Below are 57,671 nucleotides of genomic sequence, written 5' to 3'. Positions count from 1 at the left end.
CACATCATTTTTGATAGAATAAGCCGCTGCTACTGCCGTACCTTCTGCCGCAACTGCACTTGTCAGCATTACTCTTGTAGATCCAAACGCCACATGTGAAACACTAATCAGTCTACCAGCAAAGTACAAATTATCAATATCTCTACTGATGGCTGTACTTAAAGGAATTTGATACGTCCCTTTTGAGTGCCACTGCGTACAACTAGGCAGTGAAGAATACACACCATCAGAAGGGTGTAAATCAAGTGCCCAACCACCATGTGCAATTGCATCATCAAACTTTCTTTGCTCAATGACATCTTGCTGTTTCATCATGTATAAGCCCTCAAAACGTCTACTTTCACGCTTACCTGGTACTGTTCCTACCCACTCCAGCGTCATATTTTCCGCTTCAGGAAACTTACCAGAGTTCTTGATATAATTCCAGATACCATAAACGATTTTCCAAAGCTCATATTTGATGTTCTCCGTTTCGTGAATTGTATCAAAACGTCCTCCATATTCAATCCACCAGTAATTACAACCGGTATGATCTGCCTGGATATTTTTAAATCTTGGCAACTCAGTAATGTCCTTCAAAGCATACGCTGGAGGAGTAAAATTGACGGGTTTTCCTGTGTCTTTGGTGTAGAAATAAATAGTATGACCTAATAATTCTCCATACTGCTCTACATTTGGAGCCATTTTTTCACCAAATTCCTCTATTGTTTCAGCCCCCATTCTAAATGAAGCCCCTGCCAAGAATGACAATACGCCATCTCCAGATGCATCACAAAAACGCTTGGCACTTAGAGTATAAAGTGTTGAATTTTGGCTATTAAAAGCCTTGACAGCTTGAATACTTGTATTCTCATGTGCTACTTCAAAAGCAGATGTATTCAGCAACAAAGTAATGTTTTCTTCCTGCTTTACCTTTTCAATCAGAATAGTATCGAAGATCAAAGCATTACCTTCTTTATTTCTATAGAGATTTTCTTCTAGAATTTCACCTGTCACACCTGTTTCTCTAGACCATCTATTGTTGTTTCCCATATGGGAAGTAGCCCCTAAAGCCCACAATCTCACTTCACTAGAGGCATTTCCCCCTAATACTGGCCTGTCTTGTACCAAAACTACCTTTACACCCTGACGAGCCGCTGTAATTGCCGCACAAGTCCCTGATAATCCTCCACCTACAATTAATAAGTCCGTTTCAATTGAAACTTCCTTAAGGCTTCTGTTTTTGCTATAAGATTCTTGAATCATAATTCTTCAGTCTAGTTTTTTCAACTATTATTATTTTGAATAACGATTAATTATTCACTGATAATAACGAAGCTCCAGTGTTGAAAATGTGATTCGCATTTCCAAAAGTGATAAGGCAGACACATCACTGGAGCTATAGCTATTTTTTAATTTCTCTTTACTTTTAATTCTAAATGTTCTTCTTCTTTCACCGCATTATTGGCTTTTCTCAGTAAAACATAAGCCATCACTGCAATGATTGCCCCTATTCCCACGAGCCAAGTCCAACCGTCTTCTCCTGTAGTGGCAATCCCTAAGAATAAGATACAAACCGCAAATAATGAATAACTCATTACTTTTAAGCTGAAAGCATTTGTTCCTGCAGTTTCAACCACTTCCTCTCTCCTTTTTGCTATCTCATTGACTTGATGAAGTTCAATGCTGTCTTTTGCTTTTTGAAGCAATTCGTTTATTGCTAATAACGAAAACGGAACAACGACACCTACTAACATTTCAATTGCCCTACTTAAACCTTCCCAATCCATCACCATTGGCAGAATTTTAAGTATTACATTAATCAACAAACTTGCAATTGTAATTTTAATTATTTGTGATTTTCCCAATCGCTCTGAAAACAAACTCCAGATTGGAGGAGCGTAAAGCGATGTTCCGGTTACGGCACTAATGCTGAGTACCACATTGACAATACCTCCTACTGATGGAACTAAAAGTGCCACACCGATAGCAAAGACTCCACAAAAGATTGTTGCCATTCGGGCCACTTGTATTTTTTGTTTGTCTGATAAATTCGGTTTCAGTTTTAAAACAATATCATTTGTAATCACCGCTGCTGAAATATTTAGGGAGCCATTTACGGAACTTGCTGTAGCGAACAACATTCCTCCGATCATCAAACCTAACATTCCTTCCGGCAATACTTTCTGACACATTAATAAATATGCTCCTTCTATCTCAAGTCCCATTAGATTGGGATCAACTACTTTATAAATCATTGGAGGCAACATCCATAAAATTGGACTGAAAATATATAACCCTCCAAATAAGTAAGCTACCTTTTTCGCTGCTTTTGGAGTTGATACGGAAGTGTAGCGTTGGACGTAGGCCCAGTTACCACCAATAAAAATTGAATTGTATACTCCAAACGACAATAAAAATAATGGAGAGTATTGCTTGTTGACCAATTCAAAGAATCCTTCTGGTGAATTATTTACAAAATTGTCTACACCACCCACATAATTCAAAGCTAAAGGAATGACAATAATGATGGCGGACAATAAAATAACAAACTGCAATACATCTGTGACCATTACTGCTTTTAATCCTCCAAGTGTGGTATATAAGATCATAAATATGCCCAATACCAAAATACAAGTATAGATTGACGCATCTAATGACACGCTGATAATCTTTGCTACAGGATATAAGAAAGCCCCTGTGTAGGCAAAAGACATTAATAAAAATAAATAAGTAAATACCTTTTGTGTGTCACCATCAAATCTAAATCTCAAATATTCTGCGACTGTCACAGCACCCGTTTTATGCCACTTCTCTACAATCAGTTTACCTACTAAGAAGCCTGCTATACACATCGTCCATTGAATCGCAATTGCCACTGCACCATACTCATAAGCAATGGCTCCCCATACTACAAAAGTTCCTGCAGAGAAGAAGCCCATAAAAAGCGATAAACCGCTCATACCCCAAGGCACTGCTCCACCGCCTGCGAAAAACCCCTTTAAATCTTTCTCTCTCGAAAATGTAATTCCTACACCTAATACAATTAGGGAAAAAATTAGTATCACTAAAAAATCAAACGCTCCCATCTTAAAAAACTAGTTTCTTTATTATATTGCTAATATAGCAATTATAGATTTAAGTTTTAAATATTTATTCTACTATTTTAAAATTCTTTAGGAAAAAATGTTGATTTTATCTCCTTAAAGCTAAATGAATTGAAATCCATAACCTATCAGCCCTGACTTTTCATTAAAAATGAAAAAAGCCACCCCTCTATTTACAAGTAAACAAGGGATGACTTTATCAACTTATTCCAACTATTTATTCGTTATTCTAGGTGTTTCTATGAGGTGTTACTTAATTAATATTTTGAGGTTGTTTGTATTATTTGATGTTTTGATATAGTAAATACCTTTCACCAAATCTGACAGGTCAATTGTTCCTGCAGGGTCTTGGATATCAATAGATTTCACTAATACACCCACTCCATTAAATACATGAATGACTTCATTTGCCTTCAAGTTTCTGATTTGGAATAATCCATTATTTGGGTTAGGGTATACCAATTGATCCAATGAAGGTACATCTACGCTTGTCACATCATCTGTTTCAACTTTAAAGGTCTTGGAAACTTCAACCGCCGCAAAAAGTGTTTCAGTCTCTGATGTCATCGCTTTCAAGGTCACTGATCCTGCGGATTTGCCAACTAATTTACCCTCTTCAACTACTGCAATAGACGCATCATCAACGATGAAATTTACTTCTTGATCTGTGTAAATTGAAAAGGCTGTCAAAGATACCTCTCCTCCTACTTTAAGTGTAGTGACTTGCTCACTCCAATCAATCTCATCTTGATATTTAACTACTACTGCTTTTTCTAATCTTTCAGACTCAATATATACTTGATCCGCTTCTGCGTATGCAATTACCGTAATATTACCAACTTCATTACCTCTCAATGAGCTTCCTTCAAGAATAGCAGCATCGGAATCTTCTTTTAATAAATATTTCACTTTTGAGCCCCCTTGTGCGGCTAAAGAGTAAGCACCTCCAACTGCAAGTTTGGCAATATCCTGCTCCCAAGTGATTGTGTTTTCTTTTCTTGCATTCAATGTTTTATTGAACGTCACCGGTACCCCTTGTGCTGTGTTAGTAGTAGCTGAAATTTGAACATTACCAGCTCCTACAATTGTAAGTAAGTTGGTCTCATTCAGTGTTGCAATACTCTCATCACTTGTTGCAAAAGTTACAGGTTCTCCGGTTGAAGAAGTGGCTTCCATCTGAATTTCATCCCCTAACATCACAATTCCTTCCTCCAAATTCCACTCAATTTCAGTATCGTCCGCGGCATAAACCTCTAGCTCAAACATTCGCATTCTTGTGTCCGTACCTTTATCTAAGTTATTGACTTGAAGCTTTACTTTTTGAGCAGTTATTTTATCAAAGAATTTAATATACTCTGGGTTTCTGTTATCTGTTTCTTCCAACACTTTGATCCATTGTCCATCAACTTCCACACTCATTTCAAATCCAACTAATGGATTGCTATATACTCCATCTGAACTACCAGACCACATTCCAACTCCAGTAATATCATAAGGTTCTTCCAAATCAATCACAACTTCATGTGGCAAAGGAATATCCTTTTCAGTAATCCAACGGCTGGTTTTATTTATTTTATCTCCATCGATAAGGTATTTAGCAGGATAGTTCGCATCTTCATTTGTTACTGAAAAGATAGTCTTCCCTTTAGCAACATTCACCAATGCGCCTGTAATTACTTTAAATGATCTTATCACTGAAGGTGCACCATCAAACTCTTCATTACCCATATGATAAGCTCTGATTTTCACTTGTCCTTCTCCAGAAAAAGTCATCACACCATCATTAATCACTGCAGGACCATCTACTACTTCATATTGAACAGGCAATCCTGAACTAGTCACAGCATCTAATGTATAAGTGCTTCTTAAAAACTGCTCTTCGATTGCAGGAAATTCAATAGTTTGAGGCTTTAATGAAACAGCTCCACCATTTGGATCTAAAGTGATTTTAAGTGTATTTACACTAAATGGAGAAGCATCGAATGAAATTTTATCTACTGACTGCGTATAGTTAAGGTTCATTACTTCCTCAATATCGTAAGCTTGCGTACTCACCCATGATTGAACAGCAGCAATACCTTGATTAGCACCATTGTCATTAAAATCAATAGAGATCGTCTGTGCTTCAGGAGCAATATTGGTAATGTTTAGGTATACTACATTTTCATCACCATCTCTCATCGCCAATACACGTGTAAGCTCCATATCTTTCATTCCTCTTTCTGGCAAACAGTAAGAGCCAAGAGGATATGAAGATGTCAATTGTTTGAAACCATCATACACTTTTGATTTAACTGGAGAACCACCTGAAGGTGTTTGAAGAAGTGCTGCGTTATTTCCTGAAGAGTTATTGATATTGAAAATGAAAAAGTGGTTCACACCTCCATTAATGGCATCACTGATACGCATACCCATTGAAACATCACCAATATAATCTGGCTCAGATTGTTCGAAGATTTCATATAAACCATCACCTTTCTGTAATTTACCAGTTTGCTCATTATTTTGGAAAGGTAAACCATCAATGTAGTCATAGATATCTTTATAGTTTTTCTCATCCCATCCGTTTCTATAACCATGTGTAGACACTACATCAATTTCATCATATGCTTCAGGAATTTCTGCTTTCCATACGTCAAACCATTTGATTACACCCAAAACGCTCCACTGACTGGTACCTCCAATATGAGGCATTTTCATTCCTTTAGTATTGATAGAAGGATCTTCAATCATTTCACGCAATTTCGGCACTGAATATTTATAAAGGCCACCATAGTAAACGGCAAAACCTGTACCTCCTGGCTCGTTGAGAATATCTAATTCATCAATCTGCACACCTCTATCATGAAAACCCTCAATTACAGAATAGTAATATTGAGCCATTTTATCATAAATTTCAGGATCACTATCATCAAATTCTTTTTTCTTATCTGGATCTCTTCTTAGATCTTCAGGAATATCCTGCACACACATTTGTACTTTGATATCTGGATTGATCTTACGGATGTCTTCTACAAAAGCTGTAAAGTTGTTGTATTGTTTTTCATTCTCCTCTGTAGGTCTGCCATTGATATAATGCTTGACAAAATCAAGGTGAATATCTTCTGCCACCATTTTCGATGCCAAAAGCCTATTCTCATCTGACATACTTAACCAGTGACCAATGTAACTGTCACAGGTTCCCCCAGCTCCTAAAAACTGCTGTTGTTTCTTACTGATGTCCACAGAAATACTCTGTGCCCACAAATTAGACGTAGCTAATAAGCTACCTAATAAAAAGGTAAGTAGTTTTCTCATTGAATTATGTTTTAAAAAATTGCTTTACTGAATAAACATTCATTTAAAAAGACATCTACAAGAAGGATGATTCTTTTTAAATTGAATTAGAGAGCCATTCAATAAATGATAAAAATTCATCTCATTATAAAAATCCCTACTGCCAAAATTGATCTCTCAAATTGTAGGGTTTGGTTTTCTTTTCTTTCATTGGATCAAAATAAGGATTGGCCTCTGGCAATTGTGCCTTTGTTTGCTTTAACCATCTATTCAGTTCCTTCTCCATTTCATTGGCCACCTCTTCATATTTATCAATCACATTATTGGCTTCTCCAATATCATTAGATAAATCATAGAGTTCATTTCTTTGGCCATAAATTCTGTAATACTTCCAGCGACCTTTCAGTACTGCACTGTATGGTTCTGCCCCTTGTATGTGGTAGTGCGGATAATGCCAAAAAAGTGTTCTGTCTATCTTTTCTTTTTGAGTCAAAACTTGACGTAAATCTACTCCATCAACTGTTTTCTTTTTGTATTTAGTTGAGGTTAAAGAAAGTAATGTAGGCATAAAATCAATTGTCATTGCTGGCACATCACTTTCTGCTTTTGGTATATGACCAACCCATTTCACAATCATTGGCACTCTTACACCACCTTCATAAAAGTTCCCTTTTCCGGCTCTGTAAGGATAATTGCTTTTAGGTTTCCTTCCTTTTTTATTGGTTTTTAATTCCAAACCACCATTATCACTGCTCAATACAATGATGGTATTATCAAGAATACCTTCTTTTTCTAATTTATCCACTATTTGACCAACCGCATCATCTACATGTTCGACCATTGCGGCATACGTAGGATTTTGATGATGCTTACCTCCCTTACCGTTTTCTATCAAGTGTTGATATTTCTCTACCTTTTCAGGCTTCGCTTGTAAAGGAGTATGAACATTGTAAAAATTGAATTGTAAATAAAAAGGCTGTTCTTTCGAATTTTCAATTTGCTGGATCGCTTCTTTAACTAAACGATCCGTCAAATATTCTCCTTTTTTACCATCGGCTAACGTTTGGTTATTATACGGAGAAAAGTAACTTCCTTTGTTGGTAGCCGGTGATCCAGCCTTCCAGCCTCCTATATTTACATCAAAACCATGCGACAAAGGCCAGTCTTTTTCGTTATCACCTAAATGCCATTTGCCAACATGGATGGTTTTATATCCGTTTTTTCTTAATTCTTCCGGCAATGTTTTGCTTTCAGAAGGTAGAAACAACTGCCATTCTGGAATTTTCATGGAGGCATAAGGCATAAACCAACCGTCAATCCAATCCGTTATTCGTAATCGAGCAGGGTATTGTCCCGTCATTAATGCTGCTCTTGAAGGTGAACATACAGTACAGGCGGCATAAGCGTTCGTAAATCTCATACCAGTATTGGCCAACTTGTCAATATTGGGGCTCTGATGAAAGTCAGAACCATAACAAGACAGATCGCTGATCCCCATATCATCTACAAAGAAAAATACAATATTGGGCTGATCGTTGACAACTTGTCCTAATCCCACATCAGGAATGAAAAATGGGAAGAGAAAACTAATCAGCAGACGATAATTAATATCCATCAAATTCCAAACTCGCTGTACGTATATCATAAGTTTACTTGTAACGCTTTATAGTGTTATTCATACAATTATATAACATTATTGCTATAATAGCAACTTAATGTAAATATATTTAATAAAAGGCCCATCAACACTCCAAAAAATAGGCTTATTACATTATAAACTAAATTGTTGTCAACCACCTTCAGTCAGATTTCCTACAAGCTTTTCAGACCCTACTTCCAAACTTACTTTTTCTTCATTTTAGTCTTAAAATAAAAACGAAACAAAAGCTATATTTCAGAAATAACTAGATTTTTACACTCAAAAACTTAATTTACAGAGTGCTTACACCACTTATGACAAAGCAGTGTAAACATGAATAAAAGAATATATTAATATTAATTTCGAAGCTCTACACCAATCCTTTCAGAATACTTCACAATAATCGTATTATACCTACCCTTGAATTCTTCAAACTTTTTCTTTTGCTCAACATCAAAAATCTCATTGAAAGCATATTCCTTTGAGGTTACCACCAATGAATCAATTTCTAAATATTGTTGACTATCTATCTCATAAACCTTTCTAGCACTAATGAGCATTTTATTCATTCGCTTTAACTCCCCTTTCAATTCTCCTTGTTGTTCTTTAGAGATTGAGAACATTTGCCTTAATACAGAAAGTTCTTTACGCGTCAATCTTGAGATAGCCAAAACGGTAATTTGATTTTCTGTCAGAATTCTATTTCTGTTTTCTTTAAATTCTTTTTCCAGCTTTCTTTTTTCTTTCACTGCGTATTTATCAACTTTTTGTAATTCCTTAAGAAAATCAATACGCTGTGCTTTTAGCAACACAATTTGATCGCCTGTGAGGGTACCTCCCAATGTTTTATTCATATAAGAGATATAATTATTAATTTTCTTTTCAGTTTTGTCATCCTGTGCAAATACAAATTGTCCCAATAGCACAAGAAAAATGTTGAGTAAGATGAACTTTTTCATAACTTAAAAGTTTTTAATCGATACCTTACCAGACAGAAAAAGGTTTATTGCTTCAAGTTGAGATGAATGATAAACGATGCATGAAGTCTTTGATGTTTACTTTATCGTAAGTTCTACTACAAAAGTAATATCATTAATGTGTATTATTATTTTGCGATTACTGCCTTTATGAAAACGTTTTACAGAACTTCTATTCATCCCTTTCACAGAGTTGTACTCCCAATACAATAATTAAAAATTAATTTATCACCTATTTTGTCTTAGTACTTAAAAAATGAAAATAACCTTTATTCTTGATCGGTTTGCTATCGATTTTCTTTGAAAATGGAAATTTTAACAATTTAACTTCGTAAATATGGTACAATTATACAAACAAATTGCTATATTAGCAACGTTGTCGGTAAAATTATTGATTTTACTATTATAAAAGAAAGCATCTGTTCAAATACAATGTCCTGTTTACATTGATTTTTTAATTAATCTTAAAATGAAACGAAATAGTATATTACCATTACTTATCATGGCTGGAAGCCTTTTCGCCTCTTGTGATAGTGAAGAAAGCTTACCAACCCGACCTGCATCAGTAACCTTAGAAGGAGAAAGTCTTTTTAGTGTTGAAAGTGCAGGCGATACTGTTAATTCTTATTTCACCGCAAAATTTGATGGAACTCCTCCTCATGATCTAGTATATAAAGACTCTAAAGGAAATGAATACACTTTCCATGCAGAAGAAAGCCGTATTTATGAAATCCCTGTCGTGACAGATGTTTCTCTCTCTTTCACGCCTGTATCTACTAAAGGAAAAGCGGGTGAAGGTGAAGTTGAAGGACAAGCAGAAGTCTTATTGACCAGTGAAATTGGGCAAATTCCATTTTCATACACAGGATATGTACAATCTTTTAAAGGCAGTAATGCTGCAGAATGGTACACCAACCCCGATGAAGCTCATGTTGATGACCGTTTGGTTGTCAGAAATCATAAAAATGATCAAGTTCATACACTATTAGTCATCAAGCTTTCTGACCTTGGTGAACTGTCAGATGAGAATAAAGTTATTCTTTCTATTTATGGTGGTATGGAAGAAGGTAAAAATGCTCCTATTAATTTAGCTATCTCAGGAATTGGAGAAAAAATTGAAGCTGGAACATTATACGATGATGTGATGGCCATTGAAGATCAATTTGAGCTAATTACTGAAGATGAATTAGTCTTTGAATTAGGAGAGATGAGACGATTAAGTTATGAAATCACAGATTTCTTAAAAACTAATCAAAGTGCAGGTAAAGAATTTGTGACAATTAAAATGAGTGACACAAAGCAAAATGCCAAACCTTTTGTTTTACACACTCAATTTGAAACGGACGCGAACTTAAAATCATTCAACTCTTTAGTTGGTTTAGTAGAATAATATTTCATTCATTTCAATTAAATACATAAAGCCCATGTACTCTTTACTTGGGCTTTTACATATCTCAATCCTAATTATTATAAACTAAGTTGTTTCAGTTTTAGACAATTAGACTATTTCTGATCATCTGCAAGCATCAATGTGCTTGCTTTAACCTCTACCTTTTATGACTTCTATTATCCTTGCTTTTGATTCAATTCAAAATTAAGAACTAGATGGTATGATCTAAAAGGAGACTAAAACAGTATATCACTTAGTTTACAGCAAATTAATTTTAATGATGAAAAATATATATATCTTTTTTACACTCTCATTCCTATTGTTCGGATGTGGGGGCAATAAACAAACTTCAAAGTCAGAAGATAAAACCCATCTCAAACCTAATATTATTTTAGTTTACCTTGATGATTTAGGTTATGGTGACATAAGCGTCAATGGAGCTAAAGGATTTACCACTCCAAATATTGATTTCCTTGCTCAAAATGGTGTCAACTTTACGAATGCCTACGCTTCTTCAGCTACTTGTACTCCCTCAAGATATGCACTGATGACAGGGCAATACCCTTGGAAGAAAAAAGGAGCACATATTCTTTCTGGAACAGATCCATTACTCATTGATACAGCACAAATCACTCTTCCAAAAATGTTGAGAAAAGAAGGATATCAAACTGCAATCATTGGAAAATGGCACCTTGGACTTGGACAAGGTGAAAAGAATTGGAACAAGCATATTTCTCCTGGTCCTAATGAAGTTGGGTTTGATCAATCTTACATTATGGCGGCAACTCAAGACCGTGTGCCTACAGTTTACATTGAGAATGGAAATGTAGTAGGCCTTGATCCTAATGACCCTATTGAAGTCAATTATAAAAAGAATTTTGAAGGACAACCTACAGGAAAGAAAAATCCTGAGTTGACCACTATGAAATGGCATCATGAGCATAATAACACCATTATTAACGGTATTCCAAGAATTGGTTATATGAAAGGTGGTCAATCGGCCCTTTGGAATGATGTAGAAATGGCAGATCATTTTTTGGATAAGGTTAAAGACTATATCAAAATAAATTCTTCCAAAAAACAACCTTTCTTCTTGGCGTATACTATGCAACAACCACATGTGCCAAGAACTCCTCATCCAAGATTTGTAGGTAAATCTGGAAAAGGACCTAGAGGTGATGTGATTGTAGAAGCGGATTGGTGTATTGGTGAACTGATCAAGTCGATTCAAGAAGCAGGTATTGAAGAAAATACTTTGATCATTCTTTCTTCTGACAATGGTCCGGTACTTAACGACGGATACTATGATGATGCAGTGGAACTTCTTGGTGATCATGATCCAGCTGGCGGTTTAAGAGGAGGAAAATATTCACTTTTTGAAGCCGGTACTCACGTTCCTTTTATCACTTACTGGAAAGGTCAAATTCATCCTCTGGCATCTGATGCTCTAGTTTGTCAGCTTGATTTATTTGCTTCTTTAGCCTCTTTAGTAGGAAGTGATGAAATGGCAACTGACTCTGAAAATGTATTGGATGCCTTAGTCGGAAAATCCAAAGAAGGACGTCAAAATTTAGTCATTGAGGCGACTTCTAGAACGGCTTTCAGAAAAGGAAACTATGTTTTGATCCCTCCCTACAAAGGGGGTAAAATCAATAAAAAAGTAAATATAGAATTGGGGAACAGTAAAGAAATGGCTCTTTACAATCTCAAAGAAGATCCTTCACAACGTAAAAATATAGCACAGGAAAATCCTCAGCTTGTAGAAGCGTTATATGACGAATTCAAAACCATCAGAGGTGAAGACAAAAAGCATCAAACCAAATAAGAATCAGACTACTTATATTTAGTTTAGAATTTAATTAGCAACTACACTTAACAAACAACTTGGCTCCTAGTAATTTACTATGGAGCCATTTATTTTTTATGCAATAAGCCAAAGTGATTGTAAAGATGATGCAACCCGAATGACTTTTTAATGCATTGATTTGGTTATTGTTTTAGATTGAATTATTTTTATTGCTATAATAGCAATTATAATTTTCTAGAGCTTAATGATGTTTTAAAGCATCTCACATTCTAGGATAAAAAGCAAGTTACTATTCAACAACAAACAATGAGATGAAATATATCTTTAAACTCCTTTTGGTAAGCGCCTTCTTTTATGGGTGTAAAACTTCCACTCCAACCACTTCAAAACCAAACATACTTTGGATAACCATTGAAGACACTTCTCCACAATTTATTGGGTGTTACGGCAATGAAAACGCACATACTCCTCATATTGATCAATTAGCGGAAGAAGGTGTTCGATTCACAAATGCATTTTCCACAGGCACCGTTTGTTCACCTAGTAGAAGTACATTGATTACAGGAGTTCGTACTTTTGAAATGGGCACTGGTAATCACCGAAGTTCGTACCCTATTCCCTCTCAGATTCATGGTTTCCCTTATTACATGAAAAAAGCAGGATACTATGTCACTAACAATGCAAAGACGGATTATAACCTTAGAAATGGAAAAGCATTTATTAAAGATGCCTGGAATGAAAGTTCTAAAAAAGCAGGCTGGTGGAATAGAAAGAAGGATCAACCTTTCTTTGCTGTCTTTAATTTCGAAGATTCCCACCAATCCCGTACCATGACTAATCCCTATTCTTGGTACATGGAAAAGATATATAACAAACTGAACAAGGAGGAAAAGATAGATGAAAATGCATTTAATATGCCTCCAATTTACAAGGACACTCCTGAAATGCGTAAACAGTTTGCCCGCGTATACAATTCCATTTCAATGACGGATAAGAAAATTGGTCACCTTCTTGAAAGACTCGATAAAGAAGGCTTGAAAGAGGAAACAATCATTTTCTTTTTTGCTGACCATGGTGAAGGAATGCCAAGAGGAAAAACCAATGGTATAGACTATGGGTATCGTGTTCCTTTTGTTGTTTGGTTTCCCGAAAAATATAAGCACCTCTCACCTTGGAAAACAAATGGAGGTGTAACAGATGAACTCATCAATTTTGAAGACCTAGCCCCTACACTTATTGATTTAGCGGGAGGGAAATTACCGAAACACCTCAAAGGAAGAATCCTAATGGGAGACAACAGATCCAAGAAAAAGGAGCTCATTACTTTATCATCTGACCGATCTGACAACGGTATTGACTTAGTTAGAACAGTGACCGACGGAAGGTATATTTATTCCAGAAACTTTATGCCGTTTATTCCTCAACAACGCTATATCCGTTATATGGAAATTTCAGATATCGTCAATCAAATGCGGACGGACTTAAAAAACAATCAATTAGATTCACTTCAAAAAAGTATCTTTGAGCCGAGACCTAAAGAATACCTTTTCGACATTCAAAATGATCAATGGGAAACGAATAATCTTGCTGATGATCCTGCTTTTCATAAAATCAAAGAAAAAATGAAAAAACACTTAAAAGCTGATTTATTAGAAAGAAGAGATGTGATGTTTTTACCTGAATATGAACTCTATAAGATTTCCGAAACAGGTACGCCGTATGAATTCCGTTTGAACAATGAAAACTGCCCCATTGACAATATTTTTGATATTGCATTCCTTTCTGGCGAAACAACTAATGAAGCACTCAAAATACAATTGCAGTTTTTAAATAGTGAGAATGCAATTGAAAGGTACTGGGCGTTATTAGGTATTAGAAGTCAGCCCAAAAAAAATGTACTTTCATATAAAGAGAGTATTCTTCAAGCTATGCAAGATCAGTATTCACCTGCTGCAATTATTGCTTCAATAATTGCATATGACCTTTATGGTGATCAAGATGCAAAAGTAAAATTGGAAAACTTCTGTTTGAGTGAAAATATGCAGGACGCTTTACTTGCCATCAACCTAATCAATTACTTCAATGATGAGCAAAAAAAACCGTTTATTTCTACTATGCAGAAAGTATATGAATTAAAAAGGGAGTACAATGTAAAAGTTGCTTCATTGGACTTTTTAGGAAGTTTGGGCGTTGTGGAGAATAACTATAAAAATAAAACTTAAAAGCTTGTTTTGAATATATTTTCCAAACATGTTATGGCACAATGTAAACGAAGTTTGCGTTATTTATAGTGTTTAGAAATCAGGAGATTTCTGATGATCTGAAGGACACGAAAGCTTAACATTCGTGCCATTGAGCTTTCTTCCGTTATAGTTTGGTAGTACCCCCCTGGCATTGAAGGGAAAAGCGTTAAGAATTTCATGTATTGAGCCGTTAAAAATGATTTTCTTGTTTGAGCAAAGCGAGTTTAAAATCATTGAGGCGAGTGGAGTGAAATTTAGCTTTTGACTTCTAAGCCTAGATTTTTTGCTTCGTTTTTCATCAATGGAAAAATGAAGAAGAAGGATGCTTGAAAGTAGAGCCTTCAAAGCTTGTAGAAATGTTGAGTGAAAGTTGACGATAATTTAGTTTACAGAGTCATTAATCTTATTGATAACAAAATAGGAGCTTCAAAAGCAATTGAAGCTCCTACACAATATAGCTATTTTAGTTCTATTATTTACTTGACTTTCTTCCCACCAATTTTACAGTTTTCACTAATGGTTTTGAAGCTCCAAGTTCCACACTTCTTTCAGATGGCAAAGCATTTGATACACTAATATCGTATTCTCCTCTCAGCCATTCTTTCTCTCCATTTTCATTGAAAAGTTTGAAATCATCCGAAGTCAATTCAAAAGAATATTCCTTTGTTTCTCCTGCCTTTAAGGCAATACGCTGAAAACCTTGAAGAATATACTGAGGCGTCAATTCTTCTTGTGTCTTAGGAGAAATATAAAGCTGAACAACGTCTTCACTATCTACTTTTCCTGTATTACTTACTGTAAAAGAGAGTTGCAATTTGTCTTTTTGTTTTAAAGTAGACGACGATAATTCTAAATTCTCAAACGTAAAATCAGTATATGTTAAACCAAATCCGAAGGGGAATAAAGGTTCTTCTTTCATGAATTTATACGTTCTTCCTTTCATTGAATAATCATCATAAGATGGAAGTTGGGCAATACTTTTCGGGAATGTGATTGGTAATTTCCCTGAAGGTGAGATATCTCCGAACAAAATATCAGCAACAGCATTTCCTCCTTGTTCACCAGGGTACCAAATGTGTAAAATAGCATCACAGTGTTCTTCAATTCCTTCCAATGAAACAGGGCTACCACTTGCTACTACTAAAACCAATGGACCTTTCTTACGCTCAATAATTTCTTTGACATAATTAAGTTGATTTTCAGGTAATTTAAGGTCTTTTCTATCCCCAATATTTTCAGAAGCAATAGCATCCACTTCTTCCCCTTCCATATCTGCTGTAATTCCAACCACACAGATTGTAACATCCGATTCTGCCGCCACATTTGGAGCCCAGTTTTTAGGATTAAGATTTTTCTGGAATGGCAATGCTCCACTTCTGTAATTCAACGACGTTCCCAAAGACACTTTATCCGCAATGCCTTCTAAAATAGTTACCAAATTCGGACTGATTCCATAATAACTACCCATCAACATATCAGCTGAATTGGCAAAAGGACCTGTAACATAAGGCACTTTAATGTCTTTAGGAAGTGGTAAAATATTGTCTTTGTTCTTTAATAAAACAATTGATTTTTGAGCGGCTTTTCTTGCTAAAGCAACATGTTCTGGAGAGTGAATATGTTCTTTCTCCACATTATAATACGGGTGGGAATTGTCTTTATTGAACATGCCCAATCTAAACCTTGTTTTGAACAGTTGAACTGTACGTTGATGAATAGTTTCTTCAGTGATTAAACCTTGTTCTACAGCTTTCATCAATTTCAGATAAGTACGTCCGCAATTCAGATTTACACCTTCGTTTAATCCTGTTGCGGCTGCTTCAGGGGCACTTTTTACGTATTTCATTTTATAGAACATACCATTAATTGCACCACAATCTGAAGTGATATAACCATCAAAACCCCATTCTTTTCTTAATAGGTCATCTAATAAAAATGTACTTGCACAAGATGGAACACCATAGACTGCATTGTAAGCACCCATAACGCCTTCCACTTTTCCTTCTACCACTAACGCTTCAAATGCAGGTAAATACGTCTCATATAAATCTTTCTTAGTAGGTTGAGCATCAAAAGTATGTCTTTCACTTTCTGGACCTGAGTGCACCGCAAAGTGTTTGGCACAAGCCGCTGTTTTCAACATCTTGTCATCAGTGCCTTGTAAACCTTTTACAAATGACAATCCAATTCTTGATGTTAAATAAGGATCTTCTCCGTAAGTCTCCTGCCCCCTTCCCCAACGTGGATCTCTAAAGATGTTGACGTTAGGAGTCCAAAAGGTAAGTCCTGCATATTTACTTGTGTTGCCCATAGCTTGGGAGATTTTGAACTTTGCTCTCGCCTCTGTTGAAATTGCATCAGCCATTTGAAAAACCAAAGTGGTGTCAAAAGTTGCCGCCATTCCAATGCCTTGAGGAAAAATAGTGGCCTTCCCGTTTCTTGCAATACCATGCAATGCTTCATTCCACCAATCATAAGCAGGTACATTCAACCTTGGAATTGCTGGAGCACTGTTGACCAATTGCTCTATTTTTTCTTCCAATGTCATTTGACTTACAAGTATTTCTGATCTTTCCTCTAAAGGTAAAGACTCATCGAAATAAGAGAAGTTCACTTCCTGCCCGTGAAGTGCTCCTACAAAGGATAGTAATAATAATATTGTTGTAAACTTAGTCTTCATTTCATTCATTATTTAACAATTAATGTCGGGTTATAATAGTCCCAAAAATCAAAACCATAACCGACTTTTTCTTTATAATCATCTTCTTTTTTAGCAATCTCTTTGATCTCAGACTGCATTTCTTTTAGTATTTCTTGATACTCTGGAAAAAAGGATAAATCCTGTGTTTCCCAAGGGTCTTTTTTATAATTGAAAAGTTGTGTTACACGCGATCCTCTCACCTGATCTCCCTCTTTTTTTGTGAAATCAGCTGCCCTAACATATTCAATCAATTTGTAATCTCCTTTTCTATAGGCTCTTTGAAATTGACGGTAGGCATGATATGTATAATCTCTGATTTGATCTTTCTGATTATTGATAACTGGAAGTAAGCTCTTCCCTATTACAGAAGAAGGAATTTTCACTTTTGCCAAATCACAAATAGTGGGATAAATATCATGTGTATAACATAAAGCATCTTTCCTTTGTGGTGTTTTGATGGCACCTCCTCCAATGATCAATGGAATATGCAGACCGTCTTCATCATATACATTCTGCTTACCCATGAGTCCATGATTTCCTACTGCCAAGCCACTATCTCCCGCTAACACAATAATTGTATTTTCATACTTCCCACTCGCTTTGAGTGATGCAATCACCTTCCCAATTTGCTCATCCAAATGGGTAATAATGGCATAATAATCCGATAACTCTTTTTGAGAAACGGCTTCCGTTCTTGGCCAAACCGCCAATGCTTCATCTCTCAAGTACATATGTCCATTGTCAAAAGGATGCTGAGACATATACGAAGGAGGAAGCTGAATTTTCTCCTCAGGGTATTTCTTTTTAAATCGCTTTGGAGCTTGTCTTGGGTCATGGGGAGCATGAAACGCCAAGTACATGAAGAAAGGGTTTTGCTCTTTATAATTTTCTATAAAATCAATCGCATCTTCTGCAAAAATTTCAGAAGTATGAGGTCCATTTTCTTCCGTTCCTATCGGCCCTCTTACACGTTCAGTTGCTACAAAAGCTTCCTTGACTCTATTATTTTTTTTGTCATAGGAAATTAAATATGCTTCACTTTTGGGGTACTTCCCTTGATCATTCCATTTCCATAGTGGCATTCTATAGTGATCTACCAAATAAGCACCCAAGCCCATCACTTGTCCACCTGAGTCAAAAGCTCTTGAAACTGAAGCTTTGTCTTGATGCCACTTTCCAACAATATGTGTCCGATAACCTGCACTATGGAAAGCCTCCGAAATGGTGGTATGCTCTTTTGGAATAAGATGTCCCTGTCTCTTCAACTGAAAAAGCGGGCGTCCAGACAACAGCATTGCACGGCTTGGAATACATGTTGCTCCTGCAAAAGATCCCATCAGATAGGCATTATCAAAGACTACCCCTTCCTCTGATAACTTGTCCATATTTGGAGTCTCAACAGCTTGTCCTCCCAAAGCATGTATACCACTATAGCGATGATCATCTGTATAAATTAACACCACATTGGGCTGTTGCCCTGCAGCCTTACCGGCCCATAAAGCAAGCAGTATTACTATCTTACAAATCTTTTTCATTGTCAGTATCTGTAAAGTGAATAGTTACCTTTTCATCGTTAACTTTCAGGTTTTTAGAAGAATTTGAAACCACATTATCAAATAATATTGGATAGCGGTGATCCTTTCCATTTTGATAAAAGTGAAGGTTTTTGATGGAAATTTTTTTGATATTTCTCGCGTACATTCCGTAAGCAGGTAAAACTCCAAACGGGATATATTCAGGATACTTCTTTTCTAAAGTAGGCACTACATTTTCTCTTTGTGCTTTCTCTCCTTCGCTTTGAATCTTAATTTCAATCTTTTCTAATTGAAGATCCTCAATCATATGATCGTCTGTTCCTGTAATCAATATCCCACTTGGTACTTCTACCCTTGTTTTTTCTTGAGGTAAAACTTCAGCATAAATATTCTTTAATAACACATTTTTTATGCTTCCCACTTCTTCTTGTGGAGCATTTCTATAGGTTCTTAAGCGTTCTCCTAAACGGACAAAAATTGGCATATCTACACCATACATTTTTATGTTTTCAATGACCACATTTTCGATGTTTGCACCATCAACCGTCAAGATTTTAATTCCTCCCCCTAAAGTTTCATTAATAGTACAATTCCGAATATGAATATCTTTAAAATCACCCATTGACTCCGTTCCGAATTTAATTGCTCCCCAATCACTCTTCAAGACACAATTGTCAACATCAACGTTTTGAGTAGGCAGTGGACTTGTTGCTTTGATACAAACGGCGTCATCACCTGCATCAATATTAGAGTCTTTAATAGAAATATCTGTACTTGAATCGATGTCAATGCCATCATTATTACGGTGAGCATGACTGTAAATTTTGATATCTTCTACTTGTGCATTTTTACATTGGAAGAAATGCAGGGTCCACGCTGAAGACTGTCTTAATGTAATTTGATGGAGTTTAATATCTTCACACCCTACCAATCGTATCAAGAAAGGGCGGTCTGCTATCAATGGTTTTCTCTTCTCTTTTGCAATACCTAATTGCTCCAAAATATCTTTCATATTTTCATACAAGAAATTCTTACCTCGGCCATCAATCACACCTTTACCGTAAATCGCTATTCCTTTCGCTTTTTCGGCACCAATCAAACACTTTCCTCTTGGTTGTCCTGTGGCGTCCACAAAAGGAGCGATACTTTTGTAGTCCATTGGGTTCTCACTCCCAATGATTTCCGCTCCTTCTGCTACCCACAGTTTTACATTATCTTTTAGAAAAATTGTCCCTATTCGAAACACTCCTTTTTCTACTTTCACAATACCACCTCCCTCTTTTTCACAAGCATCTATGGCCTTTTGGAAATAAGCAGTGTTCAGTGTTTCTCCATCACCCTTGGCGCCATAGTCTGTGACTTTCAGCACTTTTTCTTGAGCATAAAGTGAAAGAGATAGTAAGTAAGTGATCAAAAAGAGGACATTTAATTTCATACCTTATTACAATTTATTTTGATGATTTTAGCATTATTGTTTGATCAGGATAACCGTCCACTTTGGCTGTAATATTAATGTCACCTGCTTCTTTGGTAGATTGAATGATCGTCAAAGCTCTACCTTTAGAAGTGGTCAGTGTATTGGATTTGAAGTCTTGAATATTAGTCCAAGCACCATTGTCCACACCCAGAAGTTTTGCGTTACCTTCTACCTCAAAAGTGACTTTTACATTTTCCGTTTTGACAGGATATCCGTCTTTATCTTCTAACTGAAAAACAATATGAGATACATCATAAGCATCTGCTTTCAGTTGTTTTTTATCTGCTGTAATAGTTGTTTTGACAGGTTTGCCAGCTGTTTTTAATGTAGTTACCGTTTCTTCTTTGCCAAATTTGGCTCTTGCTACCAATTCACCTTCCTCAAATGGAACTACCCATCGCATGATTCGACCGGGACTATCAGACATACTTCTATAACCCAATGACTTTCCATTCAATAAGAGTTCAACGGTAGAATAATTGGAAGTCACCTCAACCAAAACCTGTTCTCCTTTTTTGTAATTCCAGTGCCAGTTACTGTTCCTCCATTTGTATGCATTCTTCTTTTTTGCTACTGGTAATCCAGACATTTCGTGTGCTTTAAAGCCTGATTTTTTCAATGGTATAGTTCCAATAGAAATATGTGGTTCATCTTTCCAAATACTCTTAAAGTAATTCCAACCTGTCACTTTAAAACCTGCTAAATCAAGCATATCGCCCCAAGCACTTTTCTCTGGCCAACGGTCATTTCTTTCACCGATATAATCAATACCCGTCCACATAAAAATACTAAACACGCCAGGGTACTCTAAAACCTGCTTCCAATCGTCCCAAGTACCAGGACACTCATTGGTAGTGACCTGTGTGTCTGGAAAATACTTTTTGGCCCAAGGGAAAATTACGTTTCTATAACTATAACCTGGAATATCCACAGCATCAGCATATCCACTCACATGGCTCACCTGTGGAATAATCAAGTTCGCTGTTGTTGGACGAGTATCATCCATTTCCTTCGCCCAATCATTTAGTTTTTGGGCTGTTTTTGCTAAGATATAATCCCCTTTTTCCCAATTGTCATAACGCACTTTTAATTCTTCAGGTGTAAACATTGGTGGTTTTCCAAAGAAACCTTTGTTCTTGTTCGGATTTTCAGGGTCCGTGTAAAAACCAGTAATGTACCTGTAATGCAAATACGTCCACTCAATCTCATTACCAATACTCCATTGAAACACAGATGGATGATTACGATCTCTTCTCATGGTTCTTTGCAAATCGCTTTTTGCCCACTTCTGAAAGTACTCATCATAACCTCTAGTAGCATAATCTGAGTGGCGGTCATGGAAGTTTTGACGCTTGTCTTTAGGGTAATCAAACTCATCAAATAGTTCATTTTGAACTAGGAAACCCATTCTGTCACAAAGGTCCAAAAATTCTTTTGAGAATGGATTATGAGAAGTACGAATCGCATTTACTCCTCCTTCTTTTAATAGTCTTAATCTACGTTCCCAAACGCCCAGAGGAACTGCTGTTCCTACCAATCCAGCGTCATGATGTAAACACACACCTTTTACTAAAGTATTTTCTCCATTTAAATAGAAGCCTTCATTGACTTTAAACTCAATTGACCTTATACCGAAAGGAGTACTGTATTCATCCACTACTTTTCCTTCCACTTTCAATTGCGTCAATGCATTATAAAGTACGGGAGTATCAGGCGACCACAGTTTTGGTGATTTTACTGTAAGGTCTTGTTCTATTTTATTTTTTTGATTTGATTTTAGGGTTGAATGAGAAGATGTTTGAACAATGGATTTTCCATTCTCATCCAAAATGCTTGTAACCACTTCTACCTTTTGCTCTGTAGCATAATGATTCTCTAATTCAACCTGAAGGTGAACTTTTGATTGTTCTTTTGTTACTTCTGGCGTTGTGATAAAAGTACCCCAAATAGGAATATGTAATTTATCAACCGTTACTAATTTTACATTTCTATAAATACCACTTCCCGCATACCATCTGCTGTCCGCAAAACGAGAATGATCTACATGTACAGTAATCACATTGTCTTTATCATCTTGATGAAGGTAAGACGAAAGGTCAAAATAAAGGGGTGAATAACCATAAGGATTGAAACCTAGTTTTCTTCCATTGATCCAAAAAGTGGCATTGTTATAAACGCCATCAAATAGGATAAATACATTATTATCTTTTAAGTCAACAGGTGTTTTAAAATGCTTTTGGTAAATGCCAACACCGCCGGGCAAATAGCCCACACATCCTTCTAAAGTAGAGTCGAAAGAAGCTTCCACACTCCAGTCATGAGGTAATCTGATAGCTCTCCAATCTTGATCAACCAAAGGCACCTGAGTAGGTGGTAATGTGTCTTTAACTAAAGTAAATTTCCAATCAAAATTGAAGTCTATTTCTCTTTGTAAGTTTGTTTGCTGTTGGGAGCATGACATAAGCCAAATCCCCAATAGGAGTACAATTAATCCTTTCATTTCAGTAGTTCTTAATGTCTAGTTTAAGACAAAGAAATGACAGATCCATATGTTCTTCTGTTTAAATTATGCCAAATCGAAAGATTATAAATTTGCCCCCCATTAATCATTTTTTTTAAACCCCTTGAATTTTAAAAAATGAAACACACAATCAACATTTCAGTCACTTTAATAATTAGCCTTTTTTCATATATTCTCGGTTGACTCTATAATATTCTCTCCAGTCAATTCCTAAGTATTTTGTGATCTTCTGAGTGGTTTCCTCTTGTATTGACCTTAGCAATAATGACGTTTCTTCAGCAGTCAAAGCCCCTTCTTTTTTTCTTTTGAAATAATACGATCTGTGGGCGAGAAAATTAAGATAGTAATCGTAAATATGATCCTTTTGAATTTGGGATAAATTCCATTCTTTGCCGGCAAAATCAATATAATCTTGAGCACTTTTTTGTACCCATTCTCCTGGTGCAGGAACAGATTGGCCAAAAGAGATAACTGAAATCAATAATAATGAAGTTAGGATAATGATCTTTTTCATGATGTAGTTGAATTTAATGTCAATGAGATTAATAATTTGTCAATTTGGTATTTTGAAAAGTAGAGGCGAAACCCGATATACAAATCAGATGTAAAAGAATACTGATTCATTACTACCTGCGAATTCATTTATATATAAACAATAATTCTCTTCACATAGTCAATGCATAACAGGCTTCGCTACCAAGTGCTAAGACATCAATTATTTTAGGCTTAGCACTTACTACATTGTAAACTAAATTATCATCAACTTTCACTCAGCATTTCTACAAGCTTTGAAAGTTCTACTTTCAACCTTCCTTCTTCTTCATTTTTCCATTGATGAAAAACGAAGCAAAAAATCTAGGCTGTGAAGTCAAAAGCTAAATTTCATTCCACTCGCCTAAATGATTTTAAACTCGCTTTGCTCAAACAAGAAAATCATTTTTAAACAGCTTAATTCATGAAATTCTTAACGCTTTTCCCTTCAATGCCAGGGGGAATACTACCAGACAATAATGGTAGAAAGCCCACTGGCGCGAATGTTAAGCGTAAGCGTCATTCGTGCCCTACATATCATCAGAAATCTCCTGATTTCTAAACCATAAATATTTGAACAATTAGTTTACAATGTACTTACTCAAAATTATTTACCGCTTTTGCTTTCATTGAATGCTTTATTGACACGGTAATATTCTTTTACCTTGATGTTCAAATACTTTGAAACACCTTGTGATACTTCTTTCTGAGCTGCTTGTACCTGCGCTTTTGCTTCTTCCTGGCTTAAAGTACCTTCCTTTTTTTGTTTATTGATATAAGCACGTTTAGCAATGAAGTCCAAGCGATAATCATATACTACACTTTTTTGTTCCTCATTCAATTTCCACTCTTTAGAAGCAAACTCCACGAACTGTTCTGTATTCTTTTTTGCCCATTTACCAGGTACTGGAATATCCTGTGCGAAGGATACAATAGACATCATTAAAAATACTGTTACCGCAATAATCTTTTTCATAATTTACAAAGTTTAGTTTAACGAATTAGATTTTAAATTTGATATAATCAGAATCACATCAGCTTCCCCTTTCCATGGTCTTTCATACCAAAAATCGAAAGGTTCTGTGTTGTAATTTTCTTTTTTTGAATATTCACCCGTCAATGTGTTGAACCACTGTTGCTGAGCTTTAGAATAATCAAAATTTTTCTTCAAGACTTTATGTACCCCAATCCATTGATTTTCCTTTGGGGTGTACATCATTACGACACCATCTTTTTTGTTGGTGAGATTAAACCCGCTGGAATTGTGATGTGAAAGAGGAACAAAGTTTTCAAAATTATAGTGTTCAAAAAGTGTTCTCATATGCTTGAAATACTCAAAATGAGGCTTTTTGAAAGAAGCTGGCTGTTCAAATGGATTGTGAATTACAACATTCCATGAGGTACCTTGCCAATAATACGTGGTGTATCCTCCTGCGAATAGACATTGATAATTTCTTCTTAAACATGCTTCAGCATTAATATAAGCACCTGGGAACACCCTAAATGGACTTTCCTCATACCCTCCATGTTCGATATTCAATACTGGCTTATCCTTGAAACTGTTTCTAGCTTGCAACATATTTTGGTAAAGAGTGTGTTCCCAATTTTGCATTGAGATAAAATCCACCTTCCCGCTATTTCTTTTACAAAAACCAAAATCATGTACTGAAACCAAACGACCATAGGCATCTAAGTCTCGAGTTCTATCAATTCTTTCTTTGATGTATTCTTCTGTGGCCCTGCCATATAGCAATGCTTCTTTAGAAACATCCCAAATGATATTTGGAAAAGCTTGATACCTTTTAATGACGTAATCATAATAGAGATTATCAGATTCTGAATTCATCTCAGGCCAATTGACCAATTTATTCCAAACATAAATCATCAAATGAGATACAATTTCACGGTCATGCATTTCGGAAATCACTTTATCAAAATGCTTGAAAAAATCAATATTTAAAGTACTGAAATCAGGAGTTGAATTTGACCCAAGAAAAGGATAAATGTCTTCTCTGCCACCATACTCAAAAGCAGGATAATCCTTCAGTTTTGGATCCTTTTTCCATTTCACATCATAAGAATATACATTCATCACTACTTGATTGAATTGATACTCTTCTAGCACCTTCAACAGATGTTTCGTCTTATTAATTTCCTCTTGACCATAATCTAATGCAAATAACCAATCACACTCAAAAGCCATATTGAAGTAATGTTTTCCATCTTCATAGAAGAAATGTCGAGGGTTATTTTGCTTCAAAACTATCCCACCATGACGATCCGGTTTCTCATTTTCTGTCACAAGAATTAACCCTTTCAACCCATCTAATTCTTCCACTTCTGAAGTAAGCAAATAGTGTTTTACACCTTCAACTCCGCTAGAATAACGAAGAACCCATTCATTATCTCCATTGTAAAACAAAGGTATCTTTTGAGTCTCTTGTGCCTCATCTTGCACAAAAGCAAAAACATTCTTTTGAAGAGGGTTTTTCACCTTTTTCTTACTCTTGAAAATAATATCATTTACCACCCACTGTGGAGTAGCAATTTGCTCTTTTTCTTTTTTCGTTTTCCAAACTTTAATTTGACCATAACTGAATGTTGTAAACATCAGAAAGCTGATCAGTGTAATAAAATAGGTTTTCATAAGAGAATTATTTTTTCAGCAACTTAAAGACGGCATTGCCCGAAGCCACTTTTATATGTAAATAATAAAATCCTGCTGTGAGATCAGATACATCATTCTGAACATTAGAAATAAAACTTCCTTCTTTTAATAACCTGCCATATGTATCAAAAACCTTGAAATTACCAGAAGTATGAAGGTCCGATTGTATCGTTAATTTTCCAGTGTTAGGGTTGGGATAAATTGACATTTCATCCTCCGTAACTTGGAATGTACTTAATACTGGAGGTGTATCTGTATCTTCCGATGATATAATCTGTATAGGTTGAACTCCAACACTCTTTTTAATGCCATTTGACGTGGTCATTTGTACAAAAAGATAATAGAACTCATTACTGGCAATTTCCTCCACAGACTTGATATTTTCCAATGGAATTTCTGTTTCAACTGTTCCACTGACTGTTCCGACATAATCTTCAAGATCTAACGCAATATCATCCATCACCTGCCATCCATTATCATCTTTGATATGTCGTAATTTTAATTTGATGGATTCACCAACGGTCTCTCCCGTACCAGCATGATATTCAAACTTCACAGGCAATGCTTTACCTACCTCATATTTTGCATTTAATAGTTCTTCATTAGTTGCTGAAAATTTAATAAAGGTTTCAATATATTCACCAACCGTAATGGCAACTTCTGTGGTTATTTCTTTATTCTCTTTTGAAGTCACTACCAAAATTGTTTGCCCTTCTGCTACGCCAGTGATAACACCTTTTTCATCTATCGTCGCAATAGAAGTATCTTTTATCTTCCATTCCACCTCAGGGTGATCAGCTCCGAATGGCTGAATATCAATAGAAATTGGGAGTGTTTTTGTAGCTGGAACTACAATTGGATCAGGAGTTACCTCAATACTTTCTACTTCAATAGCATACCACTCCTCTATTGTCATCGTCCAACTCGTCGACAAACCATTTACGGCAGTGGCGGTAATTGTTGCTGAAGTACCAATTTCACCCACCGCGGTTATTTTTCCATCTTCAACTGTCAATACATTTTTATCAGAAGAAGCCCATGTCACTTCTTTTTTTGTATTTACTGGTTGCAATTCTATATCAAATTGCAAAGACGACCCTTTTCTTATTTTTGTGATCTCCTCTTGTACTAAATTAATTGCCGTCGGTGCAACAAATGGTCGATATTCTTCAGGAAACTGTACTGCTAAATCTTGATTACTAATTGATTTTGGAGGATTATCCAAATAGAATAAAATATAATCAATACTAGCCCCTGCCGATCTTCCTGACATGACTAAGGTATACTCTTCCCCTTCTATCAACCCATAAGTTGCATGAGCATGTGAACCAATTTCTAGGCTATGACAAGTTCCCCATACTCTTACACCTCTACCCCAAAACTTATGATCTTTTTCTAACTCAGACTTCGGTTTAGTGGTTGCACTTGTGTAGTTCCCTTCCAAGCGAACAAACATATCGTTTTTCTTGTCCCCTTTTTCTCCCTCTTCCAAAGGTTGATACAAGCGCATCAGCATTCTATAATCTCCTGTTTTGGGACATTTGAATTTGTAAGTCAATGGAGATTCCTTAGAGGCCCAAGCACCTCTGAACTCAATATAAGTCTGATTGAGTGCCTCAATACCATCTCCTTTGTAATAAAGTGGATCTTCTGGTGTTCTTAATTTCCACGTCCCTAAAGGGGATGATGTATCTTCTGCTTCAAAAGCAATAAAATCTTCACCATAATGTATGTTCTTCTGGCTGAAACCAAAAGTGGCAATACATAAAAATAATACTGTTAGTAAGGAGAATTTTGCGTTATTCATCGGTGTAGTAATTGTTATTTTTTGAGTAATTTGATGGTGTATATCTTCTCATGTTGAGAAAATCCACAGATATAAACACCTGTCTGTGAATATGTTAAATCAATATCTTGATCAGGATAGACGGAATAACAACTTAAAAAGTTAAGGTAACCTGTATTCCTATGCACTAATTGATTTCCTATTATTTCATATCTTAATGAAGCGCTCTCATTCTTTAATAATGAAGAGAAAGTATCATCCTGTGCCCAACCGAAGCAGGGAAGTAAGCTTAAAAAAATTAGAGTAGTAATCCTTCTATTCATAGATAGTGTGCTTTATTTAAAAAGGGAAAAAGTGAAGTCCGTATTTTGTTTACCTTCATTCCATAAAAAGTCCAATGAATGCTGACTATTGAGTAAGCCAGCCATTTTTATCATCATTTAAATAGGTGATGTACCACCCACATCCCCATGATGCGCACCAAAGTACATTTTCATTATATGGGTCTGGTTTCACATCTACAATTTTATTAGGTTGCCCTAGTCCTTTATTAATTTTCTTCCATGTTTCACCTCCATTATTGGATAAGTAAACACCAGGATTTTTAAAACTATCTTTTTTTGCCCCTGCCTGTCCCGCTACACTAATCACCATCAATTCTGGGTTTATAGGTGAAGTTTCCGCTTGCCATACAAATGGAGCACTGAATATCTTTTTCCATGTTTTACCCTTGTCCTCGCTTTTCCAAACACCACCCTCATTGTACTCTCCGGTTCTTCTTCCTGCTGTAATAAAAATGTGTTTTGTATTTCTATCTATGTATACATTATTAACGGCTTTTATCTCTGAAGGAATTGACATTTTCTTCCAATTGCTCCCTTTATCTATTGACTTAAAGAGACCTCCATTATTATCATTAGCTGCTGCATATAAAGTAGTGGACTGATCGGGATCTATAATGATTCTTCTGATACTCGCTCCTTTATGATCAATTCCTTTATTACTAACTTCCCAAGTATAACCACCATCTTTTGATCTATAAAAACCATACTCACCTTTGGTTAATTTTGGTCCTTTACCCGCACTTACTTCAGAAATCATCTGATAAGTGGCACAGAAGTACATGTTATCTGGATTTTCAGGATCAATTGTCAATGAGTTTTGAGATGCTAATTTTTTGTGTAATGGGCTATTCGAATCAAAAATTGCAGCAATATTCTCCCAACTTTTTCCGCCATCAATTGATCGTCGAAGTTTTCCTCTATGGCTTTGTCGCCACCCTAAAATGTAAACAATATTTGGATCTTTGGGGTGAACGGCCACCGTAGAAACGGAATGCATCCCAAAATGATTTACCTGCCCTTCCAACTGCTGAACTGCGACTGCCTGATTGTCTTTCCAATTGCCAATACTTGTAGTTTCCCATAGCCCATGTTCACCACTACAAAGTAATCTACGCTGTGGAATTCCTGTTTCCAGCAACATAAAACGACCTGGCAAATTGCTTCCTCCTCTTCCTATCCATTGTTGACTTCCAGCGGCGGTTTCATCGTCGTCAATCTGAATCCAGCTTGCTCCATGATCTGTAGATTTCAATGTCTGCTGATCGATTCCAATAAACAACTCCCCTAATGAATTCACCGCCAACATTCTATTGCCGGAACGGGCAGGTTCTAAATCCATATAATGTTGTAAATGTGCAAATTTCACATTTGTTCCTGTAGGATTATTTCTTTGTGTCCAATACGCTTTATTTTTATTTTCTAACCAATACTTCCCTTGCCTTGCACTTACAATCCAAGTTTTCCCTCCATCTTTTGTAGACCATAAATCACCAGGACCAAACGTAAAATCATGCTTTTTATTAAAAGCAACATGAATTTCATTTGCATCTAGAGGGTTCACAACTATACGATTAAATACTGAAAGTGTCTTTTGTGGTAAAACGGTAAACTTTTGCTTTGCTTCTTTCTTTGAAATACCAAACCAATAACCCATCGCTCTATGAAAGCGATCATGTTCGGCAGTGAAGGAAATCTTATTTAAATCGAAATATAAATTGCCTGTAATATCTTCCCAGTTATTCCCTAAATCATTACTCTTATAAACTCCGCCCTTTGCTGTAACTGATTTATTCTCCTCAGTATAAAATGTCTGTTCAACTAATAATAACGTAAATGTTCCACTTTTTTCATCATAGTGTCCTGTCATGTCTCTTGGTAAGTTGTTAGGTAATCCGTTTCCACAAGCTTTCCAAGACTTCCCTGCATTCTTACTTTTGAAAACACCATGATTTGTAGCAATCCAAATTAAGTGGGGCTTTGTGGGATGAATGATAATTCTTCCTACATCCAGATCGTTAGCAATTGAAGTAGCTATTTTTTTGAAGGATTTCCCTCCGTTAGTTGTCTTTAAGATATGACCATAGTTGGCTCTATTATGTTGTATTCCTTGAAGGTTATTTAAAGCTCTATGATTGTTTTTTACATTCCAGAAATCACCTGCACCAATATACCACGTTTGATCATCTATGGGATCAATAGCCAATTTGGTATATGCTTTTTCAATATCAGCCACCAGCTTCCAAGACCTTCCTCTATCTTCTGAAAGGTACACACCACCTTGTCTTTCAATAGCAACACCAAAATTAGGATTGTTTTTTGAGAATTGAATATCATGAGTACGTTCTAAATCATAACCCATACCATCAGAATCTTTTACAGTGTGCCATGATTCACCTCCATCCCAAGTACCAAAAGTTACATGCATATCTGGTCCCATAAACATCACTTTAGGATCTGTCGGATGGCACCAGAACTCTTCACAGTAGCCTGACATACCTGGGCCGAAATTCTTCCATACTATAGAAGGATCGGAAACCACCTTTTCATCTCTTATCTTTTTAAAAAAAGTAGTATTACTGTTTTGTGCCTCAATAGTATTCAGTAAAAACAGTGATAGCAGTAAACTAAAAAATAATAGCGGAGTAATGTCTTTCTTCATAATTTCAATTCATTTCGAATCAAAAATAGGATAGGTTTCAATGGACAACAGACAAAAAAAATATCAATACAACGATTATTTAATTTCTCCCACTAAATTGAAAAAATATCACCCTCTTTACTATTGTAATTGAACAGATTAATAACAAAACACCGTAATGCCTTTTCTTCAATTTCATTCATGTACAAAAAAAGTAAAGTAATACTAAGATATGCAATTACAAAAATTTAATTTTGTATGTTATTATATAGAACAGCAAACATATGACAAACTTCAAATTTATTTTTTCTCTCTTTTATTTCATTTTGTGTACCCAGTTATGCTCTTATGCTCAGATAGCAGACACTGTAAATATTTACCTTAAAACCGGGGGGATTATTTCGGGCAAAGTGATTTCCGAACATAATATGAAATACATCGAGGTAGTGAATGCAAACGGCCATAATTCCATCTGTCTGATGAAAGACATTCAAAAAGTAACACAGAATGATAAAAGATACCCTTTGAATCATTTTAGATTTACTGCTGAAGAAAGGGCAAAGAAAATGGGCATTGCCATAGAATTAGGAAAAGCCTATCGTTCTACATCAGAGAGTAATGCTCACCATATAAAATTGAAAGGGTTATTACAATTCTATGCTTTACCTATGTTACAAATTGGTGCGGGTATTGGGTATAACACATTTCAAAATACACCCGCAGAAGAACAAATGGTTTCCCTTCTTGGCTCTTTTAGAGTTGATATAACTAAAACAAAATTACGTCCTTTTTTAGGTTTTGAGTCTGGTTATGGTTCTATTTCCTCCAATAGTGAGCATGAATACAAAGCAAATGTTTTTGTCTTTAATCCCTCTGTAGGTGTAAAATACCGTTATTACAAAAATGCTTCTGCTTACCTTTCTCTAGGACATGAGTTTTACAAATTGTCCACCAACACCAATTACTTCAGCTATAGTATCAATATGGGGATTTGTTTTTAGGTAAAGGTGTTCAATTTCTGTTATAATAAACAAAGGATCTAGCATGAAGTTAGATCCTTTGTTTTTACACATTCTATCAAAACAGGTCAGTATTTTATTGCTCTTAAATAAAACACTTCTTCAGGTTTTCCATCAAAGAAAGTGAGGCGACTCCATATTGATAACCTACAGTTTCTAATACTTCTCTAGCTTGAAGTTTAATTTTTAAAGGACTTTTATTGGCAAAAAATACCAACCGTTTTAACCAACGTTCTGATCTAGAGAAATCTTTGAACTCATTTTCATCATGACCTCTGACAAGGAAGTCCATCAGTTTTAGAAATAGTACATTGTAATCTTCTCCTTTTCTTAGGTCAAGATGTACAGTCATAAATTCCATGATTTCATTGTACAGATCATGATTGTCATAATAGATTTCCAAAGTACTTATTCCCCAAAGTTGGGAAAGTGCATCGAGCTCAACGTCTTGATTATTCACTAGACCTACAACTCGTTTTATTTCCTCAAAAATAAATGTGTGCCATTGAGAGCCCTCTTTAGATGTCACCGCACTGTAGACCCATTGATTACTCGCAAAATAGGACAAGGTATTAGTCCTACAGTAATCTTTAATGACTTCCGGGTTCTGGTTTGCGAAATGAAAGACTTGTTTTACAAACGCAAACTCTTTTTCGTTACCACCATCATGTTCATTAAAAAACACTTGATTGTTTTCTTGATGATAGTTTAACTGTTTAATAATATCAAAATTAGTCTGATTTTGGGTATTTGTTGGCATTTTATACTTATTTATAGATTGTAATTCATCAATTAATATTGTTTTTTCTTTATGATATTAATCTTAAAAATGGTTTTCGAGAGAACTTATTCAACAGGATATTATAGTCAGACTTACTTGGGTTTAAGTCATGTTTTTGAGATAGATTGATACAAATTAGTAACTTCAATGTAGAAATATCCTGTTCTTTTCTTAGAACATATTTGATATATACTTTAGAAATAAAAATTTTCCATTTTAGGTTGTGAGGGAGTTAACAAACTCACGTTCTGAAAGAGTAGATTTTTACTAAATGAAATGTTTCAAACATGCTTTTTGGCTTCCATTTCTAATAAATTTTTATAAATTTCTTTTTGATTTTCTCCATCAATGAAAATGGCTTGAATTCAATTTTATAACCATTTTTTTCGATAATTTTCCGTGCATAAAGTTTTACCTTTAGCGGACCGTTATTGGCAAAAAACACCAATTGATCTATCCATTTTTGTGATCTTGAAAAGTCTTTAAATTCTGTTTCATCATGTGGTGAGGCAAGAGAATCTACTAGTTTAATAAATGCTAGATTATATTCTTCTCCCTTCTTAAGGTCCAAGTTAGAAATGGCAAATGACATCATTTCATTATATAAATCATGATCATCGTAGTAAATATCAAAAGTGAAAATACCATTCAATGCTACTAAGCCATCTAAATCAACATCATGATTATTGACCAACTTCACAATTCTTTTTAATTCCTCAAAAAGAAAAGGGTACCATGTAGAACCTTCCTCGGAAGTCAATCCTATGTAAACCAGGTAGTTTGCAGAATCATATCCTTTTAATTTATTGGTTCTACAAAACTTCTTGATTTGATCGGGATATTGATTAGCATATTCGTATACCTTGTTAGTAAGCTCATCTTCTAACCTATCATCTAAGTCATAATCAAAACCTGACACCTCTCTATCCACGTTTTCATATGCTTTCAATTGGGCTATTAAATCCAAACCAGTCTGCGTTTTTGTTGACATTCTATTGTTTCATAATACTAAGTACCAAGACAAACAAAATTCTCTGTTATCAAAAATTTTTGGTTAGCACTTATAATTTACACTCTATTTTAGAAGAAAAACCATTTCTTCTATTTCTTTTTCACGGGTACTTCTATGATTTAAAAATTCGCAACCCATTTTTCTATTGGTACCAAGATATTTTTGATAACTTCTGAGTTTTCACTTACAAATTGCAATATCTCCTTTAAGTATTCATCCTCTACTTCATTATCCTCATAGATATCCTCTTTCTTTTTTTGAAGAGTCTTGAACTGTTCAATGATACCAATGTTAGTTTGCTCCTGAAAAGACATAGTATAGTTTTTAAATTTTGTGATGCACAATATTAATACTTATTATTTGATATTCGAAAGAATATTCTGAATAACATAGTGCAACATTAGCGTAATTTCGAAATTCAACTACATACTAGGGACTGCTTTAGTAATCATATTGCCTACAAAAAAACCAGCTCCCATGGTCAACGCTACTATAAACATTTGAATAAAATCATGCTGACCTATAGCGATTTGACCTGCTGACAAATACACTAATCCTCTAAAACCAATGCTACCGCTTACCACAAGCATCATTGAAGGTAAAAGCGGAATGGTACTTGGCTGTGCTGTTTTCTTCCCCACAAATTAGAAAGAGTGACTGGTAAAACAGTCCTAAAAAGTTTCCAAAATTACTTTCAATCATTAAACTTCCTGTAATTCAAAAGGTCGACACTCCTATACATTTTGTCAATGACAAAGTTTTATAAATAAGCTTACCCAATAATTATAGTATTTGCTAAATAGGCCAAACAAATTAAACCTACTGCATATTGGAAATAGATCAAGAACGCGTTTCCAATCTTATGATACTTTATTTCTTTAAAATCCATTTTCAAACCAAAAAATATAAATGCAGTATACAAAAGAGTATAGTATCCATATCTAACCCATCTTTTTTTACTCTTCAAAAGAAAATCAATAGGTTTCATATCATAAGTCAATACTAATTTATTTTGCACATTTCTTTTTCTTAATACTCTATTTTTAAAACTATAAGAATATGGAATGGAATAAATGATATTGATGAAATAGAAAAAGAAAAATATTAAAATTACATTTTTGAAAACCAATGTTTTATTATACCCGTAATCCCACCAATATCTATCCAAAAAATTTAACATCATATTCTTAACAAATTTCCAAGGACCATGTTTAGCCTTTTCAAAATAGATATACTTCTTCTTTTCTTTATCAGCTTTTTCATATCCGCTTGTATAACCGTACCTCTTTTGCATTTTCATTAATTGTTCATAGACTGAAACTGTTACGGTATAATTTTTTAAAGAATCTTTATCTAATACAAAGCCTTGACTATAATCAAATTTAAACTTTTCAATATTTGTAGCAGAAAGGTTAATAACACATCTACTTGTATCTGTTTGCAGTCTAGCTAAACTCAAATCTATAATATCATTTGAATAAAAGTGATCAAAAATTAAGGAGTCGGGTAAAATAATATAATCGAAAATAATTTTACCATTAACTGAAACTTCAGAGAAATCAACAGTCGAATCAAATTCTGAATTACAAAAATTAACACTAGAATCAAACTTTGCTTCAAAAAAATTTAACTTTGACTTAAACTTGGTTTTTGAAAAATTCACAGTTGAATTAAACTTAGTTCCTGTAAATACTACTTCACTTCTAAAATCAGCTTCAGAAAAATCCAAAGATGATTTAAACCTAGCTTCTGAAAACTTAGCATTACTTTTAAATATTGATTTTTTAAAAATAGCTATTGAATTAAAATTACCTCCAAAAAATGTTATTGATGAATCAAATTCAACATTAGTAAAATCAATTAATGAATCAAATCCGACATTAAAAAAATTTGTCTCTGAATGAAATTTACAATCTGAAAAAGTTGAAGTTGAACAGAATTTACTATTAAAAAATATTGCAAGAGAATTAAATTCTGAATCTGAAAAATTTGTTTCAAAATTAAATTTTGCTTCTGTAAAGTTTGCTCTTGTTTCAAATATTATTCTAGAAAAATTTGCCCCCGAAGTGAAACTTGATTTAATAAAGTATGTCTTCATTAATAGTTTTTTATCTTTATCGAATGGTATTTTTATGATAGAATCATAGCAAACTTGCTTTTTTAGATCATTTTTATCTAAGTAATAATTACTAGAGGGATATTTGCATTCCTGACCATAAAGATTTAAGACAGACAAGAAAAGGGTAATAGAAAGTAGAAGTTGCTTCATCTTTAGTTAATTTTAGCTGATTTACAGTTGATTACAAATCTACTATATAAAAAAGACATTACAAACTTTCCGATTCTCTTTCATTTTTTCTATCAATTCGCCACTGCTTTCTGTCTCCTTACTTTATCAATGGAAGTTGGTTTAAAAGCATATTTCTCCAAAATAGTTTGACATAAACCTTTTTGGTGCAACACTTCTTTTGTCATTGGTGTTAGCTCTCCATCAGCAATAAGCATTTTTACTTGATTGTTTTTTGTGTGCTCTTTTATTTCACAATTAAAATAGCTTTCTGATTTTTTACCTTGAATTAAATTGAAGTCATCAGACCATTGGACGTTTTTTGCTACTACAGTGGTTTGACCAAAAGGAGTATCTAACCAAGTAATAAATTGCCCCTTATCATGGTCATATAAAAGATAAGAAGGTGATGACATTAGGGTGATGGTATAAACTGTATAGAATATCTCTGGCAATGCTTCTTCATTTTTTTGTAACTCAAATGCAGTATGATGAGTTTCTACTGCCTTAAACGGATACGGATTGGTTGCCATTTTTTCAATATTATTCCATTTTTCTTGATATCGTTTTTTAGCTTCTTTTTTCGAGTTGAAGAATTCTATTTCTATATCTTCTAGTTTTAAATGTTGGCTTATTTTTGAGTCACCAATGGAATGGAATGCAGAAAAGAAATAATGCTTTAATTCGTTTTGGTCCAGTGTATTGGTCATAACGATTTGGTTTAAACCTAGGTAATTGGTTCGTTCATGTCTGTCCTCTTCTGTAGTACGGCTGTCATAGGAAATGATGCACCATTTTCCAGGTTCACTGGCATACAAAGGCAACGAAAAAATGAATATAAAGAAGTAAAGTAATCTGTTCATCTGTTTATTAAATGTTGTTTCCACAACTTACACAAAAATCATGACTTACGGCATATTATTGTAAATAAATTAAAACAACAAAGTAAATAATATTTTACACTGTTTATTATTTTCAAATATCTGGCTACAAAATTTATTTTTAGACGAAAAAAGACAGGAAATGAATCCTGCCTTTCGAATAAAAAATAAACCTAAGCTAAGTATATTGAAAAAATATTAGATGAAATTATTACAATAGCAGAAACATTAATCTATTAACTGCTCTTCTTTGAAAAACCAATTACTTTCAATACTGCTGAACTGATTCTACCATTAGTATCAGGGAAAGTGATACTTACTATATTATCACCTGATTTTAGAAATTCAGCAGGTACAGGAATTTCCAAAAGACCAAAAAACTGCTTTCTATTGTGCTGATCGTAACCTCTGATTACGTCTTCAGGAAGCGTCACTTCTTTGCCATTGACTACCACTTTGGGCTGAAGGCTTTTGCCATGTGCTCTTCCTACCCCCAAACGTAAAACCGCACTTCCTTTTCCATCTGCCACTACATCTTGGAATGCAAAAGTGTTGGCCTGATTGGCTTTGATAGGCTTTAGGTATTCACTAGCGTAATATTTTGTGCTATATTCTATCTTTTTCGTTGCAAGAGGTTTTGAGAAATTGTAAGTTAAAACGATGGTTTCACCGTATGCGATATCAATTGTAGAAGGAGCCTTTTTAGAAGATTCATTTACCAACTCAGGCAACTGATTTACATAGGTCTTGATTCTTTTGATCTTCACATTTTTCAAACCTTTTGTCTCATCAATGGCTAAGTTCAATGTCTCCGTTTCCTCATTCAAATTATTAAGGATCACATACAGTTGCTTTCCATCTACAAAAGCTTGTGTTTGGATATCGACATTATCAGAACCAATATGAACACGGTTTCCTTTCACATCTTTCAGTACTTCAAAGAAATATTTTCTAGAAGTCAATTCCCATTCTCCACTCTCTCCTTTTGTCCACAGACCCGCTTTTGCAAACTTCTTTGTAGGCGATTGCTTACTGGTAGAAAAAGGAATTGCACACACCAAATTATCTCCTCTTTCCATAAATGCCATTGCCATATGCATTTGAGATCTTACTGCCTGTGAGTTTTCAATTGGATGGTAATTTGATTTTCCATTCTTTGCAGTCCAACCCGGTTGATCATCTACCAGACGTCCATATTCTGTGATGGCAATCGGTTTTACCTCACCTATACTGATATAACTGTAAGCCTCAATCAAATCCAAAATCGCTTCTGCATTAGAACCTGATCTACGCCCACCTGAGTTGTTCAAACCTTTACCGTCATAAAGATGCACCGATAAGATGTCCATATCTTTGCCTGCAATGTCAATAAACGAACGGTATCTTGTATCCCAAACATCAAAGTCATTCACCTCAAAAGCTGGCCAAGCTGAAGCGTAGCCTGCTACTTTCATATTTTGTAATTCTGGAACGGCATGGATCGCTCTTCCAATTTCTCTCAATGATTCAGAAACTTTGATAATTGCTTTATTAGATTTGTCTTTTTGGCCTTTACCCGGATACAAATCTTTAGCATGTACCATCGGTTCGTTATAAGGTTCATAAATAGCCGGCATTTCTTGCCAGTCTTTTTTAAAACGCTCCGCCAAGTATGCCGCTAAATCTTTAGAATATTCCGTAACATCCATTTCTGAGTAGTCCACACTTCTATCATAGAAAAAAGTTGTAGCCCTGCCTGTACTAACAGAAAAAGGCGTCACCTCTCTTACTCCTTTATATCTATTTTTTACCTTTGGCCTTTTCCCTGCTTTCACCGTACTCAAAGGGCTCCAAAATCTTCTTGAACCTTTGTATTCAGGGTTGATATTATAAGCTCTTTTAAAAGCTTCAAACTCCTTATCTTCTTTATCTCCAAACCAAATATGTGCCTGCATGTATTTGTCACGGTCTAGTTTAGAAGTGCTTTCTCCTAAATAGCGTTGGATTGTTGGTTTTACCGTGATTGTATTTTGTGCATAGCTTGCTGTAGAAAGTAGACTCATTCCTACTATTGTAGTACTGATCCACTTCGATAATTTTGTATTCATTCCTTTGTAAAAAAGTAACAGTTAAAAAAATATTTTAATGGGAGAAGGTAATGTTCTGTGTACAAATAGTCACAAATCCATTGAATGATCCACAAAACACTACCTTCTCATTTGCTATAATAAGCCTGCTGGCTCTTTTGTCTTTTTCGTTTCCACTTGAATAGAAGTCGACTTTAATCCTTTTCCTTTAGCAGAAATTGTGATCATACCTTCCTGACCTTCATTGGCTCTTGCAATAATTAAAGCCAAACCATTGAAGAATTTCAATTTCTTACTGTTCGGAGTGATTAATGTAGCGGCGTCTCCATTTCCTGAAGCTTCAAAAGTACCTGTCCCTTTCACATCCAATTGTAATTCACCATTGAATGTTGCACAGAAATTACCATTTTGATCTACAGCTTTCGCAGTCACGTATACTAAGTCTTCTCCATTATTACATGAAATCACCTTACGATCCGCTGAAAGTTCAATATTTTTTGCTTTTCCAGCTGTTTTGATGATTTCCTCACTCACTACTTTTCCATCCGTATAAGCTACTGCTTTCAATTCTCCTTCAGTGTAAGGAACATCCCAACGCAGCCTATAAGGAGAGGCAAATTCGTTTGGTCCTTCATAGAATCTGAATTTCACTGGAATAATTCCTTTATCCACTCCCTTCACTTTTTTACCTAAAGACTTACCGTTTAAGAATAACTCCACTTCTTCAGCGTTAGTGTAAGCAAAAACTGGAATTTCTTTTCCTTCAAAACCTTTCCAATTCCAGTGTGGCAGTACATGTACCATTGGAGCATCCGTCCACTGACTTTGATATAAGAAATAACGGTCTTTAGGAAAACCACATAAATCTACAGCTCCAAAGTAAGAAGATTTTGAAGGCCAGTCATCGTTCCAATAACCATTTGTTGAATTGTCTCTACCGCCATAAGGTGTTGGCTCACCATAGTAATCAAAACCTGTCCACATAAACTCACCCATAATTGAAGGATTTTCTTCTTGGAATTTGAATTCCATGTCAGGAGGATATGCCCATACTGGCCCCACAATATCATAACTTGTTACTTGGTGATCCGCAAACTTATCGTATTTCTTTAAGAATGTATCATGATAAACACCTCTTGAACTTGTTACTGACTCTGTTTCTGAACCGTAGATGATCCAATCTGGATGCTCCGCTACCACTTCCTTATATTTTGCTGGTTTATAGTTAAAACCAACAATATCAATTTGATCAGCTAATTTATTTTTAATTGAACCATAATAATTATTGAATCCTGCAGTGCTTGGTCTTGAAGGGTCTTCCTCATGACAGATTTCTGCCAAACGTTGTGCTACTTTCCAACCGTCTTTCTGACCTTGTTCTAAAATTTCATTACCAATACTCCACATAATGATCGACGGGTGGTTTCTATCTCTACGGATCATATCTCTAAGATCACGCTCATGCCACTCATCAAAATACTTATGGTAACCATTCTCAATTTTTGCAATGCCCCACTCATCAAACGCTTCATCTAATACTACCAATCCCATTTCATCACATAGCTCCAACAGCTCTCTACTTGGAGGATTATGAGAAGTACGAATAGCATTCACACCCATAGACATCATGATTTGCAATTGACGTTCAGTTGCTCTACGGTTCACGGCCGCACCAATAGGTCCTAAGTCATGATGCAAACAAACACCTTTGAACTTTGTCAATTTGCCATTTAAGAAAAAGCCTTCTTTTGCTGTGAATTTAATATCTCTAATACCAAAACGAGAGACATAAGTATCTGTTACTTCCCCTTTTTGGTTTTTAATTTCTGTTTTTAAATGATACAGATTTGGGTTTTCCTGCGACCATAATTCAGGCTTCAACATATTGAATGACTTGAAGGCATGAATCGTTTTTCCAGCTTCCGCCACTGTTTTTGTTTCTAGCATTTCCACCACTTTTCCAGCAGGAGAAATTACTTTTTGAATAATAGAGATCACCTCATCATTTTTCTGGTGGTTTTCAACCTCAACTTCAATTTCTACTGTCGCTACTCTTGAAGTGACGTTCGTTGCTTTTACGAAAGTTCCCCAATGAGCAATATGAATAGGATTATTGACATTCAACCATACTTTTCTATACATACCTGCACCAGGATACCATCTTGAAGAAAGATCTTCTGGAGCTACTTTTACGGCAATCACATTTTCACCGTCTTTGTTTAGATAAGGTGTTAGGTCATATTCAAAACCTATATAACCGAAAGGTCTTTTCCCTAAATAATGTTCATTGATCCAAACTTCAGAGTTGTTCATCACCCCTTCAAATTCAATGGCCACTTGTTTATTTTTTTGAGTGTTGGCCAAAGTAAAATGTTTTCTATACCATCCTTCACCATGAAACGGAAGTCCTCCGCTCCTTGCATTATACTCTCTAGAAAATGGTCCTTCAATAGCCCAGTCATGAGGAATGCGTACCGATTCCCACTTGTCATCATTAATCGAACTTTTTTCTCCGTTTTCTACTGCTCCTTTATAAAACTTCCAGTCTTTATTAAAGTCAACTTGTCCTTGGGACTGTGCCCAAACTGACGCCGGCAATGCCATTAAGAATAATAGCCACAAATAATTATTAATTCTCATTTCTCTACTTCAAGTATGTTTGATCTTTTTAATTCATTTCCTTATTGGAAGACAAGTATTAATTCAAATTCACTTTAGAATAATTTTCCGTTTTTGTTTCTGTCTTAATACAAAGGCAAGTATAACACCTATTTTTTTTCTACTATTCCACAAAAAAAACGAAAAAAGATCTCTCCCCCTTCTATCCAATCATTTACACACCTTTCAATCTCAATTAATAGTAATTTTGACGTTTTTCGAGTTGAAATAAGTTTTGAAAACTTCAAATTCCGTTAACGACTTTAAATATCCCCCACTATTTATGAGAAATTTGTTTGCAATCCTTCCAAAAGGAACTTCTAATATTGGACCTGTACTAGAACAAAAAGTTTTCGGAATGAAAATGATAAACGAACTCAAGAATAATTTTACAACTACTTAAAGAAAAAGTCTACATCTGAAGTAAATCCGAAAATACAGTACGACTATAATTCTTACATTAAACTATTTTTTTTACTAGAAATGAAAAGAAGTTACTTTACATTAATTACTATGGCTATACTTAGTTTAGCCACTTTTGTAAACACGTCCGTATTTGCACAAACCCCTACCTATTCAGGAGGTACAGGTACAGAAGAAGATCCATTCCTTATTAGTACAGCTCAAGATTTATATGATCTGAGTTTGGTGACTACTTTTGAAGCTGGACACTGGGCCGCTGACAAGTACTATAAACTTACTGCAGACATTGACATGTCAAGTATTACTGATATGAGATGTATTGGTTATGAATTTACAGGAGGTGCAACAAAAAATCAATTTCAAGGTAAAGTGGACGGTGACTATCACGTGATCCGCAACCTCTCAATCTCTGATGTCCGTGAAAGCACCAAAAATATTGGACACGGACTTTTTGGTAGTACATTAAATTGCAGAATCGCAAACTTAGGTTTAATCAATCCTTATATCAATGGTTTGTCAGAAAGAGTTGGACCTATCGTAGGTAATGCTTCTTCAACAACTATCGAAAACTGTTTTGTGATTGGCGGTTCAATTGAAGGCGAAACAAAAGTAGGTGGTCTATTAGGCAAAGCCAACTGGGGAACAACAATGAAAAACTGCTTCTCTTCCGTTGAAATCAGAGCAAGATATAAAAAGAATGGTGGTATCATTGGTGACGTAGATAACGTAACTGATGACCGTTATTTTGAGAACCTTGTATTCTATGGCAGCTATGGTGTAAGTGAAGAATACAACAAGGAAACAGTAGGTAAGCCTGCGTATGGTTTTATTGACGGTTCTACTTCAGTTAACACTTTAATGGAAGATCCTGAATTTGTAAAAAATATTTATACGATAATTCAAGGTACTCCATCGCATGATTTAGTAAATGTGAAAAAAGGACATGAGTTTACTGTTCAAGCTACTTATTCGGGTTTTGACTTTACAGAAGGGACTGGACAATGGGTTATGAAAGAAAATTCTTATGCCGTTTTACAAGGTTTTGGAAGTGCAGTATTTGAAACACTGCCTACTTATTCTTCTCTTCCTCTTCAAGTGATTGCTTCTGACAATACAACACCAATTGCAGATGCAACAGTAACAATCAACGAAGAAGAATACACTACAAATGCTGAAGGTAAAATTGTGGAGAAATTTATTCCTGGTACATATGATTTCACAGTCACTAAAACAGGTTATAAAACGTTCAACGGTTCTGTAAATACCGAAAGTGAAGAAATGACTTATGTGGTATTCTTAGGTGAAAATGAAAACGCTTATGATGTTTCATTAAAGTTTGTGGATGCTAATGGGAATGCTATTGAAGGCGTTTCAGTTTCAGTAACTGACAATAATTTATTTAACGTCACAGCTACTTCAGATGCTGATGGTATTGCTGCATTAGGTGAAATTCTTGATAAAGAGTATTCATACACTGCCACAAAAGAGTTGTTTCTAGACAAGACAAGCACTTTCAATGTGACTCAAAGTGAAACATTTGAAATCACTTTAGATAAAGATAATGTTGCTCCAATTGCTAATCCTGGTTTACCAAGGTCTGTTGCTTCAGGTGATGTTGTGACTTTAGATGCTTCTCTTTCTTATGATCCTAACGGAGATGACATTACTTATGTGTGGGAGTCACTTGATGCTTCTATCACTTTGGAAGCAACAGAAGCAAATGCAGATAGAATCAGAGTATTTACAGCTCCTGATGTGACGGAGAATACAGAATACACTTTCAAAGTGACGGTAAGTGACGGTGAATTAGAAGCTTCTGAAAATGTTGTCATCACTGTAAAACCAGAAATTTTCTACGGTGAAGAATTAGTGAAAAATGGTTCTTTCGAAGAAGCACTGACTATAGGTTGGATTGGATTAGCCGACAAATACACTACGTCTGAGGATGTAGCGGAGAACGCAAAAGGAACGAAGAGTATTCAATTTTTCACTGATGCTCCACAAATTGGCGGTTATCATAGCGCTGAAACAGAGATTGCGGCTATCATAGAAAAGCCTTTAGTAATTGGTCGTACTTATATCTTAAAAGGTAAAGTAAAAGCCGTTAATATGAGTATGAACGTGATCAATCTTCGTATTATGCCTCAAGATGAGTGGTATGACAAGGCAAAAATTGGTTTAACAAGACCAACTGTCACTTGGGGGAAAGAATTAACATTGAATGAGTGGATTGAGTTTGAGCAGGTCATTCAGATTACTCCTGAGTTTACAACTGCAAATACTGCTGATGGAGTTGGTGATGAAGTGCTTTCAAAATTAAATATCTATCCTTCGCCAAGAAATGGAATTGGTGTTGAAGATGAATCGACATTACCTTTTGATGAGATTTACTTGGATGATATCAGCATTATTGAATATGACGCCGATATTATGTTGAGTGCAGGTGAAAATCAAGAAGTGAGAACGGGTACTGTTGCCAACTTAATGGGATCATATAAATCAAGTGATGCATTTACATTAATGTGGTCTTCTAAAGAGCAAGTTGCTATTACTGATGCAGACAAAATGAATGCAAGCTTCACAGTACCTGAAGTAACAGAAGATACAGATTATACTTTCACATTCAGTGCTACAAAAGGACAAAGAACTGAATCAGTTGACGTTGTTTACACTGCTCTTCCAAATGCAGTGGCAAATGCCGGTGATGATCAAGCAGTTGAAGCGAATCAAGAAGTCACTTTAGATGCTTCTGCATCATTGCCAGCGAATGTAACTTATAAGTGGACTGCTCCTGAAGGAATTGTATTGGATGCTGATGATATTGCTGCACCAAAATTCACTGCTCCACTTGTAAACGAGAAAACAACATTCACTTTAACGTTAACAGCTAGTTATAAAGGAATGGATGCAACGGATGAGGTAGTTATTACAGTATTACCAATCACAAAAGCAGTTGCAGGTGATGATATCGTTGCACAATCAGGTGAAGCGGTAACATTAGACGGTTCTGCTTCAACTCCTGCCGCCGTTACGTATGAGTGGACTGCTCCAGAAGATGTTACATTATCCGATGCAACAGTAGCAATGCCTACTTTCACTGCACCAGTTGTCACTGCCAAAACAGATTATGAATTTACATTAAAAGTAACTTATGAAGATAAAGTTGACACTGATGTAGTAGTAGTTTCAGTTTATCCTGTAATTGTTGCCAATGCTGGCGATGACCAAAGTGTAATCGAAAATGCAACCGTAACATTAGACGGTTCTCAATCTACTTCTGAAAATGTAACTTATGCTTGGACTGCAAGTGATGAAAACTTAGTGATCACCAATGCAGATGCTGCTACAGCTTCATTCACAGCTCCTGCAGTAGACGTAGCAACTGATATCACATTAACATTGACGGTAACGTATGATGATAACTACAACGCTACAGATCAAGTAGTCGTAACTGTTTATCCTGAAATTACAGCCAATGCAGGTGATGATCAATCCGCAATGTCTACTTCAACTGTAACATTAGACGGTTCACTTTCATCATCAGATGTAACTTATGCTTGGTCTACTGCTAGTGAAAATGTTACAATTGTTGATGCTGATAAAGCTACAGCAACATTTGTAGCTCCAGAGGTAACGCTTGCAACAGAAATCACTTTTACCTTAACGGTTTCTGGTCAAAACAACCAAGTGAAAACGGATGATGTAGTTGTAACTATTTATCCTCAAATTACTGCTAACGCAGGAGATGATCAAACAGTAATGGAAGGTGTAAACGTAACATTAGACGGTTCTAACTCTTCTGAAAATGTAACTTATGCTTGGGCTTCAAACAATGAAGCGGTAATTATAACTGATGCTGATAAAGCAACTGCTTCTTTCACTGCACCAGCAGTAACAGCTACCACTGACATCACTTTCACTTTAACAATCACTGATGCGTTCAACCAAACAGCAACAGATGAAGTGATGATCACTGTTTATCCAGTAATTACAGCTAATGCAGGTGATGACCAAACGGTAGATGAAGGTGACGCAGTAACACTAGATGGTTCTAATTCTTCTGAAAATGTAACTTACGCTTGGACTGCAAGCAATGAAACCATTGTAATTACGGATGCAGACAAAGCTTCAGCTTCTTTCACTGCTCCTGATGTAGAAGAAGCTACTGAAATCACATTCACATTAACAGTTTCAGATGCGTTTGGTCAAGAAGTAACAGATGAAGTTGTGATCACAGTAAATCCAGTAGAAGAACCAACTTCAGTAGATCCTTCATTCGTTATTACTTTGAATGCATATCCTAACCCGACGACAAATATCATCAACGTAGAAGTAGCACAAAATGCTACTGCCCTAGTGATGAATACAAACGGTCAGGTGCTTCAAACTGTATCATTATTAAAAGGCAACAACGCAATTGATCTGACAACATACAACTTCGGTATCTATATGATTAATATTCAATCGGAGGATGCTGTAGAGGTAGTAAAAGTGATCAAGAAATAACCATACAATTTTTTGATAATAGTAATAATTCAACTTTTGGAAAGCTTCCCAATGTATTGGGAAGCTTTTTTTATTCTAAACATTCTGGAAGTTCTACTTCTTCTTCAAAATCAATTTCTAAATCCTCCTCCTCAATCATTCGAAGAAGGGCCTTTACCATTTCTCGTTCTTTTCTAAGTGCAATTTCTTTTTCATCTGGATAAAAAGCTTTATCCTTTTTTATGGCATTAAATAGTTGAGAAAGATTATCTGTCTTATTACTTTCTACTAAAACAGTGGTAGTTTTAAAACCTCGAAAATACTCCTGTAAAACACCAAGATCTTTATTAACATAAATTGTTGATAAAGTATCCTTACAATCAAAACAGCATGAATAATATTTTTCTCTAATCCAATTGAACTTTTTCACAACAAAATCCTCATCATCAATTTGATAAACCCTTTCACTATCAAAAGTATATTCAATTTCATCTTCAGGCTCAGAGACTTCTACCAACATTTTTTTCAACTGATTACCTGATTGATCCAATGTATATTGTATATAATGTTTAGGAAAAGCTTCATAATTAAACGTTACTATTGTAGGGTCAACATCATTGTAGGTAATGGTTAAAAATTCCTCACGCGTTGTATCAAATTTTGAAAAATAAGATGATTCTAAGATTGCATAATTTTTCATTGTAACCATCCCATTAAATTTCTTCTTTTCATTAGAAGACACTTTATCTTCATGAAGATCACAACTGATCAATAAGGCAAAGATTGATATCAAAAAGAGGATTGAAAGCGTTCTCATATTAGTGATGGTTTTATAATAGTTGCATTTAATACTACAAACTAACATAATTTGAAATCTCAAACATTTTAGTAACGTTGTAAAATCTTAAAACGGAATTAATCGCTTTAAATCATCTTTTAAACAGCAGTCAAATTGTATCGATTAGAACGTTGATCGTGTTAACTACTTTGCAAATTTCAACTAATTTAAATTTAATCTATTGTCCAATACGAAGGAGCTTTTCAGTCATAAAAACACTAAGATCACTTAAAAACCAACCTTCATATCCATAGAAAAACGTTTGAGAACCGCTTAAACAATCAAAAAAATATCCCCTTCAATAACTGTACAAAAGCTTGCATTCTCAATTCTAACAATTTCCCCCCTCTTTTTCTATTCAATTTATTTCTAAGGAAACCGGCTCTTTCAAATACATTTGAGTAAAAGAAAAGGAATGATGAAAAAATATTACTTACTGATCACCGCATTTTTTCTAATGCAGGGTGTTATTGGACAAACTTCATTTTCAACTAAAGAAACAGACCAACAAGTGGAAAGCTTGATGGCAACAATGACTTTGGATGAAAAAATCGCTCAAATAGAAGGAACACGTCTACGAGATATTATGGTGGACGGAAAAGTATCTCTTGAAAAATGTAGAGAACACATACCTTATGGCATTGGACATTTCTGTCAATTTTCATCAGGACAGGAATTATCACCGGAAGAATTGAGGGATTTAGTACGTGAAGTACAAAACTACCTAATGACTGAAACTCGTTTAAAAATACCTGCCATTTTTCATGAGGAAGCTATCACTGGTTTCGCGACCTACCAAGCCACTACTTTCCCTCAGCAAATAGGAATGGGATGTTCTTGGAATCCGGATTTGGTACAACAGAACACCTCGGCTATTTCCAAAAGCATGAGAGAAGTGGGGGCTTCTTTTGCATTGTCACCAATGATTGACATCAGCAGAACGGCACATTGGAACAGACATCAAGAAAGTTATGGTGAAGACAGTTATTTGACTTCAAGAATGGGTGTTGCTTTTGTGCAAGGTTTGCAGGGTGATGACCTGACTACGGGTGTGGCCGCTACAGTAAAACACTTTGCGGGATATGGTACAAAAAACAACTCTGTGAAAGAACTGTATGAAGAATATTTAATGCCTCATGAAGCGTGTATTAAAGTGGGGAATGCTAAAAGTGTGATGCCTTCTTATGGTACATATAAAGCACTTCCAATTAGTATGAGTCCTACTATGTTGGATCAGATTCTTCGTAAGGAAATTGGTTTTGATGGATTAGTGGTAAGTGATTATGGTGCCATTAATATGATCTATAAAAAATACAAAAGAGCTCCAGATCAAATGACTGCCGGTGCTATGGCTTTGAATGCAGGTGTGGATATCGAACTTTCATCACCTATGACTTTTCCTTATTTGAAAGAGGCATTGAAAAAAGGTTTAGTTACTGAACAAGATATTGATCAAGCAGTAAAAAGATCACTAACTATGAAAGCCCGATTGGGTTTACTCGTAGACAACCCTGCCATTGGCAAAGATGGTGATTTGGATTTTGACCCTGCTTCTAACCGACAATTGGCGTATCAGTCAGCAGTAGAATCAATCGTTTTATTAAAAAATGATGGCATTTTACCTTTGAAAAAATCTACTCGTAAAATTGCTCTAGTCGGTCCAAATGCTTCTACAGTGCATTGTCTATTGGGCGACTACACTTACCAAGCAATGCGTGCTTTCTGGAAAAGTGCCAAGTTTGATGAACTGAACCCAAAGTTGGTCACACTTAAAGAAGGATTAGAAAGTAAAGTGGGTAGAAAAGTGAAAATTCAGCATGAAAGAGGTTGTGACTGGAGTGCCGCATTGGAAGCTACAATTGATAAAGATGGTTTTGGGGATGACCGATTGAGTAAACTGAAAATGATTTCTGTACAAGACCTTCCTCAACCTGATTTAAAAAGAGCAATGAAAATTGCGAAGGAAAGTGATGTAATTATTGCTGCTATGGGTGAGAACATTTACTTGAATGGTGAAGGAAGATGGAGAAAAGGCATTGGTCTTCCGGGGCAACAAGAGGAATTTGTAAAGCAACTGATTGCTACTGGTAAACCTGTTGTTTTGGTACTTTTCGGTGGTAGACAACAAGTAATTGCTGACATTGAAAAAGATTGTGCGGCAGTTGTCAATGCATGGTTCCCAGGGGAAGAAGGTGGAAATGCTGTAGCAGATATTTTGTTGGGCAATGCCAATCCTTCGGGAAAACTTTGTGTAACGTATCCAAGAACACAAGAAAAGAAAGAAATTGACTACAAAATGGGGTATGATAAAAATGACGAACCTCAATATCCTTTCGGTTACGGTTTAAGTTATACGTCTTATGCTTATGATAACATTCAGCTGTCAAAAGAAGCTCAACTTACTGATGATACTATTGAAGTATCATGCTCTATAACAAATACGGGTAAAACAGACGGAACGGAAATCGTGCAACTATATATTTCTCCTTTGGATAAAAATACGACAATGAAGCCAATTCAATTAAAAGGTTTTCAAAGAGTAAATCTGAAAAAAGGAGAGTCAAAAGAGATTACATTTAAAGTGTCACCTCAATTGCTGGCACAGTATAAAAATAATAAATGGGTAGTAGAAGGTGGAAATTTTGCCATTAAAATCGGCGCTTCTTCTACGGACATTCGATTGAGTGCTTCTGTACAAATCAAAGGAGAACCTTTGGAACTGAGAGATGGACGTAAAGAATTTTTCTCTTCCACAACTATCCAAAATCAAAAGCTTAATAAGTAGATGATACCTATAATTCATTCATTAATTATGACGATAGGGGGAATTATTTTAATTCCTCTTATTGCTTTTTCTCAAAATGAAAAGCAACCGAATGTAATTTTAATCCTTACTGATGATCAAGGTATTGGTGATTTGGGTTGCCACGGAAACCCTTGGCTAAAAACACCCAATATTGATAAGTTTTACGAAGGTGCAGTCCGATTTACAGACTTTCATGTAAGTCCGCTCTGCACCCCCACCCGAGCGGCAATAATGACCGGGCAATACCCTATACACAATGGGGCTTGGGCTACTTATAAAGGTAGAGATGCCTTATCGAAAAATACACCAACTATTGCAGAAGTGTTCCAATCAGCCGGCTACACAACGGCTCTTTTTGGTAAATGGCATTTGGGTGATAATTACCCCGTAAGGCCTTCTGATAAAGGTTTTGACCATGTAGTACAACATCATGCTGGAGGTATAGGAGAACTCTCTGATCATTGGGGTAATACTTATTTTGATGATGTGTATTATGTCAACAATGAACCACAGCAGTTTGAAGGCTATTGTACAGATGTTTGGTTTGATGAAACCATGAAATTTATTGAAAAACATCAGCAAGAGCCTTTCTTTATCTACTTACCACTCAACGCTCCTCATGATCCATTAATTGTAGCGGAGGAATATGCAAAACCTTACCAAAAGTTTGAAGAGAACAACGAAATCATTGATGCTAACCTCTACGGTATGATTGCCAATATTGATGAGAATTTTGGCCGTTTTCAAAAGTTTCTTAAAAAGAAAAAACTCGACAAAAATACAATCATCATCTATATGAGTGACAACGGTACTCGCTTTGGGTACAGTCCTGATGGCAAAAAAGGCTATAATTATAACCTAAGGGGAATTAAAGGAGCAAAACTGGAAGGTGGACATAGAGTCCCTTTCTTTATGCAGTGGGCAGATGCTGGTATTAAAGGAGGAAAAGACATTCCGACATTAGCCTCGCATGTAGATTTACTTCCTACATTGGCAAGCTTATGCAATGTTTCATTGGCGGATAGTTTGAAATTAGATGGAGTGGATTTATCTCCTGTTTTAAAAGATGCTCAGAAAACAATACAACGTTCTGTATTTGTGCATCACCGACAAGATTGGCGCCCTCCTACTGTAATTCAAGGCACTTGTGTATTGCAGAATGATTGGCGATTAATCAATGGAAAGCAACTTTACGACATTAAAAATGACCCTCTTCAAAAAGAGAACCTTGCACAGCAACACCCAGATATAATTGCTCAGCTTTTAGCAGACAATCAAACTTTTTATCAAGAAGTAAAAAAGGAAAAAACATTCTCAGAAATGCCCTCTACCATCATTGGCAGTATTGCTCAAAATGAAGTGACGTTGACCATACAACATGCAATTGGGGAAGACAAAGGCATTTGGAAATGCGAGCAAGTGGCTTCTGGAATGAAGAATAAAAATAACACGCATGCTTTGGAAGTGGTCAAAGAAGGAATGTACAAAATCAGCTGCAGAAGATGGCCTCAGGAATGGGCCGGCCCAATTCATGGAAAACCTTCTACACATCCTAAACATACTTTCGAATATCAAACCATTCAACCGGAGTTAGCACGCATAAAAATTGGAAATCAGATCCATGAAAAGGTGGTAAATCCAGAACAAGAGGAAGTAGAATTTATAGTTTATCTAGAAAAAGGGAAGACACTTTTGGTCAACGATTTTGTGGAGAAAGGTGATAAATATGGCGTGTATTATACATACATTTCATATCTCCCCCCTAATTAGAGGCATATCTCCTTATTGTAAGGTATTTCGTTTTTAAATTTCAACATTCTATGACGTGACTACTTTAAAAGTATGAATTAAAATGAGATTACTATTACTACAATTTTTAATTGGAATAACTCTGAGCACCTCAATATTTGCTCAGAAGAAACCGAATATCATTGTGCTCTTCGCTGACGACATCAGTGCTAGGGAACTTCCGGTATACGGTTCTACAAAATGGAGCGTTCCTCCTCAAGGGGGCACCACTACTGATCCTCAGTACAGAGCTAACACTCCTGTCATTGATCAGATGGCTAAAGAGGGAGTCTATGTAAAAACCGCTTGGGCCACTTCAAGCTGTTCTCCGAGCAGAGCCATGATGATGACGGGCAGGTACGCTCATATTCATAAGTGGTGGCACTTGAAAGACAGAGGCACTTGGGAGAATCCTCAAGGAAAAAAAATTACTTACCCTTTGTACAAAAGCTCACCGGCTACCATTGGACATATTGCACAACAAGGAGGTTATGCAACCTACTGGGCCGGGAAAACACAAATGAGCGGTGTGGATCAATTTGGTTTTGATGAGGGTATTTTTACGCCCGGTGAAGTGAAGAACAAGAAGAATCAATACCCTTATAGTGATTTTAAAATCAAAGCGAAAAAAGTGGATGGCAAACGTGTTCTGGTCAATACTGACACGGATCAGATTGTAAAATATTATGCACAAGATGGATGGTATTGGCAACCGCACGTACAACTGATGAATCACCCCGAAGCAGAAAATAAATTTGAGTGGTGGCCTAACACTAAAGAAGCAAAAAAAGAATATGGTTTGCATACTTACGGTCCTGATGTGGAGATGGAATACATCTTAGCGTTTATGGAGCGTAAAAAGAAAGAAAATAAGCCTTTCTTTGTGTATCACACCAGTCATTTAGGACATGATGGATGGAATTTTTTCAGCAGAGACACCAATGTAAAAACAAGGGAGAAGTGGCCTGGCACTCCTAAAATCAAATGGAAAAATGGCAAGTACATCCGTACGCAACCTAAAGTTACCGGTGACGAAGGAGTTTATGACACTCACAATACTGTGACAGACGGCGGTATCCATCATCATATCAATTACTTGGACTATCAAGTATGGCTGTACATGAACAAACTGAAAGAATTGGGTGAAGAAAACAATACCATTTTTATTTTCTGTGCAGACAATGGAACGAGCGGATATGGTAAATCGAGCTATAAATCACAAAGAGGTGCTCATGTGCCATTAGTCATTTATGCACCAGGATTCAATTTCACCAAAAAAGGAGAACAAGACATCTTGGTGAATATCTCTGATATCCTTCCAACCATCGCTGAAATTGCTGGGGTGGAAATTCCTCAAGAATATGAAATCAACGGTAAAAGTTTGATGCCTTATTTGACCACTAAAACGGATCAACATAGAGAATGGATCTATTCTTACCATAAAGACAAACAATTGATCAGAGGAAAGAAGGTGTTGATTGATGGTTATGGAAAGTATTTTGATGTCACAAAAAATCCTGCCGATCTGATTAGTTTCCCTGTAATTACAGATTGGAGTAAAGTATCCGAAGCACACCGAAAGGAAAAAGAGATGCTGGAGAAAATACTTCCAAGGTATAACAACTATGAAGATGAACATGATGCTCCTTAGTTGTAATCACCCTTTATCTTTATGACTTTTTTCAAACTTTATTAAGCAAAAAATAATCTAACAAATATATGAAAAATCGTTTCCTACAACTCTCACTATTACTTTACTTCTTGCCGTTGGGACTCTTTGCCCAAGTGCAGTTGGAAAGTGCATTAAAGAACGCGGCTTCTGCTCCTATTATTGAAGATATTCCTGAAGCACCCAATGGTTTTGTTTTTGAAAAACCAGAAACAAACAACGACATCAAATACAAATCTTCTCTTACTTTTAAGCGAACGATATATGTAGACGCAAAAAATGGTAATGACAAAAACAACGGTTTGTCAACGAAGAAAGCCATTAAATCACTTGAAAAACTAGAGGAATTTAATCTGACTTTTGGTGATCAGGTTTTATTGAAAGGAAATCAGACTCACTTTGGCACAATTGAATTAATCAATTTGAATAAAGGTTCAAAAGCAAAAAAGAAAATCCATATTGGCAGTTATGGAAAAGGAAAAGCTACGATTGACTTCAAAGGCTACCCTGCTGGTATTATGATTCAAAACACCTCAAATGTGATTGTTACGGATTTAAAAATGACAGGAAACGGCGGACCAAGCAACGATAACTTAATGAAACGTCCAAAGGATAAATTCAAAGATCAGCGCTACGGTATCCGTATCCAATCAGATGACACTCACCCTCACAGTTTAATGGAAAACTTCATTGTTTACAATGTAGATATTTATGATGTTTTCTTATTGAACAGCGCTGAAGTCTCTCGTGCTTGCCGTCAGTGGAACATGAACGACGGTGCCGGTTGGGGCTGGGGACTTTTTGGTCAAGTATTGAAAAAAGGAAAAGGTATTAATAATGTCACTGTAAAACACGTAACAGTTGAAAATGTAAGTCAGATGGGGATCCGTTTCAAAGGAAGCGGAAAAATTGACGGTTCAGCACCTCGCAATGTCAATAATGTACATATTGAATTTTGTACGGTCTACCAATCAGGTGGCCCAGGCATGCAATTCAACAGATGTAATAACAGCCACTTGAAATACAGCAGAATTACTGAGTCAGGCAATAGAAACGACAAACGTAAGTGGGGCCGTGGAAGTGGTATGTGGACTTGGGGTCTTCAAAATTTCCTTTTTGAATACAATGTTTTCGAAGGTGCTCAAGGTATTGCAGATTGCTGTGGTGCACACATTGATTTCAACTGTAAAAATGTAGTGCTTCAAAACAATTTAAGCCGTTATAATGCAGGTGGTTTTATTGAAATTTTGGGTTTAAACTACAACTGTTCTTACCGCTACAATATCAGTGTGAATGACGGGTGGAGAAACTTGAAAGACCCTGCACAAGCATTCTGGGGTAAAGTGGGAACGCCTGGCTGTATTGTAACAGTGAATGGTCACAACCACAAGAAAAAATACGAAGGTCCATACCAAACTTACATTTATAACAATACAATCATCAATACAAAGGCTGGAAACGCTCCTTATAAAAACCCAAATGTATTCAATATCTCTACTTCTAATGAAGGTATTGTGATGATGAACAACATTTTCTGGTTAGAAGAAAAAGCCAATAAAGGATGGTCAATGCACCGTTGGAAAGATGGTGGAGCTTATGATGCGGCTTTCGACTTCCAAATCTCAAAAGAACCTAAACCTAACGCTAAAGCAGGAAAAGGATTTGACGGTTCTGTTGCCGCTAATACACGACCAATGAATGAGAAAGAATTGGCCAAAATGGAATTGAACATGAGAAATAACATTTATATGTTATACAATGAAAAAGGTACAGACAAATATTCTAAAGTAAAGAACGCCCTAGCTGATGGCTACTGGGATGATAAAGCTTTGGGTGGAAATCCTGACTTCGTCAATGAAACAGGTTCTGATGCCGCTGACTTTGTGCCTAAAAACACAGCTTTGATTTCTTCGGGTGAAAAAGTTGAGAAATTAAAATCTGACAAAACACCTTACGGTATTTACTTCGGTGGTCTTGAAGTGAAAACGGACTTCTTCGGCAACCCAATTAAAGGAAATATCATTGGTGCGGTGGTTCCAAATGCAAAAATCAGAGACTGGTCTAAAGTAATGAAAGAGAACGACAAACCACTGGAAATGGAAAACTAAGTAAGTATACTGTGACAAAAAAAATGGAACAATAATATACGTGCACCATGACTGAAGTCATGGACTGGTGATATTGACTCCAACAACACTAAAGTGTTACCTCCGTTACCAACCTTCAAGACTTTAGTCTTGATTAGGTTGTTGTATCACCTGCCCATAGTTTTAACTATGGTGCAAGAAACACTCGTTTTCTTCTGTCACAGTACTTACTTTTGAATTTGTATTTAAAGTAAATAATTTAACCGCTATATATTGAAATGAAAACAAACAAAAAGCTAATGCAATACTTCATGTTATGGATCATAATAGGAAGTAGTGCTTGTCAACCTAATTTCGACAAAAAAGAAGTAACAAACGAAAAGGCCTTCCCTTTTATTCTTCCAAAAGAAAAGCCAACAGACAGACATCTCAGTAGAGCAATGGAAAGAAATTATTCTTACCCTGCCGCTCGCCCTGAGGACAATGAACTATACACTCAATTCAAATACACTGAATTGAAAGGGTTTGACTACAACAATCATGACGGTACAATCTCAAGAAGAGACCCGTCAAAAGTGATTTTTGAAAATGGTCAATACTATGTTTGGTATACTAAAAGAGACACCCCTACTCCACCCCAAGGGCCTGACTTATGCAATGATACAATTCCTTCAAGAGACTGGGATTTATCAGAAATTTGGTACGCTACAAGTAAGGATGGTTTTACTTGGGAAGAGCAGGGTGTAGCGGTACCACGTCCTCCAAAACCAAATGTAGGCTGGAGATCTGTTACGACGACAGATATCTTAAAATGGAAAGGGAAATATTACTTGTATTACCAGGGATTTATGCAAGCAAGTGGTAAGCGTGGTGACGACTGCCCTGTAGCGGTATCCTATGCCGATTCTCCTGACGGACCTTGGACGCCAGCCAACAAAATTGTAATTCCAAATGGTAAAGAAGGCGAATGGGATCAATACTCTATTCACGATCCTTATCCTCTAGTGTATAAAGGGAAAATCTATTTGTACTACAAATCTGACTTTGATGGAGACCCTAACCTTGTGCGTATGCAAGGCTTGGCAATTGCTGACAATCCATTGGGACCTTTTAAAAAACACCCATTGAATCCAGTCATCACTTCAGGACATGAAACTACATTGTTTCCGTTCAAAGATGGTATTGCAGCATTAGTGATCCGAGACGGTAGCGAGCATTACACCATCCAATATGCAGAAGATGGTGTAAACTTCGACATCGCATCGATTGTTTCATTAATGCCAACCGCGGCGGGTCCTTACGTTCCAGATGCTTTTGACAGCAACGGCAACGGAAGAGGTATCACATGGGGTATTTCTCACTTCACCAATGTAACAACTTGGAAAGAAAACCACGCCATCATTGCCCGTTTTGATTGTGACCTTAGTTTAGATGTACACGACCCTGCCATGAAGAGAGCCCATGTTTATTTCAAACCAAATGTGTATTTCTCTCAAGGGTTAAATAAAAAACAAAGAGCACGTGTTGAAAAAGAAAATGAAGCTGTTTTAAAAGCGTCAAAATAAAGTCAAAAGAATAGTGTGACACTTATCTGACAAACATAAACAGGTTAATCTCAATAAAGCAGAAGGCGTTATGTCTTCTGCTTTTTTATTTATATCATCAACTGAACCACCATCCACCCACGATTAAAAATCATGGGCTATCGGGGCGTAACAAAAGTAAAATTGATAGGTAGAACCACTCAAAAACCATAATTTCAATTTTGGATCTACGAATAAAAACAAAAAACACCACAAATGATTTGATTCTTAATCATTTCGTATTACATTGAAAGAGCTTAGAGAATGTTTGAAATAGCTCTTTAACGAAATTATAAAACTGACTGTTTAACGAATCTCATGAAAAACCTTCAACTTTATCATAGAAAAGTCATCCAACGTCTTATTGAAGACAAAAGATTTACCGTAACAGAAATTGCGGAAGGTTTAGAGGTCTCTCCGTCTACGATTTACCGTGAGCTAAAAAGAAATACTAACCCAAAAACAAAAAAGTATGAAGCAGAGTACGCTCATAAATTATTTTTAGCAAGAAAGAAGTACGCCGGTTCCAAAAAGAAAAATCCTTTCAGACATCACCCAAGAAGAAAAAACGATTACCAACTCTACGCCCAAAGGCGATTGATCTATTGGTATTCTGATCAGTATTATAAACTAAAATTACCCAATAGGTGGAAAGACGATTTCCATGTT

The 57,671-nt window shown here is 35.8% G+C and carries 35 protein-coding genes (1 of these 35 running past the window's edge); 12 read left to right on the top strand and 23 right to left on the bottom strand.

Annotated elements, in window-relative coordinates; genetic code table 11:
* The 5 genes from AVL50_RS17850 to AVL50_RS17830 all read right to left on the bottom strand — a co-directional run.
* Nucleotides 1-1,245, bottom strand: partial view of an FAD-dependent oxidoreductase gene (locus tag AVL50_RS17850; RefSeq protein ID WP_062617846.1) — the 5' portion only. It extends 1,035 nt beyond the left edge of the window; 1,245 of the gene's 2,280 nt are visible here — the first part of the coding sequence; it begins with the start codon at nucleotides 1,243-1,245; its stop codon lies off the left edge, out of view.
* Nucleotides 1,246-1,391: 146 nt separating this feature from the next.
* Nucleotides 1,392-3,068, bottom strand: coding sequence for a sodium:solute symporter family protein (locus AVL50_RS17845; RefSeq protein ID WP_062617845.1), 1,677 nt, complete (start codon nucleotides 3,066-3,068; stop codon nucleotides 1,392-1,394).
* A 267-nt stretch (nucleotides 3,069-3,335) separates the two neighbouring features.
* Nucleotides 3,336-6,383, bottom strand: a complete 3,048-nt coding sequence (locus AVL50_RS17840; RefSeq protein ID WP_062617844.1) for a discoidin domain-containing protein — start codon at nucleotides 6,381-6,383, stop codon at nucleotides 3,336-3,338.
* A gap of 136 nt (nucleotides 6,384-6,519) precedes the next feature.
* On the bottom strand, nucleotides 6,520-8,007 hold the full coding sequence (locus AVL50_RS17835; RefSeq protein ID WP_216639061.1) for a sulfatase: 1,488 nt from the start codon (nucleotides 8,005-8,007) through the stop codon (nucleotides 6,520-6,522).
* A gap of 350 nt (nucleotides 8,008-8,357) precedes the next feature.
* Nucleotides 8,358-8,960 carry a hypothetical protein gene (locus tag AVL50_RS17830; protein WP_062617843.1) on the bottom strand — a complete coding sequence of 201 codons (603 nt, stop codon included), beginning with the start codon at nucleotides 8,958-8,960 and terminating at the stop codon, nucleotides 8,358-8,360.
* A 487-nt stretch (nucleotides 8,961-9,447) separates the two neighbouring features.
* Here AVL50_RS17830 and AVL50_RS17825 point away from each other — a divergent pair, with 487 nt between their 5' ends.
* The 3 genes from AVL50_RS17825 to AVL50_RS17815 all read left to right on the top strand — a co-directional run bounded on the left by AVL50_RS17825 (nucleotide 9,448) and on the right by AVL50_RS17815 (nucleotide 14,397).
* Nucleotides 9,448-10,368, top strand: a complete 921-nt coding sequence (locus tag AVL50_RS17825; protein ID WP_062617842.1) for a hypothetical protein — start codon at nucleotides 9,448-9,450, stop codon at nucleotides 10,366-10,368.
* Nucleotides 10,369-10,648: 280 nt separating this feature from the next.
* On the top strand, nucleotides 10,649-12,193 hold the full coding sequence (locus tag AVL50_RS17820; RefSeq protein WP_062617870.1) for an arylsulfatase: 1,545 nt from the start codon (nucleotides 10,649-10,651) through the stop codon (nucleotides 12,191-12,193).
* A 293-nt stretch (nucleotides 12,194-12,486) separates the two neighbouring features.
* On the top strand, nucleotides 12,487-14,397 hold the full coding sequence (locus AVL50_RS17815) for a sulfatase (protein ID WP_082795899.1): 1,911 nt from the start codon (nucleotides 12,487-12,489) through the stop codon (nucleotides 14,395-14,397).
* A gap of 493 nt (nucleotides 14,398-14,890) precedes the next feature.
* Here AVL50_RS17815 and AVL50_RS17810 read toward each other — a convergent pair whose 3' ends face one another.
* The 5 genes from AVL50_RS17810 to AVL50_RS17790 form a co-directional block, all read right to left on the bottom strand.
* Entirely contained in the window at nucleotides 14,891-17,098 is a 2,208-nt protein-coding gene (locus tag AVL50_RS17810; RefSeq protein ID WP_062617868.1) for a glycoside hydrolase family 3 C-terminal domain-containing protein, read from the bottom strand.
* An 8-nt stretch (nucleotides 17,099-17,106) separates the two neighbouring features.
* Nucleotides 17,107-18,654 carry a sulfatase-like hydrolase/transferase gene (locus AVL50_RS17805; protein WP_062617841.1) on the bottom strand — a complete coding sequence of 516 codons (1,548 nt, stop codon included), beginning with the start codon at nucleotides 18,652-18,654 and terminating at the stop codon, nucleotides 17,107-17,109.
* Entirely contained in the window at nucleotides 18,638-20,089 is a 1,452-nt protein-coding gene (locus AVL50_RS17800) for a glycoside hydrolase family 28 protein (RefSeq protein WP_082795897.1), read from the bottom strand. The genes AVL50_RS17805 and AVL50_RS17800 overlap by 17 nt, the downstream gene beginning before the upstream one ends.
* Before the next feature lie 13 nt (nucleotides 20,090-20,102).
* A complete protein-coding gene (locus AVL50_RS17795; RefSeq protein ID WP_062617840.1) occupies nucleotides 20,103-22,631 on the bottom strand; it encodes a glycoside hydrolase family 2 TIM barrel-domain containing protein in 2,529 nt (842 codons plus the stop codon).
* Nucleotides 22,632-22,806: 175 nt separating this feature from the next.
* The gene (locus tag AVL50_RS17790; protein ID WP_062617839.1) at nucleotides 22,807-23,166 is read right to left on the bottom strand and encodes a hypothetical protein; all 360 of its coding nucleotides are present in this window, start codon (nucleotides 23,164-23,166) and stop codon (nucleotides 22,807-22,809) included.
* A 441-nt stretch (nucleotides 23,167-23,607) separates the two neighbouring features.
* Between AVL50_RS17790 and AVL50_RS33045 the strand changes: the two genes are divergently transcribed.
* Complete coding sequence (locus tag AVL50_RS33045; RefSeq protein WP_157491398.1) at nucleotides 23,608-23,745, top strand: hypothetical protein; 138 nt, start codon at nucleotides 23,608-23,610, stop codon at nucleotides 23,743-23,745.
* A 45-nt stretch (nucleotides 23,746-23,790) separates the two neighbouring features.
* Here AVL50_RS33045 and AVL50_RS17785 read toward each other — a convergent pair whose 3' ends face one another.
* The 4 genes from AVL50_RS17785 to AVL50_RS17765 form a co-directional block, all read right to left on the bottom strand.
* On the bottom strand, nucleotides 23,791-24,159 hold the full coding sequence (locus AVL50_RS17785) for a hypothetical protein (RefSeq protein WP_062617838.1): 369 nt from the start codon (nucleotides 24,157-24,159) through the stop codon (nucleotides 23,791-23,793).
* Between the two features lie 12 nt (nucleotides 24,160-24,171).
* Nucleotides 24,172-25,830 (bottom strand): DUF4038 domain-containing protein, encoded by a 1,659-nt coding sequence (locus AVL50_RS17780; RefSeq protein WP_062617837.1) that lies wholly within the window; start codon nucleotides 25,828-25,830, stop codon nucleotides 24,172-24,174.
* 7 nt (nucleotides 25,831-25,837) lie between these two features.
* Entirely contained in the window at nucleotides 25,838-27,658 is a 1,821-nt protein-coding gene (locus AVL50_RS17775; protein WP_062617836.1) for an Ig-like domain-containing protein, read from the bottom strand.
* 387 nt (nucleotides 27,659-28,045) lie between these two features.
* Nucleotides 28,046-30,640 carry a hypothetical protein gene (locus AVL50_RS17765; RefSeq protein ID WP_062617834.1) on the bottom strand — a complete coding sequence of 865 codons (2,595 nt, stop codon included), beginning with the start codon at nucleotides 30,638-30,640 and terminating at the stop codon, nucleotides 28,046-28,048.
* Between the two features lie 407 nt (nucleotides 30,641-31,047).
* Between AVL50_RS17765 and AVL50_RS17760 the strand changes: the two genes are divergently transcribed.
* On the top strand, nucleotides 31,048-31,620 hold the full coding sequence (locus AVL50_RS17760) for a hypothetical protein (protein WP_157491397.1): 573 nt from the start codon (nucleotides 31,048-31,050) through the stop codon (nucleotides 31,618-31,620).
* A gap of 103 nt (nucleotides 31,621-31,723) precedes the next feature.
* Here AVL50_RS17760 and AVL50_RS17755 read toward each other — a convergent pair whose 3' ends face one another.
* The 8 genes from AVL50_RS17755 to AVL50_RS17720 all read right to left on the bottom strand — a co-directional run bounded on the left by AVL50_RS17755 (nucleotide 31,724) and on the right by AVL50_RS17720 (nucleotide 41,305).
* Entirely contained in the window at nucleotides 31,724-32,398 is a 675-nt protein-coding gene (locus tag AVL50_RS17755; protein ID WP_062617832.1) for a hypothetical protein, read from the bottom strand.
* Nucleotides 32,399-32,726: 328 nt separating this feature from the next.
* Nucleotides 32,727-33,410 carry a hypothetical protein gene (locus tag AVL50_RS17750; RefSeq protein WP_062617831.1) on the bottom strand — a complete coding sequence of 228 codons (684 nt, stop codon included), beginning with the start codon at nucleotides 33,408-33,410 and terminating at the stop codon, nucleotides 32,727-32,729.
* 140 nt (nucleotides 33,411-33,550) lie between these two features.
* Nucleotides 33,551-33,745: a hypothetical protein gene (locus AVL50_RS17745; RefSeq protein WP_062617830.1), complete on the bottom strand. Its 195-nt coding sequence runs from the start codon at nucleotides 33,743-33,745 to the stop codon at nucleotides 33,551-33,553.
* A 108-nt stretch (nucleotides 33,746-33,853) separates the two neighbouring features.
* Nucleotides 33,854-34,072 carry a hypothetical protein gene (locus AVL50_RS17740; protein WP_062617829.1) on the bottom strand — a complete coding sequence of 73 codons (219 nt, stop codon included), beginning with the start codon at nucleotides 34,070-34,072 and terminating at the stop codon, nucleotides 33,854-33,856.
* Nucleotides 34,073-34,203: 131 nt separating this feature from the next.
* A complete protein-coding gene (locus AVL50_RS17735; protein ID WP_082795896.1) occupies nucleotides 34,204-35,700 on the bottom strand; it encodes a pentapeptide repeat-containing protein in 1,497 nt (498 codons plus the stop codon).
* Between the two features lie 92 nt (nucleotides 35,701-35,792).
* Nucleotides 35,793-36,581, bottom strand: coding sequence for a hypothetical protein (locus tag AVL50_RS17730; RefSeq protein WP_157491396.1), 789 nt, complete (start codon nucleotides 36,579-36,581; stop codon nucleotides 35,793-35,795).
* Nucleotides 36,582-36,835: 254 nt separating this feature from the next.
* A complete protein-coding gene (locus tag AVL50_RS17725) occupies nucleotides 36,836-38,686 on the bottom strand; it encodes a hypothetical protein (protein ID WP_062617826.1) in 1,851 nt (616 codons plus the stop codon).
* Between the two features lie 114 nt (nucleotides 38,687-38,800).
* The gene (locus tag AVL50_RS17720) at nucleotides 38,801-41,305 is read right to left on the bottom strand and encodes a glycoside hydrolase family 2 TIM barrel-domain containing protein (protein WP_062617825.1); all 2,505 of its coding nucleotides are present in this window, start codon (nucleotides 41,303-41,305) and stop codon (nucleotides 38,801-38,803) included.
* 501 nt (nucleotides 41,306-41,806) lie between these two features.
* Between AVL50_RS17720 and AVL50_RS17715 the strand changes: the two genes are divergently transcribed.
* Nucleotides 41,807-46,252, top strand: coding sequence for a PKD domain-containing protein (locus AVL50_RS17715; RefSeq protein WP_062617824.1), 4,446 nt, complete (start codon nucleotides 41,807-41,809; stop codon nucleotides 46,250-46,252).
* Nucleotides 46,253-46,322: 70 nt separating this feature from the next.
* Here AVL50_RS17715 and AVL50_RS17710 read toward each other — a convergent pair whose 3' ends face one another.
* Entirely contained in the window at nucleotides 46,323-47,048 is a 726-nt protein-coding gene (locus tag AVL50_RS17710) for a hypothetical protein (protein WP_062617823.1), read from the bottom strand.
* Nucleotides 47,049-47,484: 436 nt separating this feature from the next.
* On the opposite strand from AVL50_RS17710, the gene AVL50_RS17705 reads away from it, so the two are divergent.
* From AVL50_RS17705 to AVL50_RS17680, 6 genes are all read left to right on the top strand, one after another.
* Nucleotides 47,485-49,854, top strand: coding sequence for a glycoside hydrolase family 3 N-terminal domain-containing protein (locus AVL50_RS17705; RefSeq protein WP_216639060.1), 2,370 nt, complete (start codon nucleotides 47,485-47,487; stop codon nucleotides 49,852-49,854).
* The gene (locus AVL50_RS17700; RefSeq protein ID WP_253764302.1) at nucleotides 49,855-51,645 is read left to right on the top strand and encodes an arylsulfatase; all 1,791 of its coding nucleotides are present in this window, start codon (nucleotides 49,855-49,857) and stop codon (nucleotides 51,643-51,645) included. It begins immediately after the preceding gene.
* A gap of 82 nt (nucleotides 51,646-51,727) precedes the next feature.
* Entirely contained in the window at nucleotides 51,728-53,314 is a 1,587-nt protein-coding gene (locus tag AVL50_RS17695; protein ID WP_082795895.1) for a sulfatase-like hydrolase/transferase, read from the top strand.
* 68 nt (nucleotides 53,315-53,382) lie between these two features.
* Nucleotides 53,383-55,440 (top strand): right-handed parallel beta-helix repeat-containing protein, encoded by a 2,058-nt coding sequence (locus AVL50_RS17690; protein ID WP_157491395.1) that lies wholly within the window; start codon nucleotides 53,383-53,385, stop codon nucleotides 55,438-55,440.
* Nucleotides 55,441-55,697: 257 nt separating this feature from the next.
* On the top strand, nucleotides 55,698-56,984 hold the full coding sequence (locus AVL50_RS17685) for a family 43 glycosylhydrolase (RefSeq protein ID WP_082795894.1): 1,287 nt from the start codon (nucleotides 55,698-55,700) through the stop codon (nucleotides 56,982-56,984).
* Between the two features lie 336 nt (nucleotides 56,985-57,320).
* Nucleotides 57,321-57,671 (top strand): helix-turn-helix domain-containing protein (locus tag AVL50_RS17680; protein ID WP_157491394.1); only part of this gene is annotated, 351 nt, incomplete at its 3' end.

The organism is Flammeovirga sp. SJP92 (assembly GCF_001583495.1).
GTDB lineage: Bacteria > Bacteroidota > Bacteroidia > Cytophagales > Flammeovirgaceae > Flammeovirga.
This window is presented reverse-complemented; position numbering and strand designations above follow the sequence as displayed.

Bases quoted from the DNA above. Each gene is read 5' to 3' on its own strand.
- AVL50_RS17845 (WP_062617845.1), bottom strand. From the start codon at position 3,068: ATGGGAGCGTTTGATTTTTTAGTGATACTAATTTTTTCCCTAATTGTA.
- AVL50_RS17840 (WP_062617844.1), bottom strand. From the start codon at position 6,383: ATGAGAAAACTACTTACCTTTTTATTAGGTAGCTTATTAGCTACGTCT.
- AVL50_RS17835 (WP_216639061.1), bottom strand. From the start codon at position 8,007: ATGATATACGTACAGCGAGTTTGGAATTTGATGGATATTAATTATCGT.
- AVL50_RS17830 (WP_062617843.1), bottom strand. From the start codon at position 8,960: ATGAAAAAGTTCATCTTACTCAACATTTTTCTTGTGCTATTGGGACAA.
- AVL50_RS17825 (WP_062617842.1), top strand. From the start codon at position 9,448: ATGAAACGAAATAGTATATTACCATTACTTATCATGGCTGGAAGCCTT.
- AVL50_RS17820 (WP_062617870.1), top strand. From the start codon at position 10,649: ATGAAAAATATATATATCTTTTTTACACTCTCATTCCTATTGTTCGGA.
- AVL50_RS17815 (WP_082795899.1), top strand. From the start codon at position 12,487: ATGAAATATATCTTTAAACTCCTTTTGGTAAGCGCCTTCTTTTATGGG.
- AVL50_RS17810 (WP_062617868.1), bottom strand. From the start codon at position 17,098: ATGAAGACTAAGTTTACAACAATATTATTATTACTATCCTTTGTAGGA.
- AVL50_RS17805 (WP_062617841.1), bottom strand. From the start codon at position 18,654: ATGAAAAAGATTTGTAAGATAGTAATACTGCTTGCTTTATGGGCCGGT.
- AVL50_RS17800 (WP_082795897.1), bottom strand. From the start codon at position 20,089: ATGAAATTAAATGTCCTCTTTTTGATCACTTACTTACTATCTCTTTCA.
- AVL50_RS17795 (WP_062617840.1), bottom strand. From the start codon at position 22,631: ATGAAAGGATTAATTGTACTCCTATTGGGGATTTGGCTTATGTCATGC.
- AVL50_RS17790 (WP_062617839.1), bottom strand. From the start codon at position 23,166: ATGAAAAAGATCATTATCCTAACTTCATTATTATTGATTTCAGTTATC.
- AVL50_RS33045 (WP_157491398.1), top strand. From the start codon at position 23,608: ATGAAATTCTTAACGCTTTTCCCTTCAATGCCAGGGGGAATACTACCA.
- AVL50_RS17785 (WP_062617838.1), bottom strand. From the start codon at position 24,159: ATGAAAAAGATTATTGCGGTAACAGTATTTTTAATGATGTCTATTGTA.
- AVL50_RS17780 (WP_062617837.1), bottom strand. From the start codon at position 25,830: ATGAAAACCTATTTTATTACACTGATCAGCTTTCTGATGTTTACAACA.
- AVL50_RS17775 (WP_062617836.1), bottom strand. From the start codon at position 27,658: ATGAATAACGCAAAATTCTCCTTACTAACAGTATTATTTTTATGTATT.
- AVL50_RS17765 (WP_062617834.1), bottom strand. From the start codon at position 30,640: ATGAAGAAAGACATTACTCCGCTATTATTTTTTAGTTTACTGCTATCA.
- AVL50_RS17760 (WP_157491397.1), top strand. From the start codon at position 31,048: ATGAAATACATCGAGGTAGTGAATGCAAACGGCCATAATTCCATCTGT.
- AVL50_RS17755 (WP_062617832.1), bottom strand. From the start codon at position 32,398: ATGCCAACAAATACCCAAAATCAGACTAATTTTGATATTATTAAACAG.
- AVL50_RS17750 (WP_062617831.1), bottom strand. From the start codon at position 33,410: ATGTCAACAAAAACGCAGACTGGTTTGGATTTAATAGCCCAATTGAAA.
- AVL50_RS17745 (WP_062617830.1), bottom strand. From the start codon at position 33,745: ATGTCTTTTCAGGAGCAAACTAACATTGGTATCATTGAACAGTTCAAG.
- AVL50_RS17735 (WP_082795896.1), bottom strand. From the start codon at position 35,700: ATGAAGCAACTTCTACTTTCTATTACCCTTTTCTTGTCTGTCTTAAAT.
- AVL50_RS17730 (WP_157491396.1), bottom strand. From the start codon at position 36,581: ATGAACAGATTACTTTACTTCTTTATATTCATTTTTTCGTTGCCTTTG.
- AVL50_RS17725 (WP_062617826.1), bottom strand. From the start codon at position 38,686: ATGAATACAAAATTATCGAAGTGGATCAGTACTACAATAGTAGGAATG.
- AVL50_RS17720 (WP_062617825.1), bottom strand. From the start codon at position 41,305: ATGAGAATTAATAATTATTTGTGGCTATTATTCTTAATGGCATTGCCG.
- AVL50_RS17715 (WP_062617824.1), top strand. From the start codon at position 41,807: ATGAAAAGAAGTTACTTTACATTAATTACTATGGCTATACTTAGTTTA.
- AVL50_RS17710 (WP_062617823.1), bottom strand. From the start codon at position 47,048: ATGAGAACGCTTTCAATCCTCTTTTTGATATCAATCTTTGCCTTATTG.
- AVL50_RS17705 (WP_216639060.1), top strand. From the start codon at position 47,485: ATGATGAAAAAATATTACTTACTGATCACCGCATTTTTTCTAATGCAG.
- AVL50_RS17700 (WP_253764302.1), top strand. From the start codon at position 49,855: ATGATACCTATAATTCATTCATTAATTATGACGATAGGGGGAATTATT.
- AVL50_RS17695 (WP_082795895.1), top strand. From the start codon at position 51,728: ATGAGATTACTATTACTACAATTTTTAATTGGAATAACTCTGAGCACC.
- AVL50_RS17690 (WP_157491395.1), top strand. From the start codon at position 53,383: ATGAAAAATCGTTTCCTACAACTCTCACTATTACTTTACTTCTTGCCG.
- AVL50_RS17685 (WP_082795894.1), top strand. From the start codon at position 55,698: ATGAAAACAAACAAAAAGCTAATGCAATACTTCATGTTATGGATCATA.